The 57,671-nt window shown below is 35.1% G+C and carries 40 protein-coding genes (2 of these 40 cut by a window edge); 18 read left to right on the top strand and 22 right to left on the bottom strand.

Going from position 1 to position 57,671, the window contains the following annotated elements:
• The 11 genes from ACFFVB_RS00730 to ACFFVB_RS00680 form a co-directional block, all read right to left on the bottom strand.
• Window positions 1–277 carry the beginning of a sensor histidine kinase gene (locus ACFFVB_RS00730; RefSeq protein WP_382380156.1) on the bottom strand. Its footprint begins 1,712 nt before the window's first position, so 277 of the gene's 1,989 nt are visible here — the first part of the coding sequence; its start codon is at window positions 275–277; its stop codon lies off the left edge, out of view.
• A gap of 243 nt (window positions 278–520) precedes the next feature.
• Window positions 521–1,273 (bottom strand): LytR/AlgR family response regulator transcription factor, encoded by a 753-nt coding sequence (locus ACFFVB_RS00725; RefSeq protein WP_382380154.1) that lies wholly within the window; start codon window positions 1,271–1,273, stop codon window positions 521–523.
• Window positions 1,274–1,312: 39 nt separating this feature from the next.
• Window positions 1,313–2,620 (bottom strand): sensor histidine kinase, encoded by a 1,308-nt coding sequence (locus ACFFVB_RS00720; protein ID WP_382380152.1) that lies wholly within the window; start codon window positions 2,618–2,620, stop codon window positions 1,313–1,315.
• A 143-nt stretch (window positions 2,621–2,763) separates the two neighbouring features.
• Entirely contained in the window at window positions 2,764–3,222 is a 459-nt protein-coding gene (locus tag ACFFVB_RS00715; protein ID WP_382380150.1) for a toxin-antitoxin system YwqK family antitoxin, read from the bottom strand.
• Window positions 3,223–3,295: 73 nt separating this feature from the next.
• Window positions 3,296–3,634: a hypothetical protein gene (locus tag ACFFVB_RS00710; RefSeq protein WP_382380148.1), complete on the bottom strand. Its 339-nt coding sequence runs from the start codon at window positions 3,632–3,634 to the stop codon at window positions 3,296–3,298.
• Window positions 3,635–3,649: 15 nt separating this feature from the next.
• Window positions 3,650–4,783, bottom strand: a complete 1,134-nt coding sequence (locus ACFFVB_RS00705) for a hypothetical protein (protein WP_382380146.1) — start codon at window positions 4,781–4,783, stop codon at window positions 3,650–3,652.
• A gap of 301 nt (window positions 4,784–5,084) precedes the next feature.
• On the bottom strand, window positions 5,085–6,233 hold the full coding sequence (locus ACFFVB_RS00700) for an alpha-hydroxy acid oxidase (protein ID WP_382380144.1): 1,149 nt from the start codon (window positions 6,231–6,233) through the stop codon (window positions 5,085–5,087).
• Window positions 6,234–6,243: 10 nt separating this feature from the next.
• Window positions 6,244–6,576 (bottom strand): L-rhamnose mutarotase, encoded by a 333-nt coding sequence (locus ACFFVB_RS00695; protein ID WP_382380142.1) that lies wholly within the window; start codon window positions 6,574–6,576, stop codon window positions 6,244–6,246.
• 2 nt (window positions 6,577–6,578) lie between these two features.
• Window positions 6,579–7,877 carry an L-fucose:H+ symporter permease gene (fucP, locus tag ACFFVB_RS00690; protein ID WP_382380140.1) on the bottom strand — a complete coding sequence of 433 codons (1,299 nt, stop codon included), beginning with the start codon at window positions 7,875–7,877 and terminating at the stop codon, window positions 6,579–6,581.
• Window positions 7,878–7,984: 107 nt separating this feature from the next.
• Window positions 7,985–9,424: an aldehyde dehydrogenase gene (gene aldA, locus ACFFVB_RS00685; protein WP_382380138.1), complete on the bottom strand. Its 1,440-nt coding sequence runs from the start codon at window positions 9,422–9,424 to the stop codon at window positions 7,985–7,987.
• A 602-nt stretch (window positions 9,425–10,026) separates the two neighbouring features.
• Entirely contained in the window at window positions 10,027–10,926 is a 900-nt protein-coding gene (locus ACFFVB_RS00680; RefSeq protein WP_382380136.1) for a helix-turn-helix domain-containing protein, read from the bottom strand.
• 104 nt (window positions 10,927–11,030) lie between these two features.
• Between ACFFVB_RS00680 and rhaD the strand changes: the two genes are divergently transcribed.
• The 4 genes from rhaD (at window position 11,031) to ACFFVB_RS00660 (ending at window position 16,266) form a co-directional block, all read left to right on the top strand.
• Window positions 11,031–11,825, top strand: coding sequence for a rhamnulose-1-phosphate aldolase (rhaD, locus tag ACFFVB_RS00675; protein ID WP_382380134.1), 795 nt, complete (start codon window positions 11,031–11,033; stop codon window positions 11,823–11,825).
• 19 nt (window positions 11,826–11,844) lie between these two features.
• A complete protein-coding gene (locus tag ACFFVB_RS00670) occupies window positions 11,845–13,632 on the top strand; it encodes an L-fucose isomerase (protein WP_382380132.1) in 1,788 nt (595 codons plus the stop codon).
• A gap of 159 nt (window positions 13,633–13,791) precedes the next feature.
• On the top strand, window positions 13,792–15,105 hold the full coding sequence (locus ACFFVB_RS00665) for an FGGY family carbohydrate kinase (protein ID WP_382380130.1): 1,314 nt from the start codon (window positions 13,792–13,794) through the stop codon (window positions 15,103–15,105).
• Between the two features lie 6 nt (window positions 15,106–15,111).
• Entirely contained in the window at window positions 15,112–16,266 is a 1,155-nt protein-coding gene (locus ACFFVB_RS00660; protein ID WP_382380128.1) for an iron-containing alcohol dehydrogenase, read from the top strand.
• An 83-nt stretch (window positions 16,267–16,349) separates the two neighbouring features.
• Here the strand turns inward: ACFFVB_RS00660 and ACFFVB_RS00655 are convergent, their stop codons facing one another.
• From ACFFVB_RS00655 to ACFFVB_RS00605, 11 genes are all read right to left on the bottom strand, one after another.
• Window positions 16,350–17,237 carry a transglutaminase family protein gene (locus ACFFVB_RS00655; RefSeq protein WP_382380126.1) on the bottom strand — a complete coding sequence of 296 codons (888 nt, stop codon included), beginning with the start codon at window positions 17,235–17,237 and terminating at the stop codon, window positions 16,350–16,352.
• Window positions 17,238–17,239: 2 nt separating this feature from the next.
• Window positions 17,240–19,804, bottom strand: coding sequence for a circularly permuted type 2 ATP-grasp protein (locus ACFFVB_RS00650; protein WP_382380124.1), 2,565 nt, complete (start codon window positions 19,802–19,804; stop codon window positions 17,240–17,242).
• A 7-nt stretch (window positions 19,805–19,811) separates the two neighbouring features.
• Window positions 19,812–23,144, bottom strand: a complete 3,333-nt coding sequence (locus tag ACFFVB_RS00645) for a transglutaminase family protein (protein ID WP_382380122.1) — start codon at window positions 23,142–23,144, stop codon at window positions 19,812–19,814.
• Window positions 23,145–23,427: 283 nt separating this feature from the next.
• Window positions 23,428–24,543, bottom strand: coding sequence for a DUF2914 domain-containing protein (locus tag ACFFVB_RS00640; protein WP_382380120.1), 1,116 nt, complete (start codon window positions 24,541–24,543; stop codon window positions 23,428–23,430).
• Between the two features lie 103 nt (window positions 24,544–24,646).
• Window positions 24,647–25,921 (bottom strand): DUF2254 domain-containing protein, encoded by a 1,275-nt coding sequence (locus tag ACFFVB_RS00635; RefSeq protein ID WP_382380118.1) that lies wholly within the window; start codon window positions 25,919–25,921, stop codon window positions 24,647–24,649.
• A 233-nt stretch (window positions 25,922–26,154) separates the two neighbouring features.
• Window positions 26,155–27,183, bottom strand: a complete 1,029-nt coding sequence (locus tag ACFFVB_RS00630; RefSeq protein WP_382380116.1) for an aminotransferase class I/II-fold pyridoxal phosphate-dependent enzyme — start codon at window positions 27,181–27,183, stop codon at window positions 26,155–26,157.
• On the bottom strand, window positions 27,183–28,193 hold the full coding sequence (locus ACFFVB_RS00625; protein ID WP_382380114.1) for a dipeptide epimerase: 1,011 nt from the start codon (window positions 28,191–28,193) through the stop codon (window positions 27,183–27,185). The genes ACFFVB_RS00630 and ACFFVB_RS00625 overlap by 1 nt, the downstream gene beginning before the upstream one ends.
• Window positions 28,194–28,363: 170 nt before the next feature.
• Window positions 28,364–31,222, bottom strand: coding sequence for an alpha-amylase family glycosyl hydrolase (locus ACFFVB_RS00620; RefSeq protein ID WP_382380112.1), 2,859 nt, complete (start codon window positions 31,220–31,222; stop codon window positions 28,364–28,366).
• A 61-nt stretch (window positions 31,223–31,283) separates the two neighbouring features.
• Window positions 31,284–32,597: a SusE domain-containing protein gene (locus ACFFVB_RS00615; RefSeq protein WP_382380110.1), complete on the bottom strand. Its 1,314-nt coding sequence runs from the start codon at window positions 32,595–32,597 to the stop codon at window positions 31,284–31,286.
• Between the two features lie 17 nt (window positions 32,598–32,614).
• On the bottom strand, window positions 32,615–34,204 hold the full coding sequence (locus ACFFVB_RS00610) for a RagB/SusD family nutrient uptake outer membrane protein (protein ID WP_382380108.1): 1,590 nt from the start codon (window positions 34,202–34,204) through the stop codon (window positions 32,615–32,617).
• Between the two features lie 11 nt (window positions 34,205–34,215).
• Window positions 34,216–37,128, bottom strand: a complete 2,913-nt coding sequence (locus tag ACFFVB_RS00605) for a SusC/RagA family TonB-linked outer membrane protein (protein WP_382380106.1) — start codon at window positions 37,126–37,128, stop codon at window positions 34,216–34,218.
• Between the two features lie 230 nt (window positions 37,129–37,358).
• Between ACFFVB_RS00605 and ACFFVB_RS00600 the strand changes: the two genes are divergently transcribed.
• The 14 genes from ACFFVB_RS00600 to ACFFVB_RS00535 all read left to right on the top strand — a co-directional run.
• Complete coding sequence (locus ACFFVB_RS00600; RefSeq protein ID WP_382380104.1) at window positions 37,359–38,399, top strand: LacI family DNA-binding transcriptional regulator; 1,041 nt, start codon at window positions 37,359–37,361, stop codon at window positions 38,397–38,399.
• Window positions 38,400–38,527: 128 nt separating this feature from the next.
• Window positions 38,528–39,910, top strand: coding sequence for an MFS transporter (locus tag ACFFVB_RS00595; protein ID WP_382380102.1), 1,383 nt, complete (start codon window positions 38,528–38,530; stop codon window positions 39,908–39,910).
• Window positions 39,907–40,563 (top strand): beta-phosphoglucomutase, encoded by a 657-nt coding sequence (gene pgmB / locus ACFFVB_RS00590; RefSeq protein ID WP_382380100.1) that lies wholly within the window; start codon window positions 39,907–39,909, stop codon window positions 40,561–40,563. The genes ACFFVB_RS00595 and pgmB overlap by 4 nt, the downstream gene beginning before the upstream one ends.
• A gap of 79 nt (window positions 40,564–40,642) precedes the next feature.
• Window positions 40,643–42,937, top strand: a complete 2,295-nt coding sequence (gene mdxK, locus ACFFVB_RS00585; RefSeq protein ID WP_382380098.1) for a maltose phosphorylase MdxK — start codon at window positions 40,643–40,645, stop codon at window positions 42,935–42,937.
• Window positions 42,938–43,101: 164 nt separating this feature from the next.
• Entirely contained in the window at window positions 43,102–45,216 is a 2,115-nt protein-coding gene (locus ACFFVB_RS00580; RefSeq protein ID WP_382380096.1) for a glycoside hydrolase family 97 protein, read from the top strand.
• Window positions 45,217–45,268: 52 nt separating this feature from the next.
• Window positions 45,269–47,164, top strand: a complete 1,896-nt coding sequence (locus tag ACFFVB_RS00575; RefSeq protein ID WP_382380094.1) for a glycoside hydrolase family 13 protein — start codon at window positions 45,269–45,271, stop codon at window positions 47,162–47,164.
• Window positions 47,165–47,276: 112 nt separating this feature from the next.
• Entirely contained in the window at window positions 47,277–49,661 is a 2,385-nt protein-coding gene (locus tag ACFFVB_RS00570) for a glycoside hydrolase family 31 protein (protein WP_382380092.1), read from the top strand.
• The gene (locus ACFFVB_RS00565) at window positions 49,661–51,547 is read left to right on the top strand and encodes an alpha-amylase family protein (RefSeq protein ID WP_382380090.1); all 1,887 of its coding nucleotides are present in this window, start codon (window positions 49,661–49,663) and stop codon (window positions 51,545–51,547) included. The genes ACFFVB_RS00570 and ACFFVB_RS00565 overlap by 1 nt, the downstream gene beginning before the upstream one ends.
• 3 nt (window positions 51,548–51,550) lie before the next feature.
• Entirely contained in the window at window positions 51,551–53,221 is a 1,671-nt protein-coding gene (locus ACFFVB_RS00560; RefSeq protein ID WP_382380088.1) for an alpha-amylase family glycosyl hydrolase, read from the top strand.
• A gap of 325 nt (window positions 53,222–53,546) precedes the next feature.
• Entirely contained in the window at window positions 53,547–54,005 is a 459-nt protein-coding gene (msrB, locus tag ACFFVB_RS00555; RefSeq protein WP_382380086.1) for a peptide-methionine (R)-S-oxide reductase MsrB, read from the top strand.
• On the top strand, window positions 53,998–54,534 hold the full coding sequence (msrA, locus tag ACFFVB_RS00550) for a peptide-methionine (S)-S-oxide reductase MsrA (protein WP_382380084.1): 537 nt from the start codon (window positions 53,998–54,000) through the stop codon (window positions 54,532–54,534). Before msrB ends, msrA begins: the two co-directional genes overlap by 8 nt.
• A 9-nt stretch (window positions 54,535–54,543) precedes the next feature.
• Complete coding sequence (locus ACFFVB_RS00545) at window positions 54,544–56,115, top strand: protein adenylyltransferase SelO (protein WP_382380082.1); 1,572 nt, start codon at window positions 54,544–54,546, stop codon at window positions 56,113–56,115.
• Between the two features lie 124 nt (window positions 56,116–56,239).
• A complete protein-coding gene (locus ACFFVB_RS00540; protein WP_382380080.1) occupies window positions 56,240–56,752 on the top strand; it encodes a peptide-methionine (S)-S-oxide reductase in 513 nt (170 codons plus the stop codon).
• A gap of 28 nt (window positions 56,753–56,780) precedes the next feature.
• Window positions 56,781–57,671, top strand: the 5' portion of a protein-coding gene (locus ACFFVB_RS00535; protein WP_382380078.1) for a bifunctional alpha/beta hydrolase/OsmC family protein. The gene runs 327 nt beyond the window's last position; 891 of the gene's 1,218 nt are visible here — the first part of the coding sequence; the start codon lies at window positions 56,781–56,783; its stop codon lies off the right edge, out of view.

The raw sequence follows: 57,671 nt of genomic DNA, 5'->3' as shown, positions 1-57,671 counted from the left end.
CTACAACTAAGCTGTCTTGTGCTGTAGCGCCTTCAAGGGCGTATGAAATAGCGCCAGTAAATTTCGGGACTCGACTCGTTTTTCCATCAAACAATCTGTTTTTAACATAATCCCAACCTCTGTTTTCAGGTTTAAAAGGTATTTTAGTAGGTGAGTAATTTCTAAACGTTCCATATTGTGATGAAGATATAACTGTTTTCTCTTTTATTAATGAGAAAATGGATATTGATACAATAACAATTAAAACAGAAATTAATAATAATATTTTTTTCTTCATCACAGTAAATTTAAATATGTATACCACAAATAAACTTTAAAAGGCCTTTTGAAAAAATGGGTTTCGGTTAAACTGCAATATTTCTGTATAAGTTGCATGTAGTGTCTTTATTTCTAATTCATCCAGTTTTTAATAGCGTCGTTATAACTTCTTGCAGACGTGAGACTCGAGTGACGATAAATCTGACTCTAAAAAGATTTAACTTTATATCGTATTCGATAAAATAAACTAAGCAAGATTATTTTACTTTAAAGAAGCTAGCGTATTTAAAGTGTGTTCTTTTTTATGCTTGGATACACTAACCATGCTTCCGTCATTCATTAAAATATAGCCACCATCTTTTTTTACAAAAGATTTAACGTGTATGCTATTAATTAAATGGGATTGGTGCGTTCTAATAAATTGATGTGAACATAGCAGATCATCCCATTCTTTTAAGGTTCGTGATACGAGTATAGAGCTACCATTGTTAAGAAAAAACAACGTATAATTGTTTTCGCTTTTACACCTTACAATCTCATCGATAGATACAAAATAAAGTTCTTCGGCTGTTGGCAATGCGATTTTTTGAGGTTGATTTATGTTCTTTAAATTTTGAACTAAAAATTTCAATTTCTGATTTTCCTTTTTTTCGGAAACAACTTGAGCCACCTTGGATACAGCGTCTTTTAATTCTGAGATGGCTATAGGCTTCATTATATAATCTAAAGCACAAGATTTAATCGCTTTAAGTGCATACTTGTTATAAGCAGTTACGAAAATGACTTCAAAATTTACATTACCCATAGATTCTAACATGTCGAATCCGTTTTTGTTGGGCATTTCAATATCTAAAAGCACTAAATCTGGTTGTAATTTCGAAATGAGTTCTACCCCTTGATCGGCCGAACATGCCATGCCTACAACATCTACATTGGGGCAATTTTTATCTAGCAACCGTTTAAGATTTTCTAAATTATGGGATTCATCATCAATTATAATACTTTTAATTGTCATGCTATTTGTGTGGTAATAACCATGGCGGTTAATTAAAAATTAATAGGTTAAAGGCATATAAATTTCAACATATGTTCCTGTGTTTTTTGTGTCGTGTTCAGAGGCATCGGTAATAATCACTTTTGCATTTGTATTATAACTTTCGTTAATGAGATCGATACGGTCTTTAGCTAACCGAATGCCGTATTTTTCGCGCTTATAATGTGACGTTTTTTTTGTCTGAGCTTTTTCAATCCCAATCCCATTATCAATAATGGTACACACTAAATGGTCGACATCTAAGTTAAACAACATTTTTAACTGTCTATCCCCTTGTTTTTCATTTAAACCATGAACTATAGCATTTTCTACAAAGGGCTGAATAAGCATGGCTGGAATCTCTGTGAGTTGTAAATCTAGTTCTGGATCGATGATAATATGATATTCAAAATAGAAACGTAATTTTTCCAATTCTAGATATTTTTTTATAGAGGAAATCTCGTCGTCTAAAGGGACCAAGCCTTTATCGCTTTTATCTAAAGTTAACCGCATAAGTTGAGCGAATTCGGTTAAATAATGATTTGCTTTTTCGTTATCACCTTTGTTAATAAGATTTTGTATGGCGCTTAATGCATTAAATATAAAATGAGGATTCATCTGAGACCGAATCCCTTTTAGTTGCATTTCTGTAAACTTACGTTTCGTTGTTTCCTTCTTTTTGGTTAAGGCCAATTTCCATTTAAAAAGGCAATAACTTAGTATTAAAAAGGCGATTATTATAATAGAAATAAACCTATAGATATACTTCTGAATGAATGATTCTTTTTTAAAAACAACAGTCTCAGAAAAATGGGTATTTATAAACTGTTCGTTATTATTCGTATAATTATGGGCAAAATAATACTCTTTGTTTTCATATAAAACAAGGTAATAATGTGCCTGATCTAAAGAAATGGCATAATCTATTTTATAAACTGTATTAAAATAAGATAGTTCAGACTCTTTAATGTTTAATGTGCTCCCTAAGGTATGCCAATTCCCGATAAGAGATTCGGGTAAGGTTTTTGAATCTGTAACTTTAGCTTTAGTGAGTGTTGATATTTTATAACCTTCGTCTAAAACTATACGTGTCTCATCTATTTCTGCAACATTTATATATTTTATATCAGAATTATAAGTGCATGTAAAATTTAGTGATTTATCTGCTTTAAGAATTTCGTTATAATAAAACAACTCATTGTTTATAACGATGTAGTCTTGAGAAACGATAAGAACAACTTCGTTTTTGTTGTTAATCCAACTTCCTAAGTAATATTCCGAGAGCTCCGTTGGTAATATACTTACTTGCGCCATTGTTATTAAAGGCATAAGGCATAGTAAAAAAAAGAGTTTTGTGACTTTCAATGAAATATTATTTAGAATTATTTTTTAACGTTTATAGAGCAGTTTAACAACGTATTTTGGTTGCACTAAAACTGTACATTTTTAATTTGTGGTAGTTCGTAATTATGTTACATTTTATTATCAGTTAGATGTGCTTTCCCAAAATCGAAGTCAGTTGTTTTGATGAGTTCACCAGAATCTTTGTCGTAGTATTTCCACGGTCCATCTTTCAGCTTATTTTTATAATGTCCCTCGATTATAGGCGTCCCACTTGTATTATATAACACATATTTTCCGTGTTTTATATTTACAGAATACATTGTAATTTCTTTAAGGTTACCTTCTAAATCGAATTGTTTTACTTCTCCGTTTAATTGGCCGTTGGTATAGTTTCGTTCTTCCGTTACAGTTCCTTCAGTATTTTTTGTCAGACATTTTCCTGTAAAGGCTCTGTGGTCTTTAAAAGCCGATTTTCCATCTTTACCTTGCATTGTTAATTTATTACAATCGTAAATTTTAGATTCAGGCTGTTGGGCAAAAGAAAGTAATGAAAAGGTGAAAAATGTTAATACTAAAATTTTGTTCATAATAGCGATGTTAAATGTTTACTTCTGGAGCAACGTTATGTTTGCGTGCGTAAATTTTTATAAATAAGTTATTCTAATTCATTCCAAATGTTTTCATAGTATCACTTTCTATAGTCAAAACAATAATTTCCCAATTGGCAGTTAAACGACTTTTTTGGTCTTCAACGCTTACTTTTAATTTTTCATGTGCTTTGTTAGATTTAAAAATAAAATCGCCTGCATTTCCAGTAAATTTAAATTCATAAGGTGTTTGTAGTCCTTTTGTAGTTTTTCCGTTTTGTACCATATCAAATACAATTGGATGTTCAGAAGTGATTTTAAAAACTCTTTCGTTCTCAACATTGAAATTTGTAAACGAAAATGTGATAAAAATAGCTAGAATTCCGATTACAGATAAGATTGCTTTTTTCATGATTTTATAAATGTGTTATTCTAATTTCTCGTATCGCATATCTGGGTATCCGCGAGGTGTTAAAACATAAGTATGGTCTGTCTTAGTTGCTCTGTAATAATCGTAAGTGCCTTTATCATAAAGAATAAACCAAACGTCCTCGCCTGATTGAGATTCTACAACTTGAACAATTTGTTTGTTTTTACTGCCTTTTATATCTGTAGTGTTTTGTGCGTTGTTATAAAGATAATCCTTCGAGATTGTTATTTTGTTGCCTGAATCATTTTTTAAACCCCATGTGCCAATCATGGCTTTGGGAACTTTACTAATACCTGATTTTTTTACTAAAGTGCTTAATTTCTGATTTCTAATGGTCATACCTGTCTCGCTAAGATCCAGGACTTCAAAACCACCATTTGAAAAACTTAAGACAAATTTTGTATCGCTAATTTTGACAATGTTTTGATAATACTGAATTCTAGAATCGAACATGACATAATCTTCGGTCGTAAGAAGTATAAGTGTACCGTATTTGTCATGCCAATTCCCGAAAAATGATTTAGGTAAATCTCTTGGAAGTAAGCTGTTAGATTCTGATAATTTTTCTCCTACAACAATGGAATATGTCTGGGAGGGCATTTGTATACCTGTTTTAAGGGGCCAGCCGTTCATGGTCTTTGGAGATAGAGGGTACCCTTTTTTTATGGTGTAATTAGAAGCCTTATTTAGATTTGAATTACCAATGAAGTTCACACCATCTTTTGTAAGGTCTAATTTATATATATTCCAATTACCTCCAGGATTAGATTCTCCAAAATTAATCTTCTTTATATCTTTTGGTAATGGAGGGAAAAACAATTTGTATCGAATCTCGTCCGAATTGGTTATGGTATGTTTTTTTTTCATTTCAATGCCGTCGGATTTCGTAACATATAAGCGCCCATCAGAAGCACGGGCATCTTCAATATATGTTTGTTTAGGGATGAAAATCCATGATCCTATGGGTACTTTAATATGGAAATGAAGTATTGTGGCCTCTTCTGTAAGCTCAACCTTTGTTATAGTCCCAGAAAGATTACTAGAAACATAATCTGGATTATTAATCGTTTTCTGTGCATTCACACTTATAGAAAACATTAAAATGAATAAAAATAACAAATGATTTTTCATAGGTCTGTACGTTTTATTCAAATATACTCTAGGTATTTGGCTAAATAGTTGTCAAATTAGAATTCGGCCTAATAAAATGAGTAATTGGCAGAAATAAGCTAGAAAAGTAAGATGTCTTATGTGTAACGTCAATTAAAATGAATCAGATGGAAGTCTCCATGAGACTACTGTAAAGCGTCTTAGACGAAAAGACTATTTGGGTGTAATCAATTGTATGTAGTAAATCGAGTTTAAACCCCATTTTTATAGCGCAAAAAAATAAACCCAAGAAAAAAATAAATTCTTGGGTTCTTAATATATTTTACTTAATTAAATGTTGAGGTAAGTTTTGAACTTTTTCGCAGCAAAGTTGTTCCATAACTTGCTGAAATTCGCGTTTCATTAAGGAAATTGTATGATCGCCTCCGTCTTTTCCTAGTGCACCAACACCATACATGAAACTACGTCCCATAAAGGTGAATTCGGCGCCATTTGCCATGGCTCTAGCGATATCTGGACCACCACGTAAACCTGAGTCTACCATGATTTTAATATCGTTTTTATATTTTTTAGCTAAATGTGTCATAGGCACGATTGAAGATTGTCCCGCGTCTAATTGTCTACCACCGTGATTGGATACAATTAAACCATCGACACCCAAATTAATGGCTTTTTGCGCATCCATTTCGTTCACCACACCTTTAATTACTAATTTACCTTTCCATTGGTCTCTAATAGAGGCAATGCGGTCTTCATTAAGTCGCCCAGAAAAGGTAACATCCATAAATTCTCCTAACTTTTTTAAATTTAGTCCTTTAGGCATATAAGGTTCCAACGTTTTAAAAGCAGGTTGCCCATGAATTAAAGTTTGAATAGCCCAATCTGGTTTTTTTAAAACTTCAATAATATTTTTTAGACTCATAGAAGGCGGCATGGCTAAACCATTTCTTACATCTCTTGGTCGGTATCCAAACGTAGGAACATCTGCTAAGATGACTAAAACATCTGTTCCGGCATTAGCGGCTCTATCTAATAAATCGCGTTTAACTTTTTCTTCTGCTGGGTGATATAATTGAAACCAAGATTTTCCTTCTGTCAATTCTGCTACGCGTTCAATACTAGAAGTGGTAACGGTACTTAAAATAAAAGGGACATTATGATTGAAAGCGGCTTTGGCTAAAATTTCTGGCGAGTTTGGCCACATTAAACCTTGAAGTCCAACTGGCGCGATACCAAAAGGGGCATTGTAGGTATGTCCAAACAATTCAGTTCTTAAGTCGGATTTATCAAATTTTGATAAATACTGGGGCATTAACTCTATTTTCTGAAGGTCGGTACGATTTTTATCTAAATTAATGTCTTCGTTACATCCTCCATCTAAATACTCAAAAGCAAATTTTGGCATTTTAACCTGCGCTCTTTTTCTTAAGTCTGTTACGGAAGGATATTTTGGATTTATTTTTATTTCCATGCTATTAATTCTAAACTTTTAATTGATATATGTTTTCCATTAAAACCCATTTTTCTCCTTTTTTAGCTACAGGAAGCGCTTGTTGGTATGTCCACATTAACGTTTCCCATTCGTCTATTTTAGCTTTTTCTTGATCTGATTGAGACCGTTCTTCTAATTGGGCATTTTTGTTTTCTTCTGTAATCATAAATAGGCGATTGCCTACATGATAGATTTCCATAACTTCAATACCAGAATCTAAAATACTTTGTTGAATTTCTGGCCACACGTTTTTGTGATACTCAATATATTCTTTAATTAATGTCTCGTCATTAACTAAGTCTAAGGCATAGCAATATCTCATATTTATTTATAAATTTTTAATGTTCTGTAACCATAGAAAGCAATGAAGCAAAAACATATAAAAGGAAGAATAAACGAGAAGTTTACACCTGTAAAAGGGCCTATTTTTTCCATGTCTATTAAAGTACCTTGTAATATTGGCATTAATGCACCTCCTACGATAGCCATAACCAGACCCGCAGCACCTAAAGCCGTATCGTCTTCTGGTAAGCCGTCTAATGCAATTCCGTAAATTGTTGGAAACATTAAAGACATAAAAGCAGAGGTTGCTACTAATAAATATAAACCTAGTATGCCTTCAATTAAAATAACACCTGAAATAGTAACCATGGCACAAAGCGCAAAAATCATGAGTAATTTTTTAGCGTTTACATATTTCATTAAAAATGTGCTTATAAACCTACTTAATAAAAATATGGTCATGGCAATAATATTGTAGTTCTGAGCTTCAGCTTTCGGTATACCTAGGTTTCCCGCGTATTGGATAATAAATGTCCAACACATAATTTGAGCCGCAACATAAAATAACTGAGCAAAAACACCTTCTCTGTATTTTCCGTTTTTAAATAACCTTTGAAAAGAAGATTTAGCACTACTGTACTTTTTATTCTTTTTCGTGTCTGGCATTTTTGTGATAGAAATGAGAACCAACATAGCAATAACTACGAAGCCAAGGATCACGTAAGGATCTCTAATTATAGCTAAATCGTGCGTTCTAATGATGGCTTTCTGTGCTTCTCCTAAGGTGGTAAAAATTAATTCGCCTGCTTCATTTCTTTTGTCAGAATCTAAAGCGACAAGTATGAATTTTGAAGCTACAAACATTCCGAAAAGTGAACCTATAGGATTAAAAGCTTGTGCTAAATTTAAACGCTGGGTTGCAGTACGTTCGTCTCCCATGGACAGAATAAATGGGTTAGCGGTAGTCTCTAAGAATGCCAATCCGAATGTTAAAATATAAAGGGATCCAAGAAAGAAACCAAACACTTCATTTTCTGCTGCAGGATAAAATAATAAAGCCCCGATAGCGTATAATGTTAATCCTAATATAATCCCTGATTTATAACTGTATTTTCTAACAAATAATGCTGCAGGTATAGCCATAGTAGCATATCCGCCATAAAAAGCGAGTTGCACTAAAGCGGCCTTTGCTGTAGAGATTTCCATAACGGTTCCGAATGCCGCTACCATAGGATTGGTAATGTCATTTGCAAAACCCCAAAGCGAAAATAAGGAGGTTATAATTATAAAAGGAATTAATACCTCTCTAGAAACTACAGGGATTTTTTCGGTGGTGTTCATGATTGTAATTTGGTTAGTTTGTTTAAAAAGCAAACACTATTCGGTGTATAGATACTAATTTCTCTATTAAATGAATAGTGTTTGCTAGTTTATATTTCTTATTTAAATTATCTGTATTGTGCGTAGATCACTTTAGTTTGAAGATATTCTTCCATACCATGCTTTCCATCTGCTCCACCTATACCAGATTTTTTCCAACCGGCGTGGAAACCTTGGATGGCTTCGAAGTGTTCTCTATTGATATAAGTTTCTCCATATTGTAATTCTTCTGCAGCATGCATGACTTTGTTAAAGTTTTCTGAGAAGATAGAAGATGTTAATCCAAATTCACAGTCGTTTGCTAAAGCGATGGCTTCATCAAGTGTGCTAAATTTCATTACTGGTAAAACAGGGCCAAATACTTCTTCTTGAATAATTTGCATATTCTGAGTTACATTGGTCAGTAAAGTTGGTTGATAGAAATACCCTTTATCAAATCCTGGAGTTCTAGTTCCACCAACGACAACTTCTGCACCTTCTTTTTTAGCGAATTCAACCATTTCAGAAACTTTATCCAATTGCGCTTTAGACACCAAAGCACTCATGTCTGGATTGTTTTTAGAGAATGCATCTTCTACTTTTAAAGATTTCATTTTCTTGGCAACCATATCTAAGAACTGATCGTGAATCGATTCTTCTACATAAAGACGCTCTGCACAGTTACAAACTTGTCCGCTAAACGTAACTCTTGACGTTACAACAGCATTAACAGCCAATTCTAAATTAGCATCTGCACAAACAATAGCAGGCGCTTTACCACCTAATTCTAGAGATACTTTTGTGATGTTTTTAGAAGCAGCTTCCATTACCATTTGACCGGCACCAACACTACCTGTTAAGCTAATAATTCCTGTGATCGGACTAGATGAAAGTGCATTACCTACAATACTACCTTTACCACAAACATAATTTAAAACACCAGCAGGAACGCCTATTTTTGAGATTAATCTAGCAAATTCCATAACCGTATTAGGTGCAATAGAACTTGGGTTAATTACACAAGTGTTACCTGTAATTAAAGAGCCTGCAACTTTTCTTGCCATGACAAAGAAAGGGAAGTTCCAAGGTAAAATTCCAACTGCTACACCAATTGGTGCTTTATGTAAAAAGATGTGTTCTTTACTTCTGTCACTTTGAATGATTTCTCCTTCAATGCGTCTTGCAAAACCTGCATAATAATCAAAATAGTCGGCAGTTACATCAATTTCAACTTGTGCTAAACCCATAACCTTAGCTTGTTCTGCTGCTAAAGTTTCAGCTAAAAACACACGATTATCACGAATAACATCTGCCATTTTATTTAAATAGTTACCTCTTTCAATAGCAGGAAGAGATTTCCAAGCATGTTGAGAGGCTTTTGCAGCGTCTAATGCTAATTCAGCATCTTTAACACTTCCAATAGGCATTAATGATAAAACTTCTTCGGTGCAAGGATTTAAAATTTCAATGACATCTGTGGACGTCGATTTTACAAATTTTCCATTTATGTACTGTTCAAATGTTTTCATGTTCTATTTTTTTTAATTCAGTTTTAATTAAGGGTTCGATTGTTTGTGATTGTATTTAATTTAAAGATAAAGCTAAATACTAATTATATTGACAAAATATACTTACCAAATTTATATTATAATTAGTTTTTAATAATTATCTATTACAATCAATAATATGTATAATTTAAACATTAGAACTGTGACAGTTTTTGTGCGATATGTTGAGATGCTAATACTATTCCTTTTAAGTTTTTGCAGTCTAAATTAGACCCTAATTGGTTATAGTGCCTCGCCGTAAATTGGAAAATTATTAATTTAAAAGAGACTTAGTGTCGCTTTGCCACCATTGACTTTGATATACGATATTGATGTCTCATTTTACAAAAAATGAGGAATCTAATTTATTTAAATTATATGTTTTGGGGAGTACAGAATGCTGTTAGATAAACGGGTGTTATATTAGGGCTGTAAGAATATTATCCCAGGACATTAAAGCATGTTTAAATTAAGATAATAAACAAATCCGTTTTATTTATTCGTAATAATTAGGGTGTTTTTTTCTCTTTTATATGCGTAAAGTGTTTTTGGAGGAATTTATTAAGGTTTAAATTATATATAAACTAGATATACTTTTCCTCTTTGTAAGACGCAGGAGATAGTCCGATAACAGATTTAAAAACTCTTGAAAAATGGAAGCGGTCAGAAAAGCCTAAAACAAAAGAAACTTCTTCGATAGTCTTATTTGTATGTTCGAACAGTTCGCAAGCTTTCGCAATTTTTCTGTTCTGAATAAAACTATGTAATGTAATATTCATTTCAATTTTAAATAATCGCGCAAAAGAATTAGGAGCCATATTTATAATTGATGCCAATTCTGAATTACTTAATTTCTTATTAATATTAATTTCAATATAACGGATAACCTTTAATACACGCTCGTCAATATTAATCGCTTTCCATAACTCTGGTCCTATATTGGTAAGCGCTTCTTTAATAAAAGCTTGGAGCTTTAAATTAAACGTAAGTTTAAAATCTGTATTCTCTATTTTCAATCTAGTTGTGAGGTAGTCCAGACGTTCCTTTAAATAGTCTGTTAATTCTATTTTTAAAATTCCTGGGTAAACATTGTCAAAAGGCACCCCTAAATTAAAGTGAATGAATAAATGAATTAATGAAGAGTCTACATAATTATCTTCGTTACTATTGGCAGTAACATGTTTTCCATTAACATGAATACCGTGAGAATACACATGATTTTTTGTAAATCGAGATGAAAAGGAGGTAAAGGGCGGAATAATAAAAAGGTAATCGGGATCCATTTCAAAAATATTATCGCGATGAATCAATTCGCCTCCAGTATTTCTGTTCCAATATAATCTCCAATACGGAAATACCATATCGTGACAGTCCCATAAGTCCAGTATCCAATATCTGCAACACAATACTTTTAAATTTAAATCTATAAAGTTTTGCTTGTTAGAAGACGGGTCTCCCAGTTGGATATCCTTTACAATTTTCATTAAATCAATAATGTTTGAATTAGATACAAAAATACAGATTTTAAATATTATTAAAATGATACTATGAAAGTATTTTTGTGTAATAATTTATTATTTAAACATATATGAAGACTTTAAAACTCCCAATAGAAGTACAGACAGAATTGAAAAAAGTTTCTACGGTAGCTGGTTATTTATGGCAACGTGAATGGGCAGAGCGAAATGCGGGTAACATTTCGATGAACTTAACCTCTTTTTTTAGCAAAGAAGAAGTTCAAGGCATTGGAGAGGAAGTTGCTTTCGATTTTCCTAAAGAATCTGCAGGATTTGTAATTTATATAACAGGTACTGGATGTTATTTAAGAGACTTGGTAGATATGTTAGAAGAAGTGTCTTGTATCCTTTATATAAATGAAGATGCAACGGCTTATTCTATTATTTGGGGAGGAAAACGTGATAATTTCGGACCTACTTGCGAATTAATTTCTCATGCAAGTATCCATTTATTTAATTCTCAACATCACCCAGAAAATTTAGCGGTAGTGCATACACATCCTTTAGAGTTGATTTGTATGAGTCACCACGAATTATTCGATAATGAAGAAGAATTAAACAGACAAATTTGGATGATGTGTCCTGAGGTAAAAGTATTTGTACCTAAAGGAATTCACTGTACGCCATATGCGTTATCTAGTACGGCGGCTTTAGCAGAAGTAACAATGGAAGCTTTTAAAACAAGAAATGTGTCGCTTTGGGAAAAGCACGGTGCAACAGCAACGGCACCAGATGTTATGAAAGCTTGGGACTTTTTAGATGTAGCAAATAAAGGCGCGAAAATGTTAATGATGTGTTGGGCTGCAGGATTTAAACCAGCAGGTTTATCTAACGATCAGTTAACCGAATTAGAACAATTTACATAATAGAAAAGCATTAGAAACGATGAGTAGATTAATAGGTAGATTACCAAAAGTAGGAATTCGTCCAACAATTGATGGACGTGAATTAGGAGTGAGAGAATCTTTAGAGGTTCAGTGTATGGATATGGCCAAAGCGGCCGCGAAATTAATAGAAGAAACATTACGTTTTCCTAGTGGAGAAAAAGTAGAATGTGTTATTGCAGATACTACTATTGGTGGTGTTGCAGACGCAGCTGCTTGTGCAGATAAATTTAAGAGGGAAGGTGTAGAAGTGTCTTTAACAGTAACGCCATGTTGGTGTTATGGTACAGAAGTTATGGATACAGACCCATTAACACCTAAAGCAGTTTGGGGATTTAATGGTACAGAAAGACCAGGTGCTGTGTATTTAGCAGCAGCCTTAGCAGGATATTCTCAAAAAGGATTACCAGCTTTCGGTATCTATGGAAAAGAAGTTCAAGATGGAGGAGATACATCTATTCCTGATGATGTGTCAGAAAAGATTTTACGTTTCGTAAAAGGTGCTTTAGCAGTGGCTCAAATGAAAGGGAAATCATATTTATCTATAGGCTATAGTTCTATGGGTATTGCTGGTTCTATGGTCGATGTAAACTTTTTACAGGACTATTTAGGAGTCCGTGCAGAATTCGTAGAATCTGTAGAGCTTTTAAGACGTATCGAGCATAATATCTTCGATCAAGACGAGTATAAAAAAGCATTGGCTTGGACTAAAGAAAATTGTATCGAAGGTCCAGACCGTAATAGTAAAGAATCTCAAAAATCGGCAGAGGTTAAAGATCAAGAATGGGAGAAAGTTGTGAAAATGACTTTAATCTGTAAAGATTTAATGAACGGAAACCCGAAGTTAAAAGAGATGGGATTCGGAGAAGAATCTAAAGGTAGAAATGCAATTATGGGAGGATTCCAAGGACAACGTCAGTGGACCGATTACCAGCCAAATGCAGATTATACAGAATCTATTTTAAATTCATCTTTCGACTGGAATGGGATTCGTCAAGCTTATGTTTTTGCAACAGAAAACGATTGTTTAAATGCCATTTCTATGTTGTTTGGTCATTTATTAACAAATACAGCACAATTATTCTCGGATGTACGTACGTACTGGAGTCCAGAATCAGTAGAACGTGTAACAGGTAAAAAGTTAACTGGTTTAGCCGAAAACGGAATTATTCACTTAATTAATTCTGGTTCTACAACTCTAGATGCTACAGCACAACAATTAGATGCAGATGGTAACCCAACGATGAAACCATTTTGGGATATTACAGAAGACGATGTACAGCGATGTTTAGATAATACAAAATGGCCTCCAGCTACGGTTGAATATTTTAGAGGTGGTGGATTTTCATCTAACTTTTTAACTAAAGGTCAGATGCCTTTAACCATGTGTAGAATAAACCTAATTAAAGGAATTGGGCCTGTTTTACAAATTGCTGAAGGATGGAGTGTAGAGCTTCCAGAAGATATTCACAATGTATTAAACGATAGAACAGATCCAACTTGGCCAACAACTTGGTTTGTACCAAGAACTACAGGTAAAGGAGCGTTTAAAGATGTGTATACTGTAATGGCTAAATGGGGTGCAAATCACGGTGCTATTTCTCACGGACATATCGGAGCAGATTTAATTTCATTAGCAGCGATGTTACGTATTCCTGTAAACATGCATAATGTAGATGAGAACGATGTGTTTAGACCTAGTGCATGGTCTGCATTTGGAGAACAATTAGAAGGTGCAGATTACCGCGCATGTGATAATTATGGCCCGCTATATGGGTTTAAAGGATAATATTTTTTTTTAAGAAGGCTCGTCTTTAGTTGTTTCGTAGTGGTTAATTAGTTAAACGAGCCTCTCTTTTTTTTTTTTTATTGGTAGTGAATTTGTTTTCTCCAATTGATGTGCAATCAACTTGGAGGGGACTTTTCATTGTAAAATTTAAGTGTCAGTATGGAAAAAGTTATAGCAGTTGTCGATATCGGAAAGACTAATAAGAAGATATTTTTATTCGATAAGACCTTTAGTATTGTATATCAAAAGTCAATTAAATTTGATGAAATTACAGATGACGATGGATACTGTTGTGACGATTTAGACGCTATTGAGACTTGGGTTCAGAATGGTATTAAAAACATTCAGGACGAAGGTAAATATCAAATAAAAGCCATGAATTTTTCTACACATGGTGCATCATTGGTGTATTTAAATAAAGACGGAAAACGCATTACCCCGTTGTATAATTATTTAAAACCCTTAGATCTTAACGATTATAGTGATTTTTACAAATCTCAAGGTGGGACAGAAGAGTTTTCAAGAAAAACGGCTTCGCCAGCCTACGGGATGTTAAATACAGGGATACAGATGTTATCTCTTAAAAGAAATAAACCAGAAACTTGGGAACAAGTGCAGGCTATTTTACATTATCCCCAATACTTAAGCTATATTTTTACAGGTAAAATTACGGCAGATTTTACGTCTGTTGGAGCGCATACAGCGACTTGGGATTTTGATACTATGGAATACCATTCTTGGTTAAAAGATGAAAATATTACGCTTCCGGAACCCTGTAAAGGTAATGAAGCTGTAATAACAAAAATAAACGGAGAAACGATTGCCGTAGGTACAGGTCTTCATGACAGCTCCTCTTCAATTATTCCGATTTTAGAAAATGAAAAAGGTAACGATTTTGTGCTGTTATCTACAGGAACTTGGATTATAACCATGAATCCATTTAGTAAAGAGACCTTAACGCAACATCAATTACAAAATAATTGTTTGTGCTTTATGACGCCAGAAAAGCAGCAAGTAAAATCTTCGATGCAGTTTTTAGGACGTATTCACGAGGTGTATATTAAAACGTTAAGCGATTTCTACAAAGTAGATGTTGATTGTCATTTAGATTTAGTTTTAAACCCTACACTTTGTAATGAATTAATGGATCAAAATACACGTGTATTTTTATCGGAAGGTATTGATGCCGATTTCGAAGCGCATCCAGAATATCTTCAGAAATTTTTGTCTTACGAAACAGCCTATTATCAATTAATTTACGAAATAAGTAAAAAAGTTATTTCGGCTATTGAATTAATTTCAGATGAAAAAGCAGAATTAAAAGACGTATATATATCGGGAGGGTTTAATAAAAATAAAATTTTTATTGCCTTCTTAGAAAGATTAAAACCTAGCATAACCATAAAGATTTCCGATTGTAAAAATGAAAGTGCTTTAGGTGCAGCTCTATTGATGAAGGATTATTTAAAATAGAATATTATGTTACAAAGTAGAAGAATTTATTTGCCACCATTAAGTTTAATAGGACCAGGTGCATTAAAAGATTTAAGTGAAGAATTAAAGGATTTACCCTATAAGAGGGCACTTTTTGTAACAGATAAAATACTGGTTAAAATTGGCGTTGCTCAAAAAGTTATGGATGCATTAGATAGTTCTAATATAGAAATGGTACTTTTTGATAACGTTCAACCTAACCCGACAGTAAAAAATGTTAATAACGGATTGCAGTTATTAAAAGAAAATAATTGCGATGTTATTATAACGCTTGGAGGAGGTTCGCCTCAAGATTGTGGAAAAGCTATTGGTATTTTAGCCACAAATGGAGGTGAAATTATTGATTACGATGGAGTCAATAAATCTAAAAAAGCATCATTACCAATTATTGCTATAAATACCACTGCAGGTACTGCTAGTGAGGTCACTATAAATTACGTAATTACCGATGTGGTAAGACATATTAAAATGGTGATGGTAGATAAAAATTGCTTGGTTTCTATCGCTGTAAACGATCCAGAATTAATGTTGGGTAAACCAGCATCGCTTACTGCAGCAACAGGAATGGATGCGTTAACTCATGCTATCGAATCTTATGTTACTAAAGGCGCTTTTCATTGGTCGGATGCATTGGCATTGGAATCAATTAAATTGATCGCTTCTAGTTTAGAAGAGGCAGTTCATAATGGAAGTAATATAGAAGCCAGAAGTAAAATGGCTTGGGGCCAGTTTATTGCAGGACAATCATTTTCTAATGCAGGATTAGGTTTTGTGCATTCACTTGCGCACCAACTAGGAGGTATGTACGATATGCCACACGGTGTTGCTAATGCGATTCTATTACCACATGTGGAACGATTTAATATTCCCGCATGTACGCATAAGCTTAAAAAAGTAGCAAGAGCAATGGGTGTAGAAGTGAATGATAAAAATGATTTAGAAGGTGCAAATGCAGCGATAAAAGCTATCGAAAAATTATCTAAAGCTGTAGGCATTCCTTCTGGACTAAGAGAATTGGGTGTTAAAGAAGCCGATTTTGAAATCATGGCACAACATGCGCTAGAGGATGTGTGTACAGGAGGAAACCCAAGAGAAGTAAACTTGGAAGATGCCATGGCTATTTATAAATCAGCCATGTAATTTTCTTAAAGGATAGAGAATTCAATTGAAAATTATAATCTAATAAAAAAAGCTTTGCAGTATCTGCAAGGCTTTTTTTAGTTCTATGCCGGTCTAATATCTACGGCAACATTCATTTTATTCTTTCCTGTACTATATACAACACCTTTTAAAGGAGGAACATCGTAATAGTCTCTTCCCCAAGATACCGTTATGTGTTGGTTTTTAGGAATTTGATTGTTTGTTGGGTCAAAATCTACCCATCCAAAAGTTGGAATGTAAACAGAGAACCAAGCGTGAGATGCATCTGTTCCTACTAATTTTTCTTTTCCTGGAGGTGGCAAGGTTTCAATATAGCCACTTACGTAGCGTGCTGGTAAACCTATAGAACGTATACATGCAATTGCTATTTGCGCAAAATCTTGGCACACACCTTTTTTCTCTTTCATCACTTCCTCAATAGGAGTTGCAATAGTGCTAAATCCAGAGTCGAATTTAAACTCTTTAAAAATGCGTTCCATTAATTCATAGGAAGCTTCAAAGACCGAGCGTTCTGGCTTGAAAGACTTTTCAGCATATGCCTTTATCTCTGAAGAAATTCGTGTGATAAAAATAGATTCTAATTTAAATTGATTCACATCTACTAAGTCCAGTTTATTTGTTTTTAAAAGTCTTAAGGAATCTTCTAATGTGATGGATTTTCCCATTTTAGAAGTCTCAATATCTGGCTGTGATTCGTAATTTCGTAATATTCTGCTTTTTGCTGTGACGATTAACTTTTTATGATAATCTTGAATAGAAAAACGTGTTACTATATTTCCGAAAAAATCTAATCGTTCGGTTAATTCTGTAGGCTTTGGGCTTATTTCAAGTTCGTAATCTAATAGCGTTTGCCCAGGCATCGTTTTGGGCTTTAAAGTGGCTATATTATGACAAAAGGTAACACCGCTATCGTAATCGTAACTTGTGGTATGAGATACTTTAAATTCCATAACTAGAAAGGGAAGTTTTGATTAACCAATTGTTTTTGCTGATAAGAATGATTGAAATAAGCATCGGATAGTGCTAAAGACATTTCATGAAGTAAATCACTTAATTCCGTTAAACTATCGTCTAAATTTTGCCTAATAATAGTGTCATCAGTATTTAACTCTAAAAGCGTCGCGATGTCTAAATTTTGAATCTTACTATTTGCTTCCTCTATAAATTTCTGACATTTGGTTACCTCTCCAAGGCTTTCGGAATGTGGTAGCCTATCAATGTCTTTTTGAATACGTCTAAGTTGATACGTTAATGATTTCGGATAGTCTTTGTTTAAAAGAATAAGATTTATAACGTTTTCCGTACTTAAATGCGAACGGTAACTATATCTGTAAATATTTAAACTTTCATGACTATTTAATAGCGCTTCTAAGATTTCGTATTGCGGTTGTTTATCGTGACTTACAACTAAAAGAGAACGGCATTTTGCAATATTCATCATCGCTTGTTCGCTTTGCAAACCTATAAAGTAGAGTAGTAGACCTTGCTCGACCATGATGCTTTCTTCAATAAGAGCCATAAAAGCAATCAGTCTTGTAATTATTTTGTCTAATATTTTTATAAGTGACTGTATCGAAGTATGTTCTTTTGAATTTGCGATGAAGGCTTTCCAGTTTTTTTGAATACCATCAAATACACGCCACATATCCTTAGACCATAAGTTTCTTAGCGTGAAATACGAATTATTAAAACTATTTAGTGTTTGTGCAAAGCTTCCAGATCTATTGCTATCAATTAAAATAGATAGAATTTCCTTTAAGGGATCTTCTAATGCTTTTTTACCTTTTTCACCAATAAAACCTGGGAATGTGGATGTGATATGTGTAACAGATTGAAATAAACATTGTAAGCTTTTAGACTGAGTTTCTTGTTCGTTATATTGTTCGTTACTCATTTTTACAAGTACCGTACGTAAGTACCGTGCTGTAACCAATGCGCGACCTAAATAACGCCCAGACCAATATAAATTTTCTGCGGTATTGCTCGGTAAATCGTTAATGTCTGAAAATGAAATTTCAAAGGAATTATCCCAAGTGTAATTCTGAACATTTGTTTGAGGATCGTCGGTAATAACCCAAAAATCTTTACTCACACCACCACGGTGATTCGATACAAAAAGATCTTCACGCTCCGATGCTACACGAACTAAGCCTCCTGGCATTACAGAATATCCATCGTCTTTTGCGATAGAAAATGTTCTACACATCACTTTGCGAGGTTCTAGTTTATCTCCCGCAAAATCTGGAGCTGTAGAAAATAATATTTTTTCCTGAGCAACAAATACAAACGGATTATCAAGGATCTCTTTTTTTAATTTTTCTAATTCGGTAGGCTTTAAGAACTCGCAGAAAAAGATATTTTCTCGGTTAGATCTATCTATGCGTTTAAGAACTAGATTCTTTAAGTTTTCTAAAACGTAATCGCGTTCTTTTTTCTGTCCGCACCACCAAGAACCAATTTGTGGAAGAATTAAATCTTCTTTAAAAAAGTATTTACAGATCGCATTCATAAACGGGATTAGTCCGGAGTTTTCTAAAATTCCGCTACCAATTGGGTTTATAATAGTTACCTGTTGTTCTCGGACCACATCAAGTAAACCGGCGACACCTAAATAAGAATCTTCGCGAAGTTCTAAAGGATCCATAAAGACATCGTCTACACGTCTTAAAATAACATCGACTTGTTTGAGCTCTTTTAAAGATTTCATCCAAACCTTTCCGTTTCTAACGACTAAATCGTTCCCAGCTACTAACGGATAACCTAAAAATGAAGACATGTAAGCATGTTCAAAATAGGTCTCGTTTAAAGGTCCAGGTGTAAGAATTACAATGGTTGGATTCTCCTTGTTTTGTGGCGCAGATTCAATTAACATTTTGTTGAAATCTGCAAAGAAAGGAGATGGGGGTTTAACATGGATATCTTTAAATATATCCGGTAAAATCCGGCTGGTCGCATAGCGGTTTTCTAACGCATAACCCATACCTGAAGGTGCCTGTGTTCTGTCGTTGACTACCCACATGCGACCATCTGGACCACGTGCTAAATCAGCCGAATGAATTAATAAATTCTTAGCTGTTTTATATTGAATTTGATCGCATTGTCTTAAAAAACCACGATGCGCATAAATAACTTCTTGAGGGACTATACCGTTTTTAATAAGTTCGCGTTTACCATAAATATCCTTTAACGTCAGGTTTAATAATTCCGAACGTTGTTGTATTCCTTTTTCTATGGTATCCCATTCTTTTTGATGGATAAGAAAAGGGACTATATTTAATTGCCACGCACGGTGCATCCCTTTGGGATCGTTGTAAACATTATAGGTTACACCATTTTCGTCCATTAACCAATTCATCTCATCTTGTTTTGAGATCAGAGTTTTGGTTCCCATTTGGGTAAGATTACTTAGTAATTTTTTCCAGTTGGGATTAACAGACATATTTGATTTAAGAACCTCGTCGTAATTTTTAAAATCAGAAAAATAGTTCTCAAATAAAGTGTTTTTATCAATCGGCATTAATCGTTTATTTTTTTCTTAAATCTAGGGTGTAAGGGAATTCAAAATTAATTGGTTGTTCCTGATATTTATACTTCCTAGAACTGCCGTGAATTTCGACATTTCTACTCGAATTATTATCATCTTGTTCAATTTTTTCTACCTCACAAACATCCCCTTGAGTGTGCCCAATATCCCAGAAACGGTTAATGCGCCTAGATTCAGCTTCATAACTGTTTATAGGGTATGTTTCGTAAGATCGTCCTCCTGGATGCGCCACAAAATACGTACAACCTCCAATGGCACGTCTGTTCCATGTGTCAATAATATCGAAAACTAAAGGTGTATCTACGTCAATTGTCGGGTGTAAAGAAGAATGTGGATTCCATGCTTTATAACGAATGCTCGCTACAAATTCGCCTTTAACACCTGTATTGTTTAGGTTGATTTTAACACCATTACAGGTTAAAACATAACGTTCTTCAGTAAAATGATTAACCTTTACCTGAATACGTTCCACGGAAGAGTCTACATACCTCGCAGTTCCTCCGCCTGTCATTTCTTCACCTAAAACATTCCAAGGTTCGATAGCTGCACGTAGCTCTAAATTAATATTGTTTATTTCAACCATACCATGAAGTGGGAATCTAAACTCAAAAAATGGGTTAAACCAATCTTCTTTAAATTTATATCCAGCTTTGTTTAGTTGGTTAACAATGTCCTTAATATCTTCCCTAACGTAATGCTCGGTTAAGAATTTATCGTGTAATTCTGTTCCCCAACGCACTAAATCGTGCTCGTAAGGTTTCTTCCAGAACCATGCAACAAGTGTTCTAACCAATAAGTTTTGCATTAAGCTCATCTGAGGATGTGGAGGCATATCGAAAGCACGAAGCTCTAGAATTCCTAAACGTCCAGAAGATGAATCTGGAGAGTATAATTTGTCGATACAGAATTCTGCACGGTGGGTGTTTCCTGTTAAATCGGTTAATAAGTGACGGAATAATCTGTCGGTTAACCAAAACGGAACTTTTCCATCCTTTGGAATCTGACTAAACGCAATTTCAAGTTCGTAAAGGTTTTCCATACGAGCCTCGTCGATACGTGGCGCCTGACTTGTAGCTCCAATAAATGCACCAGAGAATAAATATGAAAGTCCTGGGTGATGTTGCCAAAAGGTTAGCAAACTACGTAGTAAACTTGGTTTACGTAATAACGGACTATCTTTAGGTGTAACTCCTCCTAACGTTACATGGTTTCCTCCACCGGTTCCGGTGTGTTTACCATCTAACATGAATTTTTCTGTTCCTAAACGCGACTCTTTTGCGAGTCTGTAAAGGGTTAATGTATTATGTGTAAGTTCTTCCCAGTTTTTAGCAGGTTGTACATTCACCTCAATTACACCAGGATCTGGCGTAATTTTCATGGACTCTAAACGGTTGTCCTTTGGTGGATCGTAGCCTTCTAAAACAACAGGGATTTTAAGTTCTTTTGCTGTGGCTTCAATTGAAGATACTAGATCTAAAAATATTTCAGCAGTATCTAAAGGTGGAAAAAATAAATGCATTTTTCCTTCTCTAACTTCAGCACATAAACCCGTACGGATAAAAAAGTTTGTGTCATCCTCAGAGATACCTTCTTCCTTTACTTTTTTAGAACGTCTTAAAACAATGTTCTTGTAACTTGGAAGCTTTTTCTTTTTAGTAAAATTATCAGGTTCTTGCTGCGGGAATTCTCCAAATTCAGGGTCTCTAAGAAGTGAATCTAGAGGTAGTCGTAGTCCGATAGGAGAGTTTCCTGGAATTAAGAATAAGTGTTTACGTCTAAAACTCCACGCATTAGAATACCATGTGTCTGAAGTGTTATTTAATGGTAAAACATGTCCAATGGCTTTCGATTTTCCGTCCTTAAGGATTTGCTTCAATTTGTCTTTAACTAATAAGGCACCATCATCTACCGTAGGGTCTACATCTATAGGTAATTTACCTTCTTCCCACATAAAATAAAACGCATCTTCGTAAGCAGGAGTGATGTGTTTATCTGTAATGTCTAATTTCTGAGTTAAGGTCTTTAAGAATAATTCTGAGGCATTTTCTGGAAGTACCGGATTGTTAGAAAATAGGGATAATAATTTCTTATTATGCCAGATTTTTTTTCCGTCTTTTCTCCAGCAAATTTCTATTTGCCAGCGTGGTAAAGGCTCTCCAGGATACCATTTTCCTTGAGCCTGGTGTAATACACTTCCGTTATCGTATTCGTCGTATAATTTTGCGGCTAAATTTTTGGCAAGCTCACGCTTGTGCGGACCATCGGCAGCTGTGTTCCATTCTTCAGATTCCATATCGTCTATAGAAACAAAAGTAGGTTCTCCTCCCATGGTTAATCTGACATCGCCCTTCTCTAGGTCTTTTTCAACTTTAAACCCTAGTTTGTATATGGCTTTCCATTGCTCTTCGGTGTATGGTTTGGTAACACGAGGCGATTCAAAAATACGTTTTACAGAATTTTCAAATTCGAATTCAGTTTCACAAATATCAGACATTCCAGAAACGGGAGCAGCACTTTCAAAAGAAGGTGTACATGCTAATGGAATATGGCCTTCTCCAGCTAATAATCCTGAAGTAGCATCGAAACCAATCCAACCTGCACCAGGAAGATAAACTTCTGCCCAAGCATGTAAATCTGTAAAATCTTCTTCAGGACCAGAAGGACCGTCTAACGATTTCTCGTCAGATTTTAATTGTACAATGTATCCTGAAACAAATCGCGCTCCAAAACCTAAATGGCGTAAGGTTTGGACAAATAACCAAGCATAATCACGGCAAGACCCTGTTCTGTGGTCTAAGGTGTCTTCACAAGATTGTACCCCAGGATCCATTCGGATGTTATATTTTAAATACTGATATATTTTCTGATTGATATCAATTAGGAAGTATATCGTTTTTCGAGGTGTAGTATCAATAGTTTTAAGGAAGTCTAATAATAGTGGCCCTTTTTCTGTAATTTCTAAATACGGAAGAAGTTCTTTTCTAATCGTATCTGTATATGTAAATGGATATTCTTCGGCACTTTCTTCGACAAAGAAATCAAACGGGTTTATGGTTTTTAAATCGGCAATAATTTCCACTTCAATGGTAAGTTCCCTTGTTTTTTCAGGAAAGATTAAGCGCGCCATATAATTTCCAAAAGGATCTTGTTGCCAATTAAAAAATTGTTCTTCTGGTGTAATTTTAATCGAATAGGCCTCTATAGGTGTTCGACTATGTGGAGCTGGTCGTAATCTGAAAATGTGAGGAGATAACGATACTAATCTATCGTATTTGTACTTTGTTTTATGAGAAATTACAATTTTTAATGCCATATATAAATCTATTAAAGACATTACAATTTAGGTGATTTTTATTCAAAAAATTAATGAACCCTAAAAAAAAAGTTAAAGATTACGTAAAGCGCGTTTTTTTTATGCTTAAAATGAGGTTAATACAATTTTAATTCGAGTTTTTGTTAAATAGTGTGTTTATGGCGCATTAAATAATCAAAATTGTGTTTGAAGAGAAAGGCAATTTTACAGATAACTTTAGGACGAAAAAAAGATGTAAATAATTTCAAATCAAATTATTTTTAAGTTGGAATGATATTTTAGGTTAAAACGATTTCTTTACCAAACGCTGAGGTTTTTGATCTGGATTCTCAATAATTTCAAAATCGATTACACCAAGAAGCAATTCTTCTTCGGTCAAAACTTCTACACGCCACAAACCAGATTTTATATTTCTTTTATATGTGTAACCGCGATAACCATCGTTCCGCCCGCCCGTTATGTCATACTTAATATTATCTGAAACGATCCATTCCTCCGATTTTTCATCATACCATTCCCACCTATGAATAATCGATTTTTTTAAAGCTGTAGGTGCAAAAATAGAAGAGAATACGTAAACAGGTTCGTTTGGGTTATGTATAAATTTGGAGCTGTGATCTCTCCAAAAAACGAATTCTTTTTTTTCTTCGTAAGTCACAACATATTTCCCGTTTTCTGCAACAATATTATGAGCTACAATACCCGTTTGTAAGGCGAGTGGCACAGGAGGTATAAGTTTGAAAAAGTAAAAGGTGTTTATTAAAATGTAGATAGAAATAATAATTCCTGTAAGTTTTCCTAAATGAATTTCGGCTCGTGTACTGGGACTTTTTCTATATATAAACGTGATTAACAATAGGGTGCAAGCTAAACTTACAACGCCCGAAATTATAAAGATAGTAGGACTCATTTGTCTTATAAACACCGGAATCATGAAAGAGAAAAATGTAAAACTTATAAAATAATAAATACTAAACTGAAGATATTTATTAGAGATACGCTTTTTTAGAAATTCATTCGCGAATAATAAAACAACTAAGATTATAAAAAAAGATGCGGTTCTAGATAAAGAAACGCTCCTAGAAAAATAGACCACGTAAGCGCTAGAAAGTCCCCCGAAGAAAAACTGAATAACTAAGGGGAAATAAATTTCAAAACGTTCTAAAAAAGTGTTTTTCCATGTACCATCATCGACTAAATTAAAGAGGTATAGAGTAATGCTTAACGAGGTCATATGTAGGCAAAGTACAGACAAATCGTATAACCTGTCTATGCGTCCCAGAGTAAGCGTGTCGAAAATAAATCCCCCGATAAAGAATAAAATAGGGGCATACTTCTGGTGCCTACGAATAAACTTTCGGAGACCACTATTTTTAAATTTAGCTAAGGTTTGTTTCATAACCAATTTTAGGTAAGGCAAATGTAATAGAATAAAAAAAGCTTCAGTTTAATTTCTGAAGCTTTATGTTTTTTGTAACAGTTATAAACGTGTTAAATCTGGATTATTCGGTAGGAGTTTTGACTTTTAAAAAGAAAGATTTCTCTTTAAGAAGCTCTAAATCACTTTTAAAAGATAATTGTTGTTTGGCTCGGTTATAAGATGTTTCTGAATAAGATCGGGCTGTTTCTTGTATTTCAGAATGGTTTATAGTTGCTAGAGAAGTATACGCTTTTTGTAAACGGAGCATGACCTCGATATTATTTGCACCATCTCTTGATATTGGTCGAAAAGCACTTTCGAAAAATTCGTAGGTAGGAAGTTCAGGAACTTCAATACGGTCGAAACGTGTAACATCGGTTTCATCTTTGGTATTTGTGTCATTCCACAAGAAGAATAAGCGGACTTGGCTACCAATAATTTGTATGGCAGTTCCTGGGTCGTTAATTCCAGGAGATAAGGCACGGCTAGCAATTTCTGATAAGGCAATGAGACCAAAACGCGGATCTTCCTCGAAAAGTCTAGTGCTTCCAATACGAATGGCTTCATTAATTTTTTTTGAAATATCTTCCATATCTAATCCCTGAGCTGTAGAAAGATAGACCAAAGGTGAATTGGAATGGACATAGGCTCCAGGGGTTGCACTTAGCTGTATGGTAATGTGATGTGCTTCTGCAAGTTTTTGTAAACTGTCCATGTCTATAAATTGGATGTAGCCAATTTTAAGAGGGGTAATAAAGACATTTTTGTTGATTGTGTTAGAAACAGGAATACCTTTAAGAAGAGGATTTTTAATATGATTTTTCAAAGATATTAGAGCGACTTCTTCTACCTGATTAATGGTGTGTTCTAGTCGTCCTAATCTTGATATTCTGTCTACCCAGCGTAAAAATGTTAAAATAACTGAAGCAAAAAACAGTAAAGTGAATACAAAAAGTACAAATCGACCGGCATCGCCGTAATATCCATTTTCAAGCGCAACTGTAGATACGATACTAAAAATAAAGGCACCGATAAACATGGATAATGCATTCTTAGAGGCATCATCTGTAACTACAATTTTAAAAGATCTAGGTGTTGCAGTATTACTAGCGGCGCTAAATGCAGCAATCATAGATGAGACCGCAAATATGGCAATAACAAGCATACTTGACGAAATGGTAGTAAGTAAGCCAACAATAGACTCTGTTTTTATATTGGGTACAAGTTCTTTTAATCCTGTGCCATCGGCAAAACGGGCGAGTAGTGCGCCAATAATCGAAATAATACAGAATATTAAAGGTCTAAACCATAACTGTTCGCGAAGGCGATTGAAATAAATTAATGCTGATTTTTTCATAAAAAGATACCATTCCTAGTATAGCAATTTACAATTTTTATATAAAATAAAAGCTCCAGAGTTTATCTGAAGCTTTTATGAAATTATAAATTAGGGTATAAACTTATTGTGTCGCGTACGCCATTGGTTTCAAGTCCGTTTTATATAGAAACGATTTTAGTGTCGGTTTTCATTCTAAAATGAAAGTCATGCTCTTTCTAATGCAAGCTCTCCGCGATATACTATTTCGAGCTTTAATTTGAGTTAGCTAATAGCCTTTTTAATGTTTTCAAGTCTGTTTTAGAGTGGTTTGCCGATAAAACAATTCGACTTAAAATATCCTTTGGTGTAGGGTAGTTGAAATTAGTGATAACAATATTTTGCTCTAATAGCGATTCGTTAAAATCAGGTTTCAAATTATAAATATTAGGATAATTTTTATTAAAAATAAACGTATCATCCAACTCTAATCCATCAAAAAAATAGAGTAGATTTTCTTTTAATTTTTCTTGCTGTGCTTTGTAAATCGTTTGAGATTGCAAATAGCCTTCTAAGTATGCCGGACTCATTCCTGATGCAGTAGAAAATGTTACAGTAGATTTTATTTCATTTATAAAAGATACATCTCCTGCAATTATACCACCAGGTAATCCCATTGCTTTTCCTAAAGAAGCAACCATAATTTTTTGATGTAAATGGGTGGTGGAAATACCATTGAATATACCCATGCCTGTTTCTCCTGTAATTCCTATACTATGCGATTCGTCTAGAAGTAATGTGATTTGTTTTTGTTTGGAAATGTGTTCTAGAACACTGAAATCTGGAGGTGAAGCATATGCTGTAGGAATTGCATCTGCTGAAATTACTATATTTTCAATAGTGTCTGTTAAAAGCGACGGATGTAATTTCTGGTCCACAAATAGCGGTAAACTATTAGGCGATAAAATGGCAGGATGCGTATTTGGGTAATGATAAAACCTTGTATTGTAACGCGATAAAAAATCTAAAACCAGTTTCCCTGCTAACATTCCAGAAGATACCGTCACACAAGATTCGGTTTGTAATTGGGATGCCAAAAGTGCTTCGGCGTCTTTATAGATGCCCAATTTTACATTCGAATGTCTCGAGCTTCCGTAAGCGGTTCCCCATTTTTTTATGCCATGTATTATGGCATCTTGAAAAGCGGGTAATGTGGCTAATCCTAAATAAGATGTCCCACCAAAATAGGACATGCTTTTAGAGTCTAAAACAATTTTAGCGTTGGGTGCTTTAACAACTTCCATTATAGTAAGGTAACTCCAGTTCCGTTTAAATCGCTGTAGTGTGTTACACCGTCTTTTATAGTTATTCCTGTTGCAATATCTTTCGCTAACAACATGGCGCCATCCATATCGACATAATCGAGTAGTGGTAAAAGTTGAGCAACTGCCGAAATTCCTACCGAAGATTCTGTCATACAACCTACCATCGTTTTCATACCTAGATTTCTAGCTTCAATAAGCATTTGTCGTGCAGGTGTTAATCCGCCACATTTTACAAGTTTCACATTTACACCGTGAAAATAATTGTGACATTTCGCAATATCTTCACTCACCTGGCAGCTTTCGTCCGCAATTATTGGTAATACAGAATCTTGAAATAGTTTTTTATGACCATCCCAATGATCTGCTTTTAAAGGCTGTTCTAAAAACTCGACACCAAGATTTTTAAGTGCAATTGCATTTTTAAGAGCTTCATCTACGCCCCAGCCGCAATTGGCATCAATTCTAAAAATGGCATCTGTGTGTTTTCGAAGTTCGGTAACGATCTTAATATCCTCGTTCGTGCCTAATTTAATCTTGTAAATAGGCCAAGGCACTTCTTTCATTTTAGCTACCATTTTTTCAACGGTATCAATTCCAATAGTATAATCTGTAATTGGGTTATTCGAAATATCGTAGCCCCAAAGTTCGTATACTTTTTTATGTTGTTTTCGTGCATATAAATCGTTGTAAGCAAGATCTAATGCGCAAAGCGCAAACATATTATGTTTTAGAAGCGGATACATTTTTGAGTAAAAGGCTTCCGGCGTTTCATTATTTGTGGCTTCAATGGTTTTTTTTAGCTTCGATAATTCATTCATCATTATTGGGACCGTGATGTTGTAATACGGATTTGAAGTCGCTTCACCATACCCCGAAAGACTAGCATCTTCTAAAACGACGATTAAACTAGGTTGCACATCTATAGATTCTCGAGAAATTGTGAAGGTGTGTTTTAATGGAAGAATGTAATCTTTTAAAATAAGTTTCATGGGCCAAAATATTGTGACTCAAAATTACATAATAATATTTTTATACTTTCCGATTTACTGCTAATGTTATGCTAATAAGCCATTTTGTAAACTATTAAAATTATGATATAAAAAAACGCCTAACATCTGATTGATGTTAGGCGCTGATTGTATTGTGAAATATTTTTCGTTTAGTATTTTACAAGTTTCACGGTTTGGGTAGTTCCTAAATTGTCAGAAATATTTACAAGATATAAACTAGCAGGTAAGTCTGATATATCAAACGCATAGCCTCCATTAAATTGTCCCTTAAAATGGTTCATTAATTTTCCTGTGATGTCGTAAATTGTTACTTCAGAAACTGCTTTACTTATCTTGAAATTATTCTGAGCAGGGTTCGGGAAAATAGCGAAAGATTGTGTCGTGTCAACCTCCCCAATGCTTAAACTTTTAGCAATGTTATTACCGTAAATCTTAAATGTTCCAGGTTGTAATGTTATTGCATTAGTTGCAGAAATTGAAGTGTTCCCCGTTTCGTCCATTAAATCGTACCAAGTACCATTACTTGGAAAATCTGGATCGACTGTTTGAGCAGTGGTTTCAAAATTTGATATAATTACCACTTCATTTAATGCTGTAGAAGGTAAAGTGGAATTCCAAACACGAATTCTAGGCGTTAAATCTCCAGAAGTAATGGTGTAATCGCCTTCAAAAACATCTTCATTAATTTTTAAAGCATTCAATTTAGACCAGGTGTCGTAAACCGAATTTCTGTTCGTATCTCCTAACCAATTATCGGCCCATTGTGGTTGAGGTTTTGTAGATAATTTACAAGAATCGTCTGCAGAAACAGAACCATCGGTACATGTAAAAATAGAGTTATCCATGCCTAATTCTCCAAAATGCCAAACCATTTTTGGTCCAGGAATAGTAAGCGTGATTGCGCCCAAAGCCTCCATGCGTTCTAAAGACGTGTCAAGATCTTTTACATTATAAGATCCCGAAGAGGCACCATATAGAATGTTTTTATACATTAAACGTTCTTCGTCATGACTTTCTGCATAACCAACTAAACGCTTTCCTGTAAAACCATGTGCATCACTTCCCATTCTTTCAATATTAGAATCAGACGCATATCCCATTGTTAATTGATTGTAAGGGTCGGTCATTTTTCCCCACATCATAACTCCTTTACCTTCTTCAATTTTATAGTTTGCCCATTGTTGTTCTTCGTTATCCTGACCTAAATGTTCGAAAATTACGTAATGTGAAGCGTCTAAACTCCAAGAATAATCGGCATATTGTTTTAGAATGTCTACACGATCTTGCTGATAACTATTTGTGCAATTATCGTCGCTCGGAGAACAGTTTTGAGTAAAACCTTTGGTTAAATCCCAACGGAATCCATCGATATTAAATTCGGTTACCCAATGATTAACCACGCGCTCTACATAATATTGAGTGCGGTCTTGTTGGTGATTAAAATCTGAACCCACACTGTAGCTATGTTTTGCTTCTTCGTTAAAATACGGACTTTCGCTACTTGGTTCTCCCCAGCCATCGCCGTCGGCATCTTTCATCCACATGCGAACCATGGGGTTTCTGCCGTAAGCATGATTTAAAGCAATATCCAGAATTACTGCAATTCCGTTTTCATGACATAAGTCTACAAATTCTTTTAGTTTGTCTTCAGTGCCATAAAACTTGTCTAAAGCCATATGAAACGACGTGTTGTAACCCCAACTTTCGTTGCCTTCAAATTCCATGATAGGCATTAATTGAATGGCGTTAATATTCAGATTTTTAAAATAATCAATGCGATCGATCAAGTCTTGAATGTTTCTGTCTTCATCGAAATCACGGATTAAAACTTCGTAGATTACTAAGTCTTCCTTTTTAGGTTTTTCAAAGTTAGTAGCCGTCCAATTATAATCACTTTTTCCAGTTTGTAGCACGGTAACTTCGCGTTCTTGGCCAACAGGATATGTTGGTAAATTAGGATAGGTTTCCGAAGAAATTCCTGAATCATCGAAAGGAGATAATACTAAGGTCGAAAACGGATCGGCAGTTTTTACCATAACCGGTGAATTTGCAATAGGTGTTTCATCTACAACCCAATATTGATACGTTTCTGTTTTTTGAGATGTTAATCCCGTTAACTCCAACCAAAATTTCCCTGAACTTGGATCTTTTTTCATCACATAAGCCGAAGAAGGTGCCCAATTATTGAAACTACCAGCAACGTAAACAAAATCTTTTAAAGGCGCATCTAAAACTAAAGTCGCTTTTGTTGCATCGCTAGAATTGTAGTTAATTCCATTTTCTAATCCGCTTGGCATCGTTTGAGACACAGTACCAGGATTTACTAAAACTAAAAATGTTTTGATTGTGGTATTCGCGTTTTGTGTAACGGTTAACTCATAATTCTGATTGGATGTAATATTAGAATGAGAGTAGGTATAAGCATTAATATCTATTTTAGAATCTAATACACTTCCGTTAGCACTCAAGGTATAATTTGCATTTCCAGCAGTATTTGAAGCTGAAATATTTAAATTACTTCCAGAAGATATTATAGTAGTACTGTATTCTTGAGGTGAATTTAAAGTGACTTGGAATGCACCAACATTAATAAAAATGTCTGAACAGCCATTAGCTTTTAATTCCTGATTTCCTGCAGCATTTCTAAATACCATTCCCATTTTTGTTGCAGAAGTGGCTTGGGCATCGGTTAGGTTGTAATATGTTTTCGGAGTTATCGTAATACTCCAAGTGCCGTTACTGTTTTTGGTCATTTCTCCATAACCATCATCTTGTCCCCAATTACCAACAACGTTATATCCCCAAGGGTCTGCCTCGTTACCAATACCTGAATGCATATAGACTTTAGAAGGATTATTTAATGTATTACAGTCTGTAGCAGAACTTGCAATATCTACGGTAATTGTTACCGTTTCTGTAGTGTTAAATATAGTAGGGCTTGTGGTTACTTGAGCATAACTGAAGCTCGTAACAACTAAAATTAAAAAAGCGAGTATAGTTTTTTTCATAATAAATGGATTAAAAACAATACGGGCTGTGAATTACATATCACAGCCCGTATTTAAATTGCTATTTAGTTAAAGTATACGTTGGATTAGACGTGTCTGATAGGTCTAAAATAATGTTGTAAATTCCAGTGGTAACAGCGATATTATCTCCGCCATCATCTAAGATGCCATCATTTCCAGTGTCTCCATAATTGAAACCCCAGTCGTTGTTTGCTCTAAATTTCATTTCACCATTTGTAAGTGAAACTCCGTTTATATACCAAACTCCTTCGGTAACATAATCCATATTTAAAACAGTATCTGGACCATCCCAGCCGTTAGGCGTAGCATCTCCTACAAGACCCCAAAGTTTTTCAATAGGTTCAAGAGAATACGTTAAATCATTTAGGTTTAATGTCACCAAGTAGTTTCCTGCAGTTACAGGAATATTATCACCACCATCATCTAAAACACCGTCATTACCAGTATCTCCATAATTGAAGCCCCAATCGTTGTTTTTTCTAAATTTCATCTCGCCAGCAGTAAGCGCAACAATTGCACGCCATTGGTCTGATGTTGGATCGTAAGTTAATGGTGTATCTGGACCATCCCAGCCGTTAGGCGTAGCATCGCCTACAAGTCCCCAAGTATAAGCTTCGATCTTGTAAGTTAAGGTTCCTGCATTAAATGTTACTTTATAAGTTCCGGCAGTAACAACGATGTTATCTCCACCTTCTTCTAAAGTTCCGTCGGCACCAGTATCTCCATAATTTAAATCCCAACTGTTATTTTCTCTAATTTTAAGTTCACCGTCAACTAAAGTTACGTAAGCATCAAAAATATTTGCTTCGCTAGTTTTGTAGAAAGGCATATCTGGGCCATCCCATCCGTTAACAGTAGCACTACCTACTAATCCCCAAACCGTAGTTAGGTCTAGAACGTTAGCATAACCAGTAACTGAGATGTCGCTAATATTAGAAATCGCTGCGATAGTTGTTGCTCCAATAACACTTTCAACCTTTACATCTATAACAGTTGCTGTGTTAGGTTCAATTTCTAAAGTTTGAAGAATGGTATTTAATCCTTCAGTAGATATTGAATATTCAAGCGCATTTCCGGCTTCCTTTTTAATTGCATTTTTGAAGTTGTTTCCTGCAACATCAAAATACACATTATAAGCAGGTATAGCACTGTAGCCGTAATCTGGCGCTGTCCAGTTTAAAGTTAAAGCCGTAGTTCCTTCGTTTTCTTTTAGAAGTACAACATCTGTAGAAGATGGTGTAAGTTCTGTAGAAGCTGTATCATTTAACACGGTATCTGTGTCGTCTGTAGTACAACTGTATAATGCCATGGTTACTAACATTATACTTAATAATTTTGAAACAATATTTTTCATATTATAATGTTTTTGTATTAGTATCCTGGATTTTGTTCCAAGTTCGGGTTAATTAAAATTACGTTTGTTGGTAAAGGGAATAAATCTCTGTACGCTTCCACACTTTTACCTTGACTAGCTCCTCCTTTAAAAGGCCATAAATATGAACCTGTAGTAAATTGGTTAAATCGAATTAAATCTGTTCTTCTAAAACCTTCCCAGTATAATTCTCTTGAACGTTCGTTTAGAATGAAATCTAAAGACAAATCAGAGATAGAAATATTTCCAGAGTTGTTGCCATAAGCACGAGCTCTTAATTGATTTACTAAACTTACCGCAGTATTTAAATCTCCGCCACCGCCACGAACAGCCGCTTCAGCATAGTTTAAATAAATTTCTGCTAATCTAATTAATGGAATATCTGTATCTGCAAATTCTCCAGAGCTATCGTTAGCACCGCTTCCGTCGCTATTGATATTTTTGAATTTAGTTACCGCATAACCGTCAGTAAAGGTGTTTGCTATTGTTGTAATTTCGAAAGCTTGTCCGTCTGTGTAAAACATAGCACGGTTATCTGACCAAGAAATTGGGTTTCCGTTACCGTTTCTAGCTGTTACAGAACTATCAAATTTGTTAACTAACGCTTTTGTTGTTCTTAGACCTTGCCATCCTCCGTTAACTCCTGAAGCAAACGGATCCATAGTACCACCAATAGAGGCGTGGATTAAAAATGTTGTACCACCATAAGTTGTAGATTGTACACCATCGAAGTTCGCTGTAAATATAAATTCGTTTTGAGCTCCGTTAGAGTTGTTATCTGCTAAGAATAAATCGTCGTAATTTGAATGAATAGCATAAGACGAACCAATTACGTTGTTAGAAAAAGTAACACATTCTGCATATTTATCTACTCCTGTAAAAGATTCAGAATTTAAATATAAACGAGATAATAATGCCCAAGCTGCAACTTTATCTACACGACCATATTCATTGCTGTCTGCTAAAAGATCTTGAATTTCTAATAATTCTGATTCTACGAATGAAAACAATTCTGAGCTATCACTTTGCAATGGTAATTCTGTTGATACAATTGTAGTTAATGGCACATTTGCATACAGGTCGATAAGATTATAGTAAGCATATGCTCTTAAAAAACGTGCTTCGGCTATAAACGTTTGAGCTTCAGGATCTGTTAAATTAGTTGCATTACTTATAAACGAGTTACAAAAAGAAACTTCTTGTCCTAATCTGTAGTACATAGCTTCTGTAAAATCGTTACTAGAAGACCACGTTAAGTTATGTAAATCTGGTACTCCAGCATCTCCCCATCCCACTACAGAGTGGTCTGTTGTTAATTCGTTTAGATAGAAAAGTAATCGGGTATATTGTGAAGCACCTTCATCTATACCAGAAATATCTCCTTGACCAGCAGGTCCTTGTTGTCCTGTTAAAGCTAAACTAGCATATAGTTTTGCCAAGGCTCCTTTTGCTTCGTCTATGTTAGCAAATACATCCTGTTCTGTAAAACTATCTGGATCGGTAGGAAATTGGTCTAAATCGTCGTGACATGACACTACAGCGAGCGTTAGAGCCAAACCTAATGTTAATTTATTTATTATATTTCTCATGAATTTTTTTATTAAAAGTCAATATTTACACCTAATACATATGTTCTTGGTCTTGGGTAGAAATTGTTATCAATTCCGCCATAAACTTCAGGGTCTAAACCGTCGTAATCTGTTGCGATTAAAACGTTTTGTACAGATCCGTAGAAACGGAATGTTGTGTTCTTAAAGGCCTGATCTAAAGTATAACCTAATGTGATGTTGTCGATTTTAAAGAATGATGCGTCTTTAACATAATGATCACTTAACAATCCGTTATCGGTGAATTTCTGAAAACCAGTTTCGTAGTAATCTGTATGTAGATTTGTTAATATTCCGTTTTCTGCAGCTCTATTTAAAGTTCCAGCACGAGAAGCGACATTGTCGTAAATGTAATTACCAATATTTGCTCTGGTAACCACAGCTAAATCCCATTTTTTGTAACTTAAATTTGTGCTTAATCCCATTATAACATCCGCATAAGGATCGTGATTAATGTACTTATCTTCTTCATTAATAACATTGTCATTATTTCTATCGACATAAGCACCCTCAATTGGTCTTCCATTACTATCGTAAACTTGTTCGAATACTAAGAAACTAAATGGTGCCTCACCTTTAATATGTGTTTGTACCGTGTTTCCTGTACCACCACTAATTCCTCCAACAAATTGTTGATCGGGTAGGTTTGTGATTTCATTGTCGTTTAACGCAATGTTATAGTTTAAGCTCCACTCGAAATCTTCTGTTCTAACAGGAATAAGATTTAAGTTGAATTCAATACCTTTATTTTCCATGTCACCAATATTCGCTTCAATTTGGTTTCCGAAGTTTGTAAAAGGATCGATAAATGAATTACTAATTAAATCTTTAGTTTTCTTAGAATACACGTTTACAGATCCAGATATTCTTCGATCTAAGAATGCGTAGTCTATACCAATGTTAAGCGTTTGCCCAACTTCCCAACGTAAATTTTCGTTTATTGGTGAAGGTCTGTAGGTTTGGTAGTATCCGTTTCCAAATTGGTATCCAGCTGTTGCTTGACTTCCATCGTAACGTGTTAAGAATTGATAATCGTTTAAACCATTTACGTTACCAACTTCACCGTAACCTACTCTTAATTTTAATTCGTTTAAAGCTGAATTTTCTAAGAACGATTCTTTATGAATGTTCCATGCCGCAGCTACAGAAGGAAAATATCCCCAACGATCGTCTGGATTTAATTTAGAAGATGCATCTGCTCTTAAACTTGCAGTAAGAAGGTATTTTTCATTATAGCTGTAGTTTACACGTCCAAAATAAGAAAGTAATACACTTTTAGAGCTATCTAAAAATTCGAATTCTAATCCGTCTTCTTCTTTTTCGCTATCGAAACTGGTGTTATTAAATTCGAAAGATTGATAAGAATACCCTGCTACAGCTGTGAAATTGTGAACCTCTTCAAATTCTTTTTGGTAAGTAAGGTAAGCATCAAATAATTTGTTTGTTGCTTCTTGAGTAAAACTGGTTTTAGAACCGTTCCAAGTTTCATCTGCTGTAGGAATTAAGTCTGAAGTTAATTTTCTACCATGACTATTTTGCTTGTCTATACCAATGTTTACAGTTGCGGTTAGATCTTCAAAAAAGTGTAAGTTATAATCTACTTTAGCATTTGCTACTAAACGACGTACTTCAGAAGTGTCGTCTACCAAGTCAATTAAAGCCACTGGATTTGTTGGTGCTAAACTAGGTCTGTTTCCTGTATTAGGATCTATCCAAGAATAATATCCGCCATATTTAGAGTTTGCATCGTAAATGGGTTTTGTAGGATCGAAATCGATTGCAGAACCGATCGCATCTCTATTTGCGAATGTGTTTTCGGTATACATTCCACGAGCATTTAAATCTAATTTTAAGTGATCGTCTAATAAGCTAGGCTTAATATTTAACGATCCTGTAGTTCTAGATAAGTTGTCGTTTTTTAGAATACCATCTTGATCTGTATACCCAATAGATGCTCTAACAGGAACACCAAAAGCATTTCCTAATGCACTAAAAGAATGGTCCGACCCATAGGCGTTAGTGTAAATTTGGTCTTGCCAATTGGTATTCGCATTTCCTAATAAAGCAATGTTTTCTGCCGATCCAGTTTCGTTTATTAAGGCGCTGAATTGATCTGCAGACATAACATCGACTTGGTTAAAAGGCGTTGAAATTGTTGTAGAACTGTTCAGGCTAAATTTAAATCCGGTGTCTTTACCTTTTTTAGTTGTAATTAAAATAACACCGTTAGCAGCACGAGATCCGTAGATTGCTGTTGCAGAGGCATCTTTTAAAACAACCATACTTTCGATGTCGTTAGGATTAATAAAGTTTAAAGGGTTTCTAGAACCACCAACACTTCCTTTATCGATAGGGAATCCATCAATAACATAAAGTGGTGTTCTTTCTAAAGATAAAGATCCTTGTCCTCTAATAATAATGTTTTGCCCTTCTCCAGGAGCACCTCCGCCAGAAGTTACAGATACACCTGCTACTTTACCGCTAATTAATTGTTGTGGCGATAAAACAGGTCCCTCGTTAAAGTCGTCTGCATTTACCATATCTACAGCACCCGTTAAATCTTCCTTTTTAACGGTACCATAACCAATAACAACCACTTCGTCTAGTTCTGAAGCATTCTCCATTAGTTTAATGTTAAGTATGCCTTGACCAGTATAGGTTATATCTTTTGACATATATCCTAAGTAGGAAAATTCTAAAATGTCACCATTACGAACTGAAAGTGTGTAATTTCCATCGAAATCTGTAGCTGTTCCAGTCGTTGTTCCTTTAACAATAATATTTACACCTGGTATGGGTAAATTCGATGCTTCTTCGGAAACTTTTCCTGTAACGGTTTGTTGCGCCAGTAACATAGCTGGAGCAAAAAACAGTGCCAGTAATAAACTGTTTAAAATTGTTTTCATACAATGTGAATTAATTTAAATCTTATTAGGTTTGTTTGTTTGTATTCTTACTTCTCGAGATTAAAATTATGTAAATTTTATGTTAAAGCAGTTTTTCCTTTTACGAAATTCTTAACGTAAACGTTTTCGTGTTAGTAACTTTTTGTGTTTTTGCAAAAAATTCATCGAAACGGTGTTAAATATTGAAAAATGACAAGGTTGTAGTATATTTGTAGATAAATGTATAAGTAATGAAAAAGAAAGTCACCTTAAAACAAATAGCGAAAGAATTAGATGTGTCTATTGCTACAGTTTCTAAAGCATTGCGAAACAGTAAAGAAATTAGTGAAGATACAAGAGAGAAGGTTAAAGCCTTTGCGAAATTGTATAATTACAGACCTAACAATATTGCGTTAAGTTTAAAGAATAGAAAGACAAAAACGATAGGGATTATAATTCCTGAAATTGTACACCATTTTTTCTCTAAAGTCATTCAAGGCATAGAAGAAGTAGCGAATAAGAAGGGGTATAATGTAATTATTGGACTCTCTAATGAGTCTTTCGATAAGGAGGTGATTAATATGGAAATGCTAGCCAATGGCAGTATCGATGGTTTTATTTTATCGATGTCTAAACAAACCTTATTAAAGCAAGATTATCATCACTTTAATGAAACGATTAGTCAGGGGATGCCTATTGTCATGTTCGATCGTGTCGTTAATGAAATAAATTGTGATAAGGTTGTTGTAGATGATTTAAATGGGGCTAAAAAAGCAGTAGTTAAACTGATAGAAAATCAATGTAAAAACATCGCTATTATTACCACCAAAGACTACATTAGTGTGGGGCGTTTACGCACGCAGGGCTATATTGAAGCGCTTAACGAACATAATATAGAAACCCGGTCTGAGCTAATTTTAAAGGTGGATGATAAGTTGGTTTCCGAAGATTATATTGAATTTTTAGAAGAAGAACTTATGACTCTATTTTTAGAAAATCCTAAAATAGATGGTGTTTTCGCTGTCAACGAATTGTATGCCATAACAGTGATGAAAGTCGCACGAAAACTAGGTAAAAAAATCCCAGAAGATCTTCAAGTTATTGGTTTTACAGATGGTGTTTTGTCTCGTCACTCTACGCCAACACTTACAACTGTTTGTCAGCATGGAAAGAAAATTGGAGCCGTAGCAGCCGAATTGTTAATAGAGAAATTAGAGAATGAGTCTGAATACGAGTATTTTAAATCGGTTGTGATAGAAACCGAATTAAAAGAAAGAGAATCCACTAAATAAAATTTAACATAGGCTAATTTAAAATCTTTTGTATATTAGCGCCACAATCAAAACTTGTATTTTTACTTCTCACAATAAGTTTTGATAAGTTTTTCGCTTGTCAATGGTATTCATTAAAATATACTATGATGAAAAAGCGTGCCCTCAATTTTTGGGAAATTTGGAACATGAGTTTCGGTTTTCTAGGAATACAATTCGGATTTGCATTACAAGGAGGCTTTATGTCTCGAATATTTCAAACGCTAGGTGCCGACAAGGAAGCGATTCCAATGTTATGGATAGCCGCGCCTTTAACTGGTTTGTTAATTCAACCCATTATAGGTTATTTAAGCGATCGTACTTGGAGCCCGCGTTGGGGAAGACGAAAGCCTTATTTTCTTATCGGAGCTGTATTAAGCTCTATTGCATTATTAATTGTACCACATTCTCCTGTACTATGGGTAGCTGCAGGTTTTTTATGGATTTTAGATGCATCTATTAATGTCTCTATGGAACCTTTTCGCGCGTTAGTCGCCGATAAATTGCCCGATTCTCAGAGGTCTTATGGTTTTGTAGTCCAAACTTTAATTATTGGTATTGGTACTTGGGTAGCAAGTAATTTGCCTTGGATGGTATCTCAGCTCGGTGTTAGTGATGCCGCGCCTATGGGAGTTGTACCCATGTCGGTAAAAGTCGCTTTTGCTATTGGTGCTGTGGTTTTTTTAGCAAGTATTTTGTATACCGTGTTTACTACTTCAGAGTATCCGCCAGAAGACATGGAGGCTTTCGAAAAAGAGAAGGCCAAGAAAAACTCATTTATTTCAGATATTAATAATAATATAGGGAATATGCCAACCACGATGAAAAAACTAGGATTGATTCAGTTCTTTAGTTGGTTCGCGTTTTTTACCATGTGGAGTTTGGCTAATCCAGCATTAACAGAACATATTTATCATACGCCTGCACCAATAGAATCTGCTTACAATTTAACAATTCCTGCTCAGGCCGAAGCTTTTGATGTTGCTAATACAGCGTTTCAAAAATCTTCAAATTTAGTAGGGTCTTCTATGGGAGTATACGGACTATCGTCTATGGTTTTTGCCTTAGTGTTGGCCTTTTATACATCTAAAAAACGTATTAATCGTAAATATGTACATATGGGTTCGCTGTTTATAGGCGGATTAGGATTTTTATCCATGTACTTTATACCTGCGCCAGAATTTTTAAAATACTCATTTATACTCGTCGGAATTGCTTGGGGTAGTATCTTATCTATGCCATATGCCATGCTATCAAGTGCGGTAGATCCAACAAAAATGGGTGTAATTATGGGAATCTTTAATATGTTTATAGTTATACCACAAATTATTGCCGCAATAGGTGGGATTAATTTTGTATCCAGTTTAATAGGAGAAGAAACTATAAACGCCATGTTAGTAGCAGGTTTAAGTCTAATTATTGCAGGATTTTGTAACTTGTTAATCACAGATAAAAATGCGATATCGTATCAACCAGAATTAGAAAACGTATGAAAAGAAAAGGATTTATATTCGATTTAGACGGTGTTATTGTAGACACTGCAAAATATCATTTTTTGGCTTGGAAAAATCTAGCCAATAGTTTGGGATTCGATTTTACCGAAATTCAAAACGAACAACTTAAAGGCGTAAGCAGAGTAGAATCGCTTAAAAAAATACTGACTTGGGGAGAAACTACAGTTTCCGAAGAGAAGTTTCAAGACTTAATGACTTTAAAAAACACTGAATATTTAGAGTTTATAAATAAAATGGACGATTCTGAAATTCTTCCAGATGTACCTCGGGTTCTAGATTATTTAAAAGACAACAAACAAGGTGTGTCTTTAGGTTCTGCAAGTAAAAACGCAAGAGTTATATTAGAGAAAGTGAACATCCTAGATAAGTTTGAAGCTATTGTAGATGGGAACGATGTCTCTAAAGCAAAGCCAGACCCAGAAGTGTTTTTAAATGCTGCAGATGCTATAAATGTAAAACCAGAAGATTGTATTGTCTTTGAAGATTCTGTTGCAGGAGTACAAGCGGCAAATGCGGCACATATGATTTCTATTGGTATTGGTAGTGAAGACGTGTTACATGAAGCCGATTATATTTTTAACGACTTCACTGAGATTTCAACAGAATTTATAAATAAATTAATTAACAACTAGAATACCCTAAAGCGTAACATAAACTGAATGATTCTTCTTCAGTATATAAATCGCGGTATTTTATTATCTTAAATAAAAAATGAATCAAGATTATATTAAACCAGACAATTGGTCGATTATTGAAGAAGGATTTGATGTAGAACGCGTTAAATCGTCAGAAAGTTTATTTAGTATCGGTAATGGTGCCATGGGGCAACGTGCTAATTTTGAAGAGTACTATTCTGGACCAACATTTCAAGGAAGTTATATCGCAGGCGTGTATTATCCCGATAAAACACGTGTAGGTTGGTGGAAAAATGGGTATCCAGAATATTTTGCTAAAGTATTAAATGCTCCAAGTTGGATTGGTATTAATGTATTCGTAAACGGAAATCCTTTAGATTTATTTAGATGTAAACACGTTTCAGATTTTAAACGTGAATTAAATATGAAAGAAGGTTGGCTGTCGCGTTCTTTTGAAGCGACCTTACCAAACGACATGCAAATACGTGTAGAAACAAAACGTTTTTTAAGTATCGATTTAGATGAGGTTGGTGCCATTTCTTATAATGTAACACCAATAAATGGTGATGCAGAAATTACCTTCGAGCCCTATTTAGATTCTGCAATTACCAATGAAGATACCAATTGGGACGATAAATTTTGGGAAACAACAGGAGTAACTCAAGATGGTGCCATGGCATTTATTGAAGCGCATACTATGAAAACGGAGTTTAAAACGTGTACGTTTATGACTTCTGAATATTTCTTAGACGGACAAAAACTAGATGCCAAAGAGGAAACATCGCATACCGATAGACGAATTACGTTTAAATTTACAACGTCAGTAAAACAAAATCAAACATTCTCTATTCATAAATATGGTGGTTATACTGTAGATCGTAATCACGAGGCTTCGCAATTAGTCGCGGCAGCAAAAGCAACGTTAAGTAAAGCGGTAAGCTTAGGATTTCAACATTTGTTAGTGCAACAAGAATTAGCTTGGGCTAAAATTTGGGACATGGCAGATATTACCATTTCTGGAGATGTTAAGGCGCAGCAAGGGATTCGATTTAATATCATGCAATTAAATCACACGTACTTAGGTAAAGATGCGCGTTTAAATATAGGTCCAAAAGGGTTTACAGGCGAGAAATACGGAGGAAGCACATATTGGGATACCGAAGCGTATTGTATTCCGTTTTATATGGCGACCAAAGATCAGAAAGTGGCGCGTAATTTATTAGAATACCGGTATCATCATTTAGATCGTGCTATAGAAAATGCAGGTAAATTAGGGTTTACAAACGGTGCGGCTTTATACCCAATGGTAACCATGAATGGCGAAGAATGCCATAATGAGTGGGAAATTACATTCGAAGAAATTCATAGAAACGGGGCCATTGCATTTGCCATTTTCAACTATTACAGATACACAAACGATTATAGCTACATTCCTGAAAAAGGATTAGAAGTATTAATCGGAATTGCGCGTTTTTGGCAACAACGTGCTACGCTTTCTACAGCTCATAATAAATATGTTATTCTTGGAGTTACTGGGCCAAATGAATACGAAAACAACGTAAATAATAATTTCTACACCAATTATATTGCAAAGTGGTGTATTGATTATGCTATAGAAAACATCAAGAAAGTCGCTAAAGAGTTTGAAGACGATTTTAGTAGAATTCAAGATAAAGTAAACCTGTCTCCAGAAGAATTAGAAAAATGGAAGGCTGTAGCAGGAAATATGTATCTACCATTTTCGGAAAAAGATAATGTATACTTACAACAAGACGGTTTCTTAGATAAAGAATTAATTACAGTAGCAGATTTAGATAAGGCATCACGCCCAATTAATCAAAAATGGTCTTGGGATCGTATTTTACGTTCACCTTATATTAAGCAAGCCGATACGTTACAAGGATTCTACTTTTTCGAAGATCATTTTACTACGGAAGAATTAGAGCGTCATTTCGATTTTTACGAACCATTTACGGTTCACGAAAGTTCATTATCTCCTTGTGTACATAGTATTCAAGCTGCAAAATTAAATCGTATGGATCAGGCTTACGAGTTCTATTTACGTACATCGCGTTTAGATCTAGACGACTACAATAAAGAAGTTGAAGAAGGTCTGCATATTACGTCTATGGCAGGAACTTGGATGAGTATTGTTGAAGGTTTTGGAGGTATGCGAATTAAAGATAATATGCTGTCTTTCGAACCTAAAATTCCACAACAATGGGAAGGATATTCGTTTAAAGTGAATTTTAGAAATCAAGTCGTAAAAGTAAAAGTGACTCAAAAAGGAGCTGAATTTAAACTTGAAAAAGGTAGCGAATTAGAAATACTCGCTAATAATAAAAAAGTAGTACTTCAGTTAGAAGATTAAAAAATTAAGGATAGTGCGTTTTGATAGTTTGGCTTCCAATTTTTGTAGTAGAGGTTTTTAATAATTGTCTCATTCAGAATTAAATAATGGTCAGAATGCACTTGTCTTTAATAGATTAACGCTTGCTGTTTTGTAATTGAAAAATTAAATTGAAATACAGATTAATGAAAAATATTATGCCCTATTTAATTGTTTTGTTCGCGTCTATTAATATGACTCATGCACAAGAGTTAAAATCGCCTAGTGGTGACTTAACTATGCATTTTGAACTTCAAGAAAACGGAACTCCAACGTATAAATTATCTTATAAAAATAAGGAGGTTATAAAGACGAGTCGTTTGGGATTAGAATTAAAAGATGATGAAAAATCTTTATTAAATGATTTTAAAATTACGAATACGGAAACAGCTACTTTTAATGAGTCATGGACTCCGGTTTGGGGCGAAGTGAAAACCATTCAAAATCATTATAATGAATTGGCTGTAACCTTAACCCAAGAAGACACAGAACGCATGGTTATTATTCGTTTCCGTTTGTTTGATGAAGGGCTAGGGTTTCGTTACGAATTTCCCGAACAGAAAAACTTAGTGTATTTTACAATAAAAGAAGAGCGTACTCAATTTGCCATGGCAGGCGATCATACTGCGTTTTGGATTCCAGGAGATTACGATACTCAGGAATACGATTATACAGAATCTAAACTATCTGAAATTCGTGGATATTCTGAAGGTGCTGTAACTGCAAATTTATCTCAAACATCATTTTCTCCAACAGGTGTGCAAACGGCATTAATTATGAAAACCGACGATGGTTTATACATAAATTTACACGAAGCGGCTTTAATAAATTACTCCTGTATGCATCTTAATTTAGACGATAAAAATATGGTGTTCGAGTCTTGGTTAACACCAGATTCTAATGGCGATAAAGGCTATATTCAGGCACCAACAACATCGCCTTGGAGAACTGTTATGGTGAGTGATGATGCACGTGATATTCTGGCTTCAAAATTAACATACAACTTAAATGAGCCTTGTGCGATTGAAGATACATCGTGGATTAAACCTGTAAAATACGTAGGTGTTTGGTGGGAAATGATTACCGGCAAAGGATCTTGGAATTATACAGACGATTTACCATCGGTTCAATTAGGGGTTACAGATTATTCTAAAGTGTCTCCAAATAAAACACACTCTGCAAATAATGAAAATGTAAAAAAATATATTGATTTTGCTGCCGAACATGGTTTCGATGCTGTTTTAGTAGAAGGCTGGAATGAAGGTTGGGAAGATTGGTTCGGACATTCTAAAGATTATGTTTTCGACTTTGTAACACCATATCCTGATTTTGATGTGGAAGGTATTCATGCTTACGCGAAATCTAAAGGTGTAGAGATGATGATGCATCACGAGACCTCAGCTTCTGTCCGTAATTACGAGCGCCACATGGATGAAGCGTATCAGTTTATGAATGCAAACGGATACAAATCAGTAAAAAGTGGTTATGTAGGCGATATTTTGCCTCGCGGAGAAAATCATTATAATCAATGGATTGTAAATCATTATCAGTATGCCATCGAAAAAGCAGCTGAATACAAAATTATGGTCAATGCACACGAAGCTGTAAGACCAACAGGTGTTGCTAGAACATATCCTAATTTAATAGGAAACGAATCTGCACGAGGAACCGAATACCAAGCTTTTGGAGGTTCTAAGCCAAATCACGTTACCGTTTTGCCATTTACACGATTAATTGGAGGTCCTATGGATTATACACCTGGGATTTTCGAAATGGATATTAGTAAATTTAGTCCCAACAACAACTCGCATGTAAATAGTACAATTGCAAATCAGTTGGCATTGTATGTTACCATGTACAGCCCGTTGCAAATGGCAGCAGATTTCCCTGAACATTACGAGCAATTTATGGATGCCTTTCAGTTTATAAAAGATGTCGCTATAGATTGGGGCGACAGTATTTATTTAGAAGCAGAACCAGGACAATATATTACTGTCGCTAGAAAAGAAAAAGGCAGTAGTAGTTGGTTTGTAGGGAATGTAAACGGATACACTAAGAGAACATCTAAAATCACCTTAGATTTCTTAGATAAAGATAAAAAGTACGAAGCCATAATGTATGCCGATGCTAAGGATGCCGATTATAAAACCAATCCTCAGGCTTATAAGGTCACAAAACAAAAGGTGAATTACAAAACCAAATTATCTCAAGTATCTGTTCCTGGAGGTGGTTATGCTATTAGTATCATGGAAGTGAAATAATTAAAATTTTTATTTCGGAATACTGTTTTTTATACTAAAAAAGTGTGTAGTTATGCGTAAATTATCTAAAGAATTAGTAAACAATAAACAAACTATTTTTTCTATGGTATTACTGTTTTTTAGTCTGAATTTAAGTGCGCAGATTACACATGTAGAGCCACCGAATTGGTGGGTAGGTTTCGAAAGTTCAGAATTACAATTGCTAGTTAAAGGTCCTGAAATAGGAAGTGCCATTCCCGAAATTAATTATCCGGGAGTTTCCATTTCTGAAGTGCACCAGGCTCATAGTTCGAATTATTTATTTGTCGATTTAATTATTGACGCTTCAACAGTGGCAGGAACATTCGATATAGTCTTTCGGAGAACAGATGGGACCTCGTTTGAATGTGCATACGAATTAAAAACACGCCTTAAAAAGGCCGAAGATTATATTGGTTTTAATAGTTCCGATGCGATGTATTTAATTACGCCAGATCGGTTTTCTAATGGAAATATTAAAAATGATATCGATACCGATTTAAGAGAGCAAAGAGTAGATCGAAGCGATAATTATGCGAGACACGGAGGTGATATTCGCGGTATAATAAATCATTTAGATTATATAGAGAATTTAGGATTTACAGCAATTTGGCCAACGCCAATGTTGACAAACGATATGAATTCTTCATCTTATCATGGGTATGCCATGACCGATTTTTATGAAGTCGATCCGCGTTTTGGAACACTTCAAGATTATAAAGAATTGGCTCAAAAAATGGAATCTCGAGGTTTAAAGCTTATCATGGATATGGTAGCGAATCATTGCGGAAGCGAACATTGGTGGATGAAAGATTTACCTTTTAACGACTGGGTGAATCAGCAAGAAACGTTTAAGACGGAAGGGACACTTCGTAATTCGAATCACCGACGGACTACAAATCAAGATGCATATGCTTCAGCAGTCGATAAAAAAGACATGACCGAAGGCTGGTTTGTACCGTCTATGCCCGATTTAAATCAGAGAAATCCATTTATGGCAAAGTATATTATTCAGAATAATATATGGTGGATAGAAACTTTGGGGCTTGCAGGTATTCGCCAAGATACCTATCCGTATTCCGATAAAAAATTTATGAGTACTTGGGCGGCTGCGATAATGTCAGAATACCCGAATTTTAATATCGTAGGTGAAGAATGGAGTACAAACCCGTTATTGGTTAGATATTGGCAAGCTGGTACTCCTAATAAGGAAGGTTACGAGTCGCACTTAAAATCGACTATGGATTTTCCGATGCAACAAAATATAATAAGTGCATTAAATGAAAATGAAGATTGGGCCACCGGTTTTGTGAAAATGTACGAAGGTTTGGCTATGGATTTTGCCTATACGACTCCTGAAGATATTTTAATCTTTACGGATAATCACGATATGGATCGTGTGTTTACTCAGCTTCATGAAAATATTGCTAATACTAAAATGGCGTTGAGCTACATTTTCCTAATGCCGCGGATTGTTCAAATGTATTATGGTACAGAAATTTTAATGCAAAACACTGCGCAACCCGACGACCATGGTTTAATTCGCTCTGATTTCCCTGGCGGTTGGCAAGATGATACTGTTAATGCATTTATAGGTTCAGGATTGTCCGACGACCAAGCGAAGATGCAAGATTTTGTGTCTAAAGTTTTAAATTATAGAAAAAAGAGCAAAGCCATTCATGATGGTAAAACCGTTCATTTTGCTCCAGAAGATGGTGTTTACATTTTATGTAGAATTCAAGACACTGAAACGGTTGTCTTAATTTTAAACAAAAATGAAGACGTTAAAGATTTAGATCTAGCGCACTATAAAGAATTGAATTTAGAAGGCAAAACACTTAAAAACGTAGTCACAGGAACAACCTTAGAATGGGGCGAACGTTTAAAGCTTACTGAAAAAGGTCCGCTTTTATTAACGACAAAGCATTAATTGTCACCCGCTTTTATATTGCGTTTAAATTGTGTTTTAGGCGTTAGTTTGAATACGCTATAGGGTGCTTTACTTAAAACGATTCCGTTTACCTTTTCAATGTTAAAATAAAATGAAAAACATCTTATATTTTTTTATTGCGCTCTGTATTTCACAGGTTAGTTTTGCTCAAAATTCCAATAGGACTTACGTGTCTTCAGAAACCACTACAGACGGTTACAAGGTCGTAGTTAACGATGGTTTTTATTTGATAAAACTTTATAACACGGAGATAGTCGAAACCACTTTTGTTCCTGATGGAGAACGTGTGATTCCAGAATCTCATGCTGTAGTTTTAAAAGACTGGATAGCGTTTTCTAGCATCTCGGATACTCCAGAAGCTGTGATTTTAAAATCAAAAGAACTGTCGGTGGTTATTAAAAAATCCCCATTTCAAGTGCAATATACGTATAAAGGATACCCTTTAATTTCAGAAAAAGAAGGCTATTCGAAAACGGATGAAGGCGATGCGATTCAGTTTAATTTAGATGACACCGAAGTATTGTATGGCGGTGGCGCAAGAGCATTAGGGATGAATCGTCGCGGACACCGTTTGCAATTATATAATCGTGCACATTATGGTTACGAAACGCATAGCGAGTTAATGAATTTTACCTTGCCAATAGTCATGTCTTCTAAACAATACATGATTCATTTCGACAATGCGCCTATCGGGTATCTAGATTTAGATAGTAAACACGATAATAGTCTGACTTATGAGACTATTTCTGGACGAAAAACCTATCAGGTTATAGCTTCAGATTCTTGGGTGGATATTATAGATAATTATACCGAATTAACAGGAAAACAACCCATGCCACCACGTTGGGCTTTAGGGAATTTTTCTAGTCGTTTTGGATATCATTCCGAAGCAGAAACCCGTGCGACCATTTCTAAATTTAAAGATGAAGAAATTCCTGTAGATGCCGTGATCTTAGATTTATATTGGTTTGGGAAAGAGGTAAAAGGCACAATGGGTAACCTAGCATTCGATACAGATTCGTTTCCAATGCCTAAAAAAATGATTGAAGATTTCGATAAAGAAGGCGTAAATACCATTTTAATTACTGAGCCTTTTGTATTAACAACTTCTAGCCGATGGCAGGAAGCTGTCGAGCAAGATGCCTTAGCGAAAGACTCATTAGGACATCCGTTTACTTACGATTTCTTTTTTGGTAATACAGGTCTTGTCGATATCTATAGTAAGTCTGGTTTCGATTGGTTTTCTAACGTTTATAAAGATTTGTTTCAGATGGGCGTATCTGGAATTTGGGGCGATTTAGGCGAACCCGAAGTACATCCAAAAGAATTACTACATGCCACAGGGACGGCAGACGAGGTTCATAATATTTATGGTCACGATTGGGCGCGATTGGTTTATGAAAGTAGTTTAAAAGTACATTCAAAAGTGCGACCTTTTGTGTTAATGCGTGCTGGATATTCTGGTTCGCAACGTTACGGATTAATTCCGTGGTCGGGAGATGTGAATCGCACTTGGGGCGGATTACAAAGTCAGCCAGAAATTGCTTTACAAATGGGAATGCAAGGTTTAGGATATATGCATAGTGATTTGGGCGGTTTTGCTGGCGATAATCTTGACGACGAGTTGTATGTGCGTTGGTTGCAATACGGTGTTTTTCAGCCTATATACAGACCTCACGCACAGGAAGGAGTGGCTAGCGAACCTGTTTTTAGAAACGAACATGCAAAGAATTTGGCGCGAAAAGCCATAAGATTACGCTATGCTTTATTGCCGTATAATTATAATCTTGCGTTTCAGAATCATAAAAATGGAACACCGTTAATGCGTCCATTGTTTTTTGAAAATCCGAAAGATGTCACATTTCAAAATTTGGCAAACACCTATTATTGGGGAGATTCCTTTCTGGTATCGCCTATTTTAGAAGCAGGCGTAAAAACGCATGAGGTGATGTTCCCGAAAAATAATCTGTGGTTCGATTTTTATACAGATGAAAAAATTGAAGGCGGACAAACCAAAACAGTTTCGGTAGTCGAAAATAGCATTCCAACCTATGTTAAAGGAGGTGCTTTTATTCCGATGGCAAAACGTATGCAAAATACCAAGTCGTATACAGGACATAATTTATTGCTTCATTACTATCACGATGCTTCAATTACAAGCAGTTCTTCTACGTTATATAATGATGAGGGTATAACGGTTAACGCTTTTGAAAAAGGAGAATATGAACTGCTTAATTTTTCTTATTCACAGAATAAAAAAGGAATGCAATTTGTGTTTAAAGATGAAATAGGTTCAGCATATAAAGTGTATTCAAAGACAATTCAGCTTATAATTCATAATATGGAGACAGATCCAGAACGTATCAAAATTGGTAAAAAGGAGATGGCGTTTACATACGATAAATACAAGCATATTTTAGAAGTTCCACTGGTATGGGACGTAGACTCTGAGTTAGAAATTAAAATAATTTTATAATGTTTAAACAAGGTATAGTGTCAATTGCAATGATTTTCTTAGTTTTAATCAGCTGTGATTCTAAAAAGAAAAATATTTTGAAAGAAAGTAATAAGGCAGAAACTGCAACCACACCAAAAAAGGAAGTCGTTTATCAAGTATTTACACGTTTATTCGGGAATACAAATGAAACCAATAAACCGTGGGGAACTATCGAAGAAAACGGAGTTGGGAAGTTTAACGACTTTACCGATAAGGCCTTATCTGAAATTAAAGATTTAGGTGTTACTCATATTTGGTATACCGGTGTGCCGCATCACGATGTGATTACAGATTATACTGCATATGGTATTTCTAACGACGATCCCGATGTTGTAAAAGGGCGTGCAGGTTCTCCGTATGCGGTTAAAGATTATTATAACGTGAATCCGGATTTAGCCGAAAATCCAGCAGAGCGTTTACAAGAATTTGAAGCTTTAATTGAACGTTCTCATCAGGCAGGGTTAAAAGTTATTATTGATATTGTTCCTAATCACGTAGCTAGAAATTATAAGAGTATTTCAAAACCAGAGGGTGTAACCGATTTTGGTGAAACCGACGATAAAACGGTTGTTTATAGTGTAAATAATAATTTCTATTACAATCCAGGCGAACCTTTTGTGGTGCCAGAACGCCGTAATGGATATGTGCCTTTAGGAGGTTCTAAACATGCGTTGTTAGATGGTAAGTTTGATGAAAATCCATCGAAATGGACCGGAAATGGCTCACGTTTATCACAACCAGATCCTAACGATTGGTACGAAACAGTAAAGATAAATTACGGTGTAACTCCAGAAGGTCATCATGATTTTGATAGCTTGCCAGACGGATTTGACACCAAAGATTATAAAGCACATTTCGATTTTTGGCAAGATAAAACCGTGCCAGATTCTTGGGTAAAATTTAAAGATATTGCATTGTATTGGACCGCAAAAGGTGTGGATGGATTCCGTTACGATATGGCCGAAATGGTGCCAGTAGAATTTTGGAGTTATATGAATTCTGCTATAAAAATGGAAAACCCAAAGGCGTTCTTATTAGCCGAAGTGTATAATCCGAGTTTATATAGAGATTACATTCGTAAAGGAAAAATGGACTATTTATACGATAAAGTTCAGTTGTACGATACGCTAAAACACGTGATGCAAGGTTGGGGGAAAACCGACGATATTGTGCCTATACAGAGTGATTTAAGCGATATCGAACACCACATGTTGCATTTCTTAGAAAACCACGACGAACAACGTATTGCAAGTCCAGAGTTTGCAGGGAATGCCTTTAAAGCCAAACCAGCCATAGTGGTTTCTGCAACCATAAGCACATCGCCTACATTAATTTATTTCGGACAAGAATTTGGAGAACCTGGAGCAGAAGATTTAGGATTTGGAGATCCTTCTAGAACGTCAATTTTTGATTATGGAAGCGTGCCAACCTTAAGACGTTGGGTAAATGATAAGCAATTCGATGGCGGACAATCTACTTCAGAAGAATTAGAATTATACGATTTTTACAAACGGTTGTTAAACTTCACGATTTCTAGTGAGGCACTAATGGGAAACTATCAGGACCTTCATGATTATAATACACATAACACTGGCGATTATGGGTTGAAACAGTTCTCTTATGTAAGATGGAGTGAAAACGAGAAGCTTATAATTGTTAATAATTTCGATGCTGATTACGGTACAGAGTTCTATTTAAAATTACCAAAAGAACTTGTAGATGCATGGCAATTAAAACCAGGTGAGCATATGTTAGAAGATCAATTGTATAAGTCGTATCAAACACTTTTACAAGTTTCAGAAAACGGTGCCGAAGCCAAGATTGCAGTAAATCCTTTACAATCTTTCATCTTTAAATTGCAATAGATTATGCGTAACTTTATAGTCGTTTTAATATTAGGAATTATGGTTACAGGATGTCAAAACAAAACTGATAAATCAATTGAAAAAGAAGTAGAAGTGCCTTTCGAATGGGATGCGGCTACAATCTATTTTATGTTAGTCGACCGTTTTAATAATGGAGACACTTCTAACGATGAGAATTTTGATAGGGATAAGGAAACTGGTATTTTAAGAGGCTTTGAAGGTGGAGATATTAAAGGGGTAACACAAAAAGTAGAATCTGGTTATTTTACTAATTTAGGTGTAAATGCCATCTGGATGACGCCGATTGTTGAACAAATTCATGGTGGAACAGATGAAGGTACTGGGCTCTCTTATGGTTTTCATGGATATTGGACTAAGGATTGGACGAATTTAGATCCGGATTTTGGAACAAGAGACGATTTAAAAAAATTAGTAGAAGCTGCTCATAAAAGAGGGATTCGTATTGTTTTAGATGCTGTTATTAATCATAGAGGTCCTGTGACAGATCAAGATCCTGTTTGGCCACAAAGTTGGGTAAGAACAGGTCCTTCTTGCGATTATCATGATTTTGATAGCACGGTAAGTTGTACTTTGGTAGAGAATTTACCAGATATTAGAACAGAGAGTAATGAGGCTGTAGAACTGCCTCCGCAATTAATCGAAAAATGGAAAACGGAAGGCCGATATGAGAAAGAAGTAGCGGAATTAGATGCCTTTTTTGAAAGCACAGGATACCCAAGAGCACCTCGTTTTTATATCATGAAATGGCTGGCAGATTATATTACAGAATTCGGAATTGATGGGTATCGTGTAGATACCGTTAAGCATACGGAACCTTATGTATGGCAAGAATTTAGAAGCGTTGTAGATACTGCTTTTGCTCAGTATAAAATGGAAAATCCCGAAAAAGTCTTAGATGACAACGGATTCTACCTTGTAGGGGAAGTGTATAATTATGCAATTAGTAATGAAAAAGCGTTTGATTTTGGCGACCGTAAAGTCAATTATTTCGATAAAGCATTCAACCAATTAATCAATTTTGAATTTAAGTGGAATGCCGAACAAATGGACTACGAATCTATGTTTACTAAATACGATAGTATTCTTCATAATGATTTAATAGGCTATAGTGTGCTTAATTATTTAAGCTCGCACGACGATGGGCAGCCATTCGATCCTATGCGTGTAAAACCTTTCGAAACGGCTACAAAATTGTTGCTAACTCAAGGTGCTGCACAAATTTATTATGGCGATGAGTCGGCTAGAATACTCCATGCCGAAGGTGCTATTGGAGATGCTAATTTACGGACGTTTATGAATTGGGACGATATAAAATCTAATCCAAAAACACAAGCAGTTTTAGCACATTGGCAACGTCTTGGTCAGTTTAGAGCAAACCATCCAGCGGTTGGGGCAGGAAGACATCAAATGATTTCTGAAGCGCCTTATGTGTTTTCTCGAGTTTATAAAAAAGACGATTTTGAAGATAGAGTGATTATTGGTTTAAATCTTGAAAAAGGAAAAAAAATAATACCTGTTGGAGGCGTTTTTCCTGAACGCTTGAGTGTTCATGATGCCTATTCTAATACCGATGTTACTGTCGAAAATGGAAATGTTATTCTGAACAATGACTATGATATAGTGTTGTTAGAAGCAACTAAGGCGTCTAAATAATAATTAGAAGTAATACTATTTTTAACAGAATCAGAAATTGATTTTCTATGGTGAATACATAATTAAAGGCAATTCACTTATAATTTAAGAATAAAACCTATCCCAATCACGTAAATTGATTGCGATAGGTTTTATTCATTTTTATATTGTAGTTCTAAATCGTATTTTAAGTAAAAATTGTGTGATTATTAACAAGCGATATTTTTATGGGCACTAGGAATTAATCATATTTGTATGTAAGATTGAGTGCGTTAATGAGTCTAATACAGATATCATATAACCATCAGTGTTATTTTTTAATACAAATTTAAAGAAAGGGAATAGTATGCTTACATGGAAAAATATAATGGATTTTGCCGTGAATGGCAATCCAATACCAGATCGTCGTGTAGAGAAATCTGACGAAGAATGGAAAGAATTATTAACACCTCACCAATTTAGAATTGCAAGATTAAAAGGGACCGAAGCGCCACATTCCGGAGCGCTTTGTAGTGCACACGAAGCAGGTAAATATGGTTGTGTGTGTTGCGGTACGTTGTTGTTCGATTCTACCATAAAATTCGATTCAAGATCAGGTTGGCCAAGTTTTACACAGCCTATAGAAGAGAACGCAATTAAGTACGAAAAAGATACGGCTATGGGAATGGTTCGTGTAGAAGTGATGTGCAATACATGCGATTCGCATTTAGGACATGTGTTTCCTGATGGCCCAGAACCAAGTGGATTGCGTTACTGCGTAAATTCAGAATCAATTACGCTAGAGAAAGGAGAAAGCAATGAGTAATACAAAAGAAATTATCACGCTTGGAGGCGGTTGTTTCTGGTGTGTAGAAGCTGTTTTTCAGCAAATAAAAGGTGTCGAAAAAGTGATTTCAGGATATACTGGAGGAACAGTTCCAGGAACACCAACATATCGTGAAATATGTTCGGGATTAACCGGACATGCCGAAGTTATTCAAATTACATACGATGCGAACGTGATTTCGTTACAAGATATTTTAATCATCTTTTTTACAAGTCACGATCCGACCACTTTAAATCGTCAAGGTGCCGATCGCGGTACACAATACCGTTCTGTGATTTATTATCAGAATGAAAGAGAGAGAGTAGTAGCCGAAGCGGTTGTTGAGAGTATTCAGCAGTATTTTGATGATAAAATTGTGACAGAAATCAGTGCGTTAGGACCGTTTTTTGAAGCTGAAACTGAACATCAAGACTATTACGAAAATAATAAAACACAAGGGTATTGCTCTGCGGTAATTAGTCCGAAATTGGCTAAGTTAAGACAGATGCATGCCGATAAACTTAAATAATTACCCCTATTGAAAACCTTTAAATCACATATAAAAGACACGTTTACTAGCGAACTTCCTGCCGATCCGATTTTAGAAAATTCTAGGCGTCAGGTTAGCGAAGCTTGTTTCTCCTATGTTACGCCCAAGCAAACTGCAAAACCGGAATTAATTCATGTGTCTCCAGAATTATTAGAAACGTTAGGAATTACGGAAGCTGAAAGTAAATCGGAAGAATTTTTAAAGGTATTTACAGGGAATCAGGTTTTGGAACACACCAAGCCATTTGCCATGTGTTATGGCGGACATCAATTCGGGAATTGGGCAGGACAATTAGGAGATGGTCGTGCTATAAATTTAACCGAAATTGATTACAATAATCAGCGTTGGGCATTGCAGCTTAAAGGTGCAGGACCCACGCCATATTCTAGAACTGCCGATGGTTTGGCGGTTTTAAGATCGTCTGTACGTGAGTATTTATGTAGCGAAGCGATGTTTCATTTGGGAGTGCCTACAACGCGAGCATTGTCGTTAGCGGTTACAGGAGATCAAGTGTTACGGGATGTTATGTATAACGGAAATCCGGAATACGAAGAAGGTGCAGTAGTGTGTCGTGTGGCTCCAAGTTTCTTGCGTTTTGGAAGCTTTGAACTTTTAGCGTCTCGAGAAGATGCTAAAACGCTTAAAACGCTTACAGATTATACGATAAAACATTTTTATCCAGAATTTGGAGCACCATCAAAAGAAACGTATTTAGCCTTTTTTAAGGAAGTTTCTGAACGTACGCTTAAAATGATTGTTGATTGGCAACGTGTGGGTTTTGTGCATGGTGTAATGAATACCGATAATTTATCGATCTTAGGATTAACTATAGATTACGGGCCTTACGGTTGGTTAGAAGGTTTCGATTATGGTTGGACACCAAATACAACAGATAGACAACATAAACGCTATCGCTACGGAAATCAGCCTAATATTGGGCTTTGGAATTTATATCAATTAGCAAATGCTTTGTATCCTTTAATTGAAGATGTCGATGCGTTACAAGCTGTTTTAGATGAATACAAAACGAATTTTGAAACACAGTCTTTACAGATGATGCGTTCAAAATTAGGACTTTTTGAAGCTGATAAATCGGACTTAAAACTCATTCAGGATTTGGAAGATGCGTTGCAAATGCTAGAAACAGATATGACGATTGCGTTTAGAAATCTTTCACAATTTGAAAAGGAAAATCCTTCAAATGGATTACAACTCATTGAAGATGCTTTTTATAATCCAGGTGCTATGACTTCAGAAATTGAAGAGGTTTGGAAGAATTGGTTTAAAACGTACTCAGAGCGATTACAAAAAGAAGCATTGTCTGATGCAGAACGTGCTTCAAAAATGAATGGTGTCAACCCGAAATATGTCCTTAGAAATTATATGTCGCAATTGGCTATAGATGATGCTGAAAAAGGAGATTATGCATTGGTGGATGAATTATTCAATCTATTAAAAAATCCATACGACGAGCAACCGGAATTTCAAAAATGGTTTGCAAAACGACCAGAATGGGCACGGAATAAAGTGGGCTGTTCGATGTTGTCTTGTAGTTCGTAAAATGAATTTTTTATGATGCTTTACTATTTTTTCTATTAATCCGAGTTAAATGATTTAATTCATCTTTTAAGGTTTTAATTTCAGCTTAAATTTAGGTTTCCACTGTTTTTACGACCAAAAATTTATGGGATTAAAAATAGAAGATAGAATTGCATTTGGTGGTGGGTGCCATTGGTGCACAGAAGCTGTGTTTCAATCCTTAAAAGGCGTAAGTCTTGTGGAGCAAGGTTATATTGCTTCAACCGGCGATGCTGCTTCGTTTTCTGAAGCGGTTATTGTTCATTTTAATTCCTTAGAAATTTCAGAAGCTGTACTTCTAGAAATTCATTTACATACACATAAAAGTACTTCAAATCATAGTCGTCGTGAAACATATCGGTCGGCTGTTTATGTGTTTTCTGAAGATCAAAATGCTAGATTTTCAAATCTTTTAAATGGCTTTCAAAAAGACTTTAATTATAGTTTAATTACCAAGGTGTATCCGTTTCAAGAATTTAAATCTTCTCGAGATGCCATAAAAAATTACTATCTTCAGAATCCTAAAAAACCATTTTGCCAACTTTATATAGTGCCTAAATTGACTCTTTTATTAGAGCGTTATGCGGTCTATGTAAACGAATCGTCAAAAAGTAACTAATATTATTAATTCAATAATAAATCAAAGTATGAAAAGTCAGAAACTTGAAATAGAAAATGATAAAGGTGTAAAACTTCAGGCCTATTTAGAATTACCCGCGAATCAGAATCCGAATTATTTTGCCGTATTTGCACATTGTTTTACGTGTACGAGTACGTTGTCTGCGGTTAAAAACATAAGTCGCTCGTTAACCAATCATGATTTCGGTGTGTTGCGTTTCGATTTTACAGGATTAGGTAGGAGTGAAGGCGAGTTTTCTGATAGTCATTTTTCATCTAACGTATCCGATTTATTGGCGGTAAGTAAATATTTAGAAGCACATTTTAAAGCGCCGTCTTTATTGGTAGGGCATTCGCTTGGTGGTGCAGCGGTTATAGTGGCGTCTTCTCTATTAGACTCTGTGAAAGCCGTGGCAACTGTTGGTGCTCCTGCAACTGTAGAACATGTGACGCATTTGTTTTCGCATGGGTTTGATGATGTCGAAGAAAAAGGTGATGTCGAGGTTAATATCGGTGGGCGGCCTTTTAATATAAATAAGGAATTTATAGACGATTTTAGTAAAACGGATTTACCAGAAATTACTAAAAACCTAAGAAAGCCATTACTTATTATGCATGCCCCTTTCGATAGTGTAGTGCCTATTGAAAATGCAGAACGCTTGTATAAAACAGCCCATCATCCTAAAAGTTTTGTGAGTTTAGATCAAGCCGACCATTTATTGTCAGATTCTAGAGATAGTGAATATGTGGGTAATATGATTGGAACTTGGGTACAACGTTATTTCGAGGCTAAAGACAGTGTGATTTTAGATACCAGCGGGGAGCAATTGGTTGCGCACTTAAATCTTTTAGAAGATAATTTTACCACTAATATCCAGACTAAAAAACATACGCTAATTGCCGATGAACCTGAAAGTGTT

This window comes from Formosa undariae (genome assembly GCF_042427615.1).
Taxonomy (GTDB): domain Bacteria; phylum Bacteroidota; class Bacteroidia; order Flavobacteriales; family Flavobacteriaceae; genus Formosa; species Formosa undariae.
This window is presented reverse-complemented; position numbering and strand designations above follow the sequence as displayed.

Excerpts from the sequence above, each read along its gene's own strand:
- ACFFVB_RS00725 (WP_382380154.1), bottom strand. The coding sequence starts at position 1,273 with ATGACAATTAAAAGTATTATAATTGATGATGAATCCCATAATTTAGAA.
- ACFFVB_RS00720 (WP_382380152.1), bottom strand. The coding sequence starts at position 2,620 with ATGCCTTTAATAACAATGGCGCAAGTAAGTATATTACCAACGGAGCTC.
- ACFFVB_RS00715 (WP_382380150.1), bottom strand. The coding sequence starts at position 3,222 with ATGAACAAAATTTTAGTATTAACATTTTTCACCTTTTCATTACTTTCT.
- ACFFVB_RS00710 (WP_382380148.1), bottom strand. The coding sequence starts at position 3,634 with ATGAAAAAAGCAATCTTATCTGTAATCGGAATTCTAGCTATTTTTATC.
- ACFFVB_RS00705 (WP_382380146.1), bottom strand. The coding sequence starts at position 4,783 with ATGAAAAATCATTTGTTATTTTTATTCATTTTAATGTTTTCTATAAGT.
- ACFFVB_RS00700 (WP_382380144.1), bottom strand. The coding sequence starts at position 6,233 with ATGGAAATAAAAATAAATCCAAAATATCCTTCCGTAACAGACTTAAGA.
- ACFFVB_RS00695 (WP_382380142.1), bottom strand. The coding sequence starts at position 6,576 with ATGAGATATTGCTATGCCTTAGACTTAGTTAATGACGAGACATTAATT.
- fucP (WP_382380140.1), bottom strand. The coding sequence starts at position 7,877 with ATGAACACCACCGAAAAAATCCCTGTAGTTTCTAGAGAGGTATTAATT.
- aldA (WP_382380138.1), bottom strand. The coding sequence starts at position 9,424 with ATGAAAACATTTGAACAGTACATAAATGGAAAATTTGTAAAATCGACG.
- ACFFVB_RS00680 (WP_382380136.1), bottom strand. The coding sequence starts at position 10,926 with ATGAAAATTGTAAAGGATATCCAACTGGGAGACCCGTCTTCTAACAAG.
- rhaD (WP_382380134.1), top strand. The coding sequence starts at position 11,031 with ATGAAGACTTTAAAACTCCCAATAGAAGTACAGACAGAATTGAAAAAA.
- ACFFVB_RS00670 (WP_382380132.1), top strand. The coding sequence starts at position 11,845 with ATGAGTAGATTAATAGGTAGATTACCAAAAGTAGGAATTCGTCCAACA.
- ACFFVB_RS00665 (WP_382380130.1), top strand. The coding sequence starts at position 13,792 with ATGGAAAAAGTTATAGCAGTTGTCGATATCGGAAAGACTAATAAGAAG.
- ACFFVB_RS00660 (WP_382380128.1), top strand. The coding sequence starts at position 15,112 with ATGTTACAAAGTAGAAGAATTTATTTGCCACCATTAAGTTTAATAGGA.
- ACFFVB_RS00655 (WP_382380126.1), bottom strand. The coding sequence starts at position 17,237 with ATGGAATTTAAAGTATCTCATACCACAAGTTACGATTACGATAGCGGT.
- ACFFVB_RS00650 (WP_382380124.1), bottom strand. The coding sequence starts at position 19,804 with ATGCCGATTGATAAAAACACTTTATTTGAGAACTATTTTTCTGATTTT.
- ACFFVB_RS00645 (WP_382380122.1), bottom strand. The coding sequence starts at position 23,144 with ATGGCATTAAAAATTGTAATTTCTCATAAAACAAAGTACAAATACGAT.
- ACFFVB_RS00640 (WP_382380120.1), bottom strand. The coding sequence starts at position 24,543 with ATGAAACAAACCTTAGCTAAATTTAAAAATAGTGGTCTCCGAAAGTTT.
- ACFFVB_RS00635 (WP_382380118.1), bottom strand. The coding sequence starts at position 25,921 with ATGAAAAAATCAGCATTAATTTATTTCAATCGCCTTCGCGAACAGTTA.
- ACFFVB_RS00630 (WP_382380116.1), bottom strand. The coding sequence starts at position 27,183 with ATGGAAGTTGTTAAAGCACCCAACGCTAAAATTGTTTTAGACTCTAAA.
- ACFFVB_RS00625 (WP_382380114.1), bottom strand. The coding sequence starts at position 28,193 with ATGAAACTTATTTTAAAAGATTACATTCTTCCATTAAAACACACCTTC.
- ACFFVB_RS00620 (WP_382380112.1), bottom strand. The coding sequence starts at position 31,222 with ATGAAAAAAACTATACTCGCTTTTTTAATTTTAGTTGTTACGAGCTTC.
- ACFFVB_RS00615 (WP_382380110.1), bottom strand. The coding sequence starts at position 32,597 with ATGAAAAATATTGTTTCAAAATTATTAAGTATAATGTTAGTAACCATG.
- ACFFVB_RS00610 (WP_382380108.1), bottom strand. The coding sequence starts at position 34,204 with ATGAGAAATATAATAAATAAATTAACATTAGGTTTGGCTCTAACGCTC.
- ACFFVB_RS00605 (WP_382380106.1), bottom strand. The coding sequence starts at position 37,128 with ATGAAAACAATTTTAAACAGTTTATTACTGGCACTGTTTTTTGCTCCA.
- ACFFVB_RS00600 (WP_382380104.1), top strand. The coding sequence starts at position 37,359 with ATGAAAAAGAAAGTCACCTTAAAACAAATAGCGAAAGAATTAGATGTG.
- ACFFVB_RS00595 (WP_382380102.1), top strand. The coding sequence starts at position 38,528 with ATGAAAAAGCGTGCCCTCAATTTTTGGGAAATTTGGAACATGAGTTTC.
- pgmB (WP_382380100.1), top strand. The coding sequence starts at position 39,907 with ATGAAAAGAAAAGGATTTATATTCGATTTAGACGGTGTTATTGTAGAC.
- mdxK (WP_382380098.1), top strand. The coding sequence starts at position 40,643 with ATGAATCAAGATTATATTAAACCAGACAATTGGTCGATTATTGAAGAA.
- ACFFVB_RS00580 (WP_382380096.1), top strand. The coding sequence starts at position 43,102 with ATGAAAAATATTATGCCCTATTTAATTGTTTTGTTCGCGTCTATTAAT.
- ACFFVB_RS00575 (WP_382380094.1), top strand. The coding sequence starts at position 45,269 with ATGCGTAAATTATCTAAAGAATTAGTAAACAATAAACAAACTATTTTT.
- ACFFVB_RS00570 (WP_382380092.1), top strand. The coding sequence starts at position 47,277 with ATGAAAAACATCTTATATTTTTTTATTGCGCTCTGTATTTCACAGGTT.
- ACFFVB_RS00565 (WP_382380090.1), top strand. The coding sequence starts at position 49,661 with ATGTTTAAACAAGGTATAGTGTCAATTGCAATGATTTTCTTAGTTTTA.
- ACFFVB_RS00560 (WP_382380088.1), top strand. The coding sequence starts at position 51,551 with ATGCGTAACTTTATAGTCGTTTTAATATTAGGAATTATGGTTACAGGA.
- msrB (WP_382380086.1), top strand. The coding sequence starts at position 53,547 with ATGCTTACATGGAAAAATATAATGGATTTTGCCGTGAATGGCAATCCA.
- msrA (WP_382380084.1), top strand. The coding sequence starts at position 53,998 with ATGAGTAATACAAAAGAAATTATCACGCTTGGAGGCGGTTGTTTCTGG.
- ACFFVB_RS00540 (WP_382380080.1), top strand. The coding sequence starts at position 56,240 with ATGGGATTAAAAATAGAAGATAGAATTGCATTTGGTGGTGGGTGCCAT.